Annotated in this window: 41 protein-coding genes and 2 pseudogenes (1 of these 43 running past the window's edge); 11 read left to right on the plus strand and 32 right to left on the minus strand. The window is 54.7% G+C overall.

Features of this window, described 5'->3' with window-relative positions:
• Nucleotides 1-106 precede the first annotated feature (106 nt).
• Entirely contained in the window at nt 107-1,021 is a 915-nt protein-coding gene (locus ACFO1S_RS07315) for a DMT family transporter (RefSeq protein WP_204604098.1), read from the plus strand.
• Between the two features lie 108 nt (nt 1,022-1,129).
• Here the strand turns inward: ACFO1S_RS07315 and ACFO1S_RS07320 are convergent, their stop codons facing one another.
• Both ACFO1S_RS07320 and ACFO1S_RS07325 read right to left on the minus strand, forming a co-directional pair.
• Entirely contained in the window at nt 1,130-4,015 is a 2,886-nt protein-coding gene (locus ACFO1S_RS07320; RefSeq protein WP_204604097.1) for an S-layer homology domain-containing protein, read from the minus strand.
• A 175-nt stretch (nt 4,016-4,190) separates the two neighbouring features.
• Entirely contained in the window at nt 4,191-4,373 is a 183-nt protein-coding gene (locus ACFO1S_RS07325) for a hypothetical protein (protein ID WP_204604096.1), read from the minus strand.
• 184 nt (nt 4,374-4,557) lie between these two features.
• Between ACFO1S_RS07325 and ACFO1S_RS07330 the strand changes: the two genes are divergently transcribed.
• Nucleotides 4,558-5,559: a WG repeat-containing protein gene (locus tag ACFO1S_RS07330; RefSeq protein ID WP_204604095.1), complete on the plus strand. Its 1,002-nt coding sequence runs from the start codon at nt 4,558-4,560 to the stop codon at nt 5,557-5,559.
• A gap of 55 nt (nt 5,560-5,614) precedes the next feature.
• Here ACFO1S_RS07330 and ACFO1S_RS07335 read toward each other — a convergent pair whose 3' ends face one another.
• From ACFO1S_RS07335 to ACFO1S_RS07395, 13 genes are all read right to left on the minus strand, one after another.
• Nucleotides 5,615-6,265 (minus strand): ABC transporter ATP-binding protein, encoded by a 651-nt coding sequence (locus ACFO1S_RS07335; protein WP_204604094.1) that lies wholly within the window; start codon nt 6,263-6,265, stop codon nt 5,615-5,617.
• Nucleotides 6,262-7,917 carry an ABC transporter permease gene (locus tag ACFO1S_RS07340; protein ID WP_204604093.1) on the minus strand — a complete coding sequence of 552 codons (1,656 nt, stop codon included), beginning with the start codon at nt 7,915-7,917 and terminating at the stop codon, nt 6,262-6,264. Before ACFO1S_RS07340 ends, ACFO1S_RS07335 begins: the two co-directional genes overlap by 4 nt.
• Nucleotides 7,918-9,051, minus strand: a complete 1,134-nt coding sequence (locus ACFO1S_RS07345; RefSeq protein ID WP_204604092.1) for a Fe(3+) ABC transporter substrate-binding protein — start codon at nt 9,049-9,051, stop codon at nt 7,918-7,920.
• A 155-nt stretch (nt 9,052-9,206) separates the two neighbouring features.
• Nucleotides 9,207-10,265, minus strand: a complete 1,059-nt coding sequence (locus ACFO1S_RS07350) for an extracellular solute-binding protein (RefSeq protein WP_204604091.1) — start codon at nt 10,263-10,265, stop codon at nt 9,207-9,209.
• A 32-nt stretch (nt 10,266-10,297) separates the two neighbouring features.
• On the minus strand, nt 10,298-11,710 hold the full coding sequence (locus ACFO1S_RS07355) for a HAMP domain-containing sensor histidine kinase (RefSeq protein WP_204604090.1): 1,413 nt from the start codon (nt 11,708-11,710) through the stop codon (nt 10,298-10,300).
• Nucleotides 11,707-12,384 (minus strand): response regulator transcription factor, encoded by a 678-nt coding sequence (locus ACFO1S_RS07360; RefSeq protein ID WP_378126526.1) that lies wholly within the window; start codon nt 12,382-12,384, stop codon nt 11,707-11,709. The genes ACFO1S_RS07355 and ACFO1S_RS07360 overlap by 4 nt, the downstream gene beginning before the upstream one ends.
• Nucleotides 12,385-12,572: 188 nt before the next feature.
• Nucleotides 12,573-13,310, minus strand: a complete 738-nt coding sequence (locus tag ACFO1S_RS07365; RefSeq protein WP_204604088.1) for a YfjL-like protein — start codon at nt 13,308-13,310, stop codon at nt 12,573-12,575.
• An 85-nt stretch (nt 13,311-13,395) separates the two neighbouring features.
• Nucleotides 13,396-15,054 (minus strand): FAD-binding dehydrogenase, encoded by a 1,659-nt coding sequence (locus ACFO1S_RS07370; protein ID WP_204604087.1) that lies wholly within the window; start codon nt 15,052-15,054, stop codon nt 13,396-13,398.
• A 79-nt stretch (nt 15,055-15,133) separates the two neighbouring features.
• Nucleotides 15,134-15,934, minus strand: coding sequence for an IucA/IucC family C-terminal-domain containing protein (locus ACFO1S_RS07375; RefSeq protein ID WP_204604086.1), 801 nt, complete (start codon nt 15,932-15,934; stop codon nt 15,134-15,136).
• Nucleotides 15,921-17,891 carry a helix-turn-helix domain-containing protein gene (locus ACFO1S_RS07380; protein WP_204604085.1) on the minus strand — a complete coding sequence of 657 codons (1,971 nt, stop codon included), beginning with the start codon at nt 17,889-17,891 and terminating at the stop codon, nt 15,921-15,923. Before ACFO1S_RS07380 ends, ACFO1S_RS07375 begins: the two co-directional genes overlap by 14 nt.
• A gap of 58 nt (nt 17,892-17,949) precedes the next feature.
• The gene (locus ACFO1S_RS07385) at nt 17,950-19,176 is read right to left on the minus strand and encodes a deoxyguanosinetriphosphate triphosphohydrolase family protein (RefSeq protein WP_204604084.1); all 1,227 of its coding nucleotides are present in this window, start codon (nt 19,174-19,176) and stop codon (nt 17,950-17,952) included.
• On the minus strand, nt 19,173-19,724 hold the full coding sequence (locus ACFO1S_RS07390; RefSeq protein WP_204604083.1) for a guanylate kinase: 552 nt from the start codon (nt 19,722-19,724) through the stop codon (nt 19,173-19,175). Before ACFO1S_RS07390 ends, ACFO1S_RS07385 begins: the two co-directional genes overlap by 4 nt.
• 234 nt (nt 19,725-19,958) lie before the next feature.
• Complete coding sequence (locus tag ACFO1S_RS07395) at nt 19,959-20,711, minus strand: HNH endonuclease (protein WP_378126529.1); 753 nt, start codon at nt 20,709-20,711, stop codon at nt 19,959-19,961.
• 100 nt (nt 20,712-20,811) lie between these two features.
• Between ACFO1S_RS07395 and ACFO1S_RS07400 the strand changes: the two genes are divergently transcribed.
• A complete protein-coding gene (locus ACFO1S_RS07400; RefSeq protein ID WP_378126530.1) occupies nt 20,812-22,266 on the plus strand; it encodes a serine hydrolase domain-containing protein in 1,455 nt (484 codons plus the stop codon).
• 70 nt (nt 22,267-22,336) lie between these two features.
• Here the strand turns inward: ACFO1S_RS07400 and ACFO1S_RS07405 are convergent, their stop codons facing one another.
• A complete protein-coding gene (locus tag ACFO1S_RS07405; RefSeq protein ID WP_204604081.1) occupies nt 22,337-23,962 on the minus strand; it encodes a histidine kinase N-terminal 7TM domain-containing diguanylate cyclase in 1,626 nt (541 codons plus the stop codon).
• 252 nt (nt 23,963-24,214) lie between these two features.
• Here ACFO1S_RS07405 and ACFO1S_RS07410 point away from each other — a divergent pair, with 252 nt between their 5' ends.
• Together ACFO1S_RS07410 and ACFO1S_RS07415 are read left to right on the plus strand one after the other, a co-directional pair.
• Nucleotides 24,215-25,258 carry an LLM class flavin-dependent oxidoreductase gene (locus tag ACFO1S_RS07410; RefSeq protein ID WP_204604106.1) on the plus strand — a complete coding sequence of 348 codons (1,044 nt, stop codon included), beginning with the start codon at nt 24,215-24,217 and terminating at the stop codon, nt 25,256-25,258.
• Between the two features lie 139 nt (nt 25,259-25,397).
• Nucleotides 25,398-26,342 (plus strand): alpha/beta hydrolase, encoded by a 945-nt coding sequence (locus ACFO1S_RS07415; protein WP_204604080.1) that lies wholly within the window; start codon nt 25,398-25,400, stop codon nt 26,340-26,342.
• Between the two features lie 59 nt (nt 26,343-26,401).
• Here the strand turns inward: ACFO1S_RS07415 and ACFO1S_RS07420 are convergent, their stop codons facing one another.
• From ACFO1S_RS07420 to ACFO1S_RS07445, 6 genes and pseudogenes are all read right to left on the minus strand, one after another.
• On the minus strand, nt 26,402-27,076 hold the full coding sequence (locus tag ACFO1S_RS07420; protein ID WP_204604079.1) for a hypothetical protein: 675 nt from the start codon (nt 27,074-27,076) through the stop codon (nt 26,402-26,404).
• A 171-nt stretch (nt 27,077-27,247) separates the two neighbouring features.
• The gene (locus tag ACFO1S_RS07425; RefSeq protein ID WP_378126537.1) at nt 27,248-27,742 is read right to left on the minus strand and encodes a methyl-accepting chemotaxis protein; all 495 of its coding nucleotides are present in this window, start codon (nt 27,740-27,742) and stop codon (nt 27,248-27,250) included.
• Nucleotides 27,743-27,778: 36 nt separating this feature from the next.
• A pseudogene (locus ACFO1S_RS07430) lies at nt 27,779-28,177 on the minus strand (PAS domain-containing protein); the annotation flags it as partial.
• 238 nt (nt 28,178-28,415) lie between these two features.
• The gene (locus ACFO1S_RS07435) at nt 28,416-30,347 is read right to left on the minus strand and encodes a carbohydrate-binding domain-containing protein (protein WP_204604077.1); all 1,932 of its coding nucleotides are present in this window, start codon (nt 30,345-30,347) and stop codon (nt 28,416-28,418) included.
• Between the two features lie 21 nt (nt 30,348-30,368).
• Nucleotides 30,369-31,050 (minus strand): annotated as a pseudogene (locus ACFO1S_RS07440) (DUF4956 domain-containing protein).
• A complete protein-coding gene (locus ACFO1S_RS07445) occupies nt 31,047-31,787 on the minus strand; it encodes a polyphosphate polymerase domain-containing protein (protein ID WP_204604076.1) in 741 nt (246 codons plus the stop codon). Before ACFO1S_RS07445 ends, ACFO1S_RS07440 begins: the two are co-directional and overlap by 4 nt.
• A 201-nt stretch (nt 31,788-31,988) precedes the next feature.
• On the opposite strand from ACFO1S_RS07445, the gene ACFO1S_RS07450 reads away from it, so the two are divergent.
• Nucleotides 31,989-32,666, plus strand: coding sequence for a response regulator transcription factor (locus tag ACFO1S_RS07450; RefSeq protein ID WP_204604075.1), 678 nt, complete (start codon nt 31,989-31,991; stop codon nt 32,664-32,666).
• Entirely contained in the window at nt 32,666-33,925 is a 1,260-nt protein-coding gene (locus ACFO1S_RS07455) for a sensor histidine kinase (RefSeq protein ID WP_204604074.1), read from the plus strand. Before ACFO1S_RS07450 ends, ACFO1S_RS07455 begins: the two co-directional genes overlap by 1 nt.
• Before the next feature lie 65 nt (nt 33,926-33,990).
• Here the strand turns inward: ACFO1S_RS07455 and ACFO1S_RS07460 are convergent, their stop codons facing one another.
• Nucleotides 33,991-35,928, minus strand: coding sequence for a glycoside hydrolase family 127 protein (locus ACFO1S_RS07460; protein ID WP_204604073.1), 1,938 nt, complete (start codon nt 35,926-35,928; stop codon nt 33,991-33,993).
• A 289-nt stretch (nt 35,929-36,217) separates the two neighbouring features.
• Entirely contained in the window at nt 36,218-37,750 is a 1,533-nt protein-coding gene (locus tag ACFO1S_RS07465; protein WP_204604072.1) for a sensor domain-containing diguanylate cyclase, read from the minus strand.
• Nucleotides 37,751-38,023: 273 nt separating this feature from the next.
• Between ACFO1S_RS07465 and ACFO1S_RS07470 the strand changes: the two genes are divergently transcribed.
• From ACFO1S_RS07470 to ACFO1S_RS07485, 4 genes are all read left to right on the plus strand, one after another.
• Complete coding sequence (locus ACFO1S_RS07470) at nt 38,024-38,473, plus strand: carboxymuconolactone decarboxylase family protein (RefSeq protein ID WP_204604071.1); 450 nt, start codon at nt 38,024-38,026, stop codon at nt 38,471-38,473.
• Between the two features lie 97 nt (nt 38,474-38,570).
• On the plus strand, nt 38,571-39,467 hold the full coding sequence (locus tag ACFO1S_RS07475; RefSeq protein WP_204604105.1) for a sigma-70 family RNA polymerase sigma factor: 897 nt from the start codon (nt 38,571-38,573) through the stop codon (nt 39,465-39,467).
• A gap of 72 nt (nt 39,468-39,539) precedes the next feature.
• On the plus strand, nt 39,540-40,313 hold the full coding sequence (locus ACFO1S_RS07480; protein ID WP_204604070.1) for a stalk domain-containing protein: 774 nt from the start codon (nt 39,540-39,542) through the stop codon (nt 40,311-40,313).
• A gap of 254 nt (nt 40,314-40,567) precedes the next feature.
• Nucleotides 40,568-43,723: a hybrid sensor histidine kinase/response regulator gene (locus ACFO1S_RS07485; RefSeq protein ID WP_204604069.1), complete on the plus strand. Its 3,156-nt coding sequence runs from the start codon at nt 40,568-40,570 to the stop codon at nt 43,721-43,723.
• Between the two features lie 360 nt (nt 43,724-44,083).
• Here ACFO1S_RS07485 and ACFO1S_RS07490 read toward each other — a convergent pair whose 3' ends face one another.
• The 8 genes from ACFO1S_RS07490 to ACFO1S_RS07525 all read right to left on the minus strand — a co-directional run.
• Nucleotides 44,084-44,968, minus strand: coding sequence for a hypothetical protein (locus tag ACFO1S_RS07490; protein WP_204604068.1), 885 nt, complete (start codon nt 44,966-44,968; stop codon nt 44,084-44,086).
• Between the two features lie 133 nt (nt 44,969-45,101).
• Entirely contained in the window at nt 45,102-48,263 is a 3,162-nt protein-coding gene (locus tag ACFO1S_RS07495) for a hypothetical protein (protein ID WP_204604066.1), read from the minus strand.
• 276 nt (nt 48,264-48,539) lie between these two features.
• Nucleotides 48,540-51,173 (minus strand): family 78 glycoside hydrolase catalytic domain, encoded by a 2,634-nt coding sequence (locus ACFO1S_RS07500; protein WP_204604065.1) that lies wholly within the window; start codon nt 51,171-51,173, stop codon nt 48,540-48,542.
• A 9-nt stretch (nt 51,174-51,182) separates the two neighbouring features.
• On the minus strand, nt 51,183-52,010 hold the full coding sequence (locus tag ACFO1S_RS07505) for a carbohydrate ABC transporter permease (RefSeq protein ID WP_378126539.1): 828 nt from the start codon (nt 52,008-52,010) through the stop codon (nt 51,183-51,185).
• A gap of 2 nt (nt 52,011-52,012) precedes the next feature.
• Nucleotides 52,013-52,885, minus strand: coding sequence for a carbohydrate ABC transporter permease (locus ACFO1S_RS07510; protein WP_204604063.1), 873 nt, complete (start codon nt 52,883-52,885; stop codon nt 52,013-52,015).
• A gap of 70 nt (nt 52,886-52,955) precedes the next feature.
• Nucleotides 52,956-54,245: an ABC transporter substrate-binding protein gene (locus tag ACFO1S_RS07515; RefSeq protein ID WP_204604062.1), complete on the minus strand. Its 1,290-nt coding sequence runs from the start codon at nt 54,243-54,245 to the stop codon at nt 52,956-52,958.
• Between the two features lie 67 nt (nt 54,246-54,312).
• Entirely contained in the window at nt 54,313-55,818 is a 1,506-nt protein-coding gene (locus ACFO1S_RS07520; protein WP_204604060.1) for a response regulator transcription factor, read from the minus strand.
• Nucleotides 55,815-57,671: the 3' portion of a cache domain-containing sensor histidine kinase gene (locus tag ACFO1S_RS07525; protein ID WP_378126532.1), read on the minus strand. The gene runs 30 nt beyond the window's last position; 1,857 of the gene's 1,887 nt are visible here — the last part of the coding sequence; its start codon lies beyond the right edge, outside the window; the stop codon is at nt 55,815-55,817. Before ACFO1S_RS07525 ends, ACFO1S_RS07520 begins: the two co-directional genes overlap by 4 nt.

The following is a 57,671-nucleotide window of genomic DNA, read 5'->3' on the forward strand; positions in this document are numbered from 1 at the left end:
CAATGAGCGATTCACTGGAAATTTTGACGGAGGCCTCCAGCCCCCTCGAGGACTGGAAACTGACTTAAAAGAGCTTTCAAAAGATACTATACGAGGAGACTCAACCATGACCTCTACGCAGAAGGCTTATTCCGCCGCATTCCTCTACGCCGCCATTATCGGCTTCTCCTTCCTGTTCGTTAAAATCACCTTGGCGTTCGCCAGCCCGCTGGACTCCTTGGCTCATCGGTTTACCCTTTCGCTGCTCGCCGCGTCCGTGCCGCTCGCGATCGGCAAGCTTAAGCTGACGCTTCGGCCGAAGGATTTACTTGCTATCCTTCCCATTGCGCTTCTGTATCCGACAAGCTTTTTTGCGTTTCAAGTATTCGGCCTCGCGCATGCCGCTTCTTCCGAAGCGGGCATTATTCAAGCCTGCATTCCCGTGTTCACCATGATTCTGGCATCGGCCTTTCTGAAGGAGCGGTCGACGCTGCAGCAGAAGCTGGCCATTCTCTTGTCCACGGGCGGGGTTATCTTTATTTTTCTCATGAAGGGCTCAAGCACAAGCGAGTCAAGCTTGCTAGGCCTCACCCTCATACTGCTGTCGGCCTTGTCGTCCGCAGGCTATAACGTGCTCGTCCGCAAAATGAATCGCAGGTTTTCCCTGTTTGAGCTCACCTACGTCATGCTCGCGATCGGGTTTATCGCTTTTAACTCAGCCGCTCTCGTCCAGCATCTAAGCGACCATACGGTTCAAGCTTATTTCGAGCCGTTCTCCGAGCCGGGATTTCTGCTGCCCATTCTGTATCTCAGCCTTCTCTCGTCCTTAGGCACGGCGCTCCTGTCCAATTATGCGCTATCTATTCTGAAGGCATCTCAAGTCAGCGTCTTCGTCAATCTGGCCACGGTTATTACGCTGTTCGCCGGCGTAGCCTTTCTCAACGAGCAATTGCAGGGCTATGTCCTCCTTGGAGCGGCGTTTATCGTCATTGGCGTAATTTGGACACAGCTCTCTCCCGGTAAGCTCAAGGCTCGTTCCTGACTTTTCAGGGAAGCCTGTTGTCCGCACGCAAAAAAAATGCAGCCCTCGTATGTACGAGAGGCTGCATTTGTATGGTGTCGGCACTGCATGCCAGAACGGTATCTCCTGTTAGATGAGATTCGATTTCTGCAGCAGCCGCTGAATAAGAGAAGCCACTTCCGCACGCGTAATATAGCTTTGGGCGGCAAGACGGTTCCCCTTCTGTCCCGTCACAATCTCCGCTTCGACAACGGCGGCCATTGCCTTCCTCGCCCAATCCGACACTTGAGCGGCATCCGTGAAGGAGCCAAGCCGTTGCATCGGGTCTGCGGAGACGGAGGATTTCGCTTTCAATCCGGTAAGCTCCATCGCATTCGCAAGAATCAGGACGGCCTGCTCGCGCGTAATCTTGTCTGTCGGATGGAACGTGCCGTCCGCATAGCCGCTGACCAGCTTGTAAGCCTTCGCCGACTCGATCGCGCCGCTGTACCATGCCGAAGCGTTCACATCCGAATACGAGCTGCCCGCTCCCTTGGTTTGCTTAAGCCCCAGCGCGCGCACGACAATCGCGGTAAACTCGGCACGCGAAATGTCCAAGTCCGGCTTGAATTGATTATCCCCGATTCCGCTGATGACCAGACGCGAGCCCATATCGTTAACCGCATCCTTCGCCCAATGACCAGCTACATCCTTGAACGCGACCGGATGCCAGACAACTGCATAGGTACTGTTCGTCAAGCTGTTGAAGATAGCTTTATATTGCCCGTTCTCTTGAACGACCTTGGTCGGTACGTGGCGAACCGTTCCATCCGGGTCAATCACGACTCCCGTCGTCAAGCGGTCCGAAGCTGCGCCGCTCGGGAGGACGATGGATCTTTCCACATAAGAGGAGAACGTCGTAATCGCAACGCTCCGGCTGCCGTAGCTGGCTTCGACCGTGAATTCGAGCGGCTCGCCGACCAGTGTCAGATCTCCCTTGGCGATTGCGCTTTGCACTGTCTTCTCCTGGCTCTCGGAAAGCTTGGCGATCTTCAGCTGCACCTTGATCTCCTCCAGCGGAACGCTGGAGCCGATTGAGCCGGAGACGGCTTGCATATCGATTTGCGACGCAGGCAGCGTATACGTTCCGCTCGCGGTTTGGAATTCAATCCGCATTTGCTTCTGCTGCAGCGCCTTTACCGTCTGCGCGCTGAGCTCTACAGCGACGGAATCCGATTGTACCGCAATCGGAATCGTCAGCTTGCCTCCCGAGTTTTCTCCGTTCAGCTTGCTCTCCAGCTTTGTCCCGTCCACGGAAACCACCGTCGTTGTACGACCGTTGTCCGTCTTTGTTTCAGCTTTAGCCGCGCTCTCCGACTGGCCGTTAATCAGCACGTCCAGAGTGTTGCCCGGAGTAATCGGCACAACCGGGCCTCCCCCTCCGCCGCCTTGGAAATTTTGCGACCATTTGGCATACAGCGTCGTATCGGCAACAACCTTATCGGAGGTGAAGGACCAGGTTTGCGTCAGTGCCTGGTTCTTGTACCATCCTTCAAACGAATAGTCAGAACGGCTCGGATTCTGAGGTGCGGCGATTAAGCTATCATAATCCGCCTGGACGCTCGGCACCGTGCTGCCGCCTTTCGAATCGAAGGTAACCTGATATTGATTCACTATCCATTTCGCATAAAGCGTGCGGTCAGCAGACTCGATCGGAAGCAAGTCGTCCGCCGTATAGCTTATTCCGTTATCGGCTTGATCCGCAGTCCAGCCCCCGAAGGTATGCTCTGTCTTTTCCAGGTTCCCCGTGTTGCCGAGCACTGTCGCCTCTTGACCCGCCTCATATTGATTGGAGTCGACCGGGACATTCCCTTGCATTGCGCCGTTGGCTTCATAGAGGACCCTGTACTTCGGAACCTGGATAGCCCCCGTCCAAGCGCTCTTGACCGGTGTCCCGTATACGGTCCCCGTGACTGCAACCGGTGTCACCTCGAAACGAATGTACTTGTCCCTGTCCTCCGGTTGCAGAACGTACGTCGTCGCATCCGCTCCTGAGATCGGCTGCTCCCCGACTCCGGCGGAGCTATCGGCCCGGTACCACTTGAACGTCGAATTACCCTCTGAATCGGATTCAAGATCCGAGTAGGCATAGCCGCCCTCCAGGGTTTCTCCGACTTGCTCAGTACCCGTTACGCTTACGTTGCTCGCCACAGGGCTCTGATTGGCCGTAACCGTTATGGAGCCTGCACGCGTCTGGATCGCGGTCAGCGCTCCGCCGCCTTGATCCTTGAACTGGCCCAAGCTGACGTTCAACGGCTTGCTTCCCAGCGTTGCGTTGGTCTTGATCTTGAATTTAATCTTAAACAACTCTCCGTTGGTCATGAGAAGAGAAGAAACGCCGTCGTTATCCCAGTTTACGGTTAACCCTCCCGACCCATTGTCGGAATGGCTAAGCGCTCCGCCCTCAGCGGGCGTCACGTCCACAACCTCGAATACAGACGAGTCGTACGGTACCGTTACCTCATAGGAGCTGATCGGTTCGGTCGAGTTGGTGGATATCGAAACCTCCACCTCGCTGCCCGCGCTGCCGCTCGCTTGCCCAACGGACACTTGCTTCAGGACATGGACCGTCCCGTTCACGGTCTCATAGCCGGTAAAAGGGACGGCATTTGCTGCTGTCGTTCCCCTTTCCACCTCCATCTCGGTTCGATCGAAAGAGACCGGATAGCTTCCGGACGGAGCGTCTTCCGCAATCGTCAAATACAGCTTAATCGCGGTAAAGTTGGACTCCCAGTTTCCAAATCTCGCATCCGAAGTGGGCACGTCCCATCCAACATAGGGATTATAAGAATAATAGAGACCGTCGGCCGGAAACTCCACGGTGATGTTGACCGCGACCTCTTCTCCCGGTTTTCCTGTAGGGCTCGACATCAGAAATCTGATTGTGGATGGTGCCGCCGCTGCGACGGAGCATACCGACAATACGATGCTTAGCGCGATAATAATGGACAAACTTTTCCTGAACAGCTTGTACACGTTGTAATCTCCCTCCGTAGTTCCCGTTCATTCTCGGGCTTCTTCCTTTTTAACCCAAGGCTCTAAACGGATTCTAAACAGGAAAAACGATTCCGTCTCTCGATCTGACAGCAGGAATCGCTTTGCTTGAACAGGGGGATTCGGTTAGCCGTTTTCGAATTATCCTTCTCGCGGCTTACTTCCATTTTGCCGCTTCGACGCCTTGCTTTCTTAATCGCCATCTGCGCTCCAAGGCTTGAAGAAAGCTTTGCTTCTTCTTGCTTTCGTGAATGCTTCTCACTACCTCCATAAGCAATCGATAGCGCCGTTCATCCTCGTGACTCAACTTCTGAAACTCATTGTGCAACGGTGTCTTCATCTGCTCATCTCCATGAGGGGGCTAAACTTCCTTCCGTAATACCCCATTGTAGAGCAGAGCTCTATACAAATTCTTAACCTGGTAACGCCAGCCCGACTGAAACTCTTTTCACTATACGCTTATCCTTCTCTCAGCTATACTATTCGTGGAAGATTTATCCCATTCAAAACTCTCTGGAGGCACCATGAAAACCAAAACAAAACTTACTCTGCTTTTGTCTGTATTTGCCCTATTATGGTTCACGCCTCTTGCCCCCGTTCATGCCGAAGCCGATTACACACAGACTTTCACAATTAAGACGGGCGTCGACAAAAAGCTTTCCATCCCTTCCCGCTTTACGAACAATAGCAGCTACACGGTGATCTATGAGCCGCGGACCTCCTTGTACGGATGGGGGCAAGCCGGAAAAAATATGGTATCCGTGACAAGCGATCCCGAGGAGCTTACGCTTCTTCCGGGGGATACGGGCGAATTTTCGTTTATGGTTCGCTTCTCCCCGAAGGTCAAGTCCGGCACCTACCAGTTGAACATCAATGTCTATGCAACGGGTGACGGCATTATAGGGAGCGGATATCTCGTCGCAGAATATGCGCTGAAGTTTCAGGTGGAATCCTCCGACTCGTCGATCAAAAAAGTATTTTCCCACGATCCTTACAAACAGAAGCTCTATGTCTATCAAAGCGGTCAAGGCACCTACGGCTATGTGAACGCCAGCAAAAAAGTGGTCATTCCGGCCAAGTTCCAGACGGCCAAAGCCTTCAACGCGCGCGGCATTGCACAAGTATCCGTCAACGGAAAGTACGGGTTCATCAACAAACAGGGTGTCTACGTTACAAAGCCGCAATTCGATGAGGTAGGGGGGCAGGCTGACGGCATGATCGCCGTAAAATCGGGTAATAATTGGGGCTTCGTCAACGAATCCGGCAAGATCGCCGTCAAACCCAAATACGCGATTGTGGGGACTTACTCGAACGGTCTGGCCGATGTGTACCTTCACAACGGGAAGAAGCTGGGGAAGGGCGGATATATCAACAAGCAGGGCAAGCTGGTCATCCCGGCCGTCTATGACAGCGTAACGAATTTCTCCAAAGGACAGGCGATCGTTTCCAAGAACGGACGCTATTATTACATCAATGCCAAAGGAAAAATCATTAAGGAGGCCACTGACATTATTAGATGGGAGTAGGACAAAGCTCATTCAAGCCGCTCAGGGGACGCCGTTACCGGCGTCCCCTGAGCGCTTATTCGTTATTGCCATTCGAACTTCCGATACGGATATGACGGCTGCAGATCGCTTCTATATCCGCGAGATCGTGCGAGACAAGCAGACAGGTCGTACCGGACCTTCGCAGAATCTCGCCCAGCTCGCTGCGAATCGCCAGCTTCAGCTCGGCGTCCAGATTGCTGAAGGGCTCGTCCATCAGCAGCACGGACGGCTCCGGCGCCAGCGCTCTCGCCAGCGCGACCCGCTGCTGCTGTCCGCCGCTTAGCTCATGCGGATAGCGGTCGGCATAATCGCTCAACTGAACAAGCTCCAGCATCTCCCCCAACCGCTTCGCGCGTCTTGCCCGCTTCAGGCCGAACGCGACATTGGCTCCGACCGTCAGGTGTGGAAACAGGGCATAGTCCTGAAAGACCATCCCGACGCCCCGCTTATCCGCCTCCACAAACGTCCGTTCATCCATCACGATCCGTCCATCGATGGACAATGTTCCCCTCTCCGGCTCCTCAAGCCCGGCGAAGATGCGCAGCAGCGTGCTTTTGCCGCTGCCGCTCGCCCCGATCAGGCCGACGATTTCACCTTTGTCCAGCTTTAGGGAAAAATCCTCAATCACTGGCTTATGCTTCCTGGCATAGCTGAACCGGATATGCTCCGCGGCAAAATACCTCAAGCTCGCTTCCCCCTTCCCATTCGGGTCATTAGAATTACCGGCACAAGACTGACGACGATGAGAAGCAACGAAGGCAGCGCCGCCTCGTAGATACGCTCGTCGGAAGCATACTGGTAAGTTCGGGTCGCCAAGGTGTCATAATTAAATGGACGAAGCAGCAAGGTCAACGGCAGCTCTTTGACGATCTCGACGAAGGTGACGATAAATCCGGTTGCCAACGAGCCCTTAAGCAAAGGCAGTTCTACCTTGATGAAAGTCCGCAGCGTTCCCGCGCCAAGCGTGCGAGAGGCTTCCGAATAAGCGCGCGGAATTTTCTCGTACCCGACCTCCAGCGCATTGTACCCGGTAGCCATGAACCGGATCACATAACCGGTGATCAGCATGCCTAACGACAGGCTTAATACAAGAACGCCCTCCCCCAGGCCGGCGCGCGCGTACCAGGGCATCAGCCATTCGTCCAGCGCAATGAAGACCGCCAGCACGCCGATGGCGATAATCGCGCCGGGAACCGCATAGCCGACCGTCATGATCCGAGCCAGCCCGTATGCCGCTCCCGACGACAACACGCGGGCGGTTCTGGCCGTCATCAGGGCCAGCAGCAGAATGATGACGGTAGCGATGAATGCGCCGCCGATGCTGTTCAGCACCATCTCGCCAAAATCGGAACGCCATACTTTCCGATAGGTCAATGCGGCCCATGACGCGATCTGGACGACCGGGGCAAGGAAGGCAAGCAGAAATACGGCAGAGCAGAGCGCCGCGGCGCCCCACGCGGCTCCTCCCTTCAGCCTCGTCGGTGCAAGCGGCTTGCTGCGGCTTGTCGTCGAATGAAACCGGCGGCTTCGGCGAAGATACCGTTCCAGCACGAAAATGCCGATTACCGCAAGCATCAACCAGGCTGCCAGCCGAATCGCCGAGTCGACGTCGTACATGCCGAACCACGTCTGGAATATCGCCTTCGACAGCGTCTGAACGCCGAAGTAGCTCGTCACTCCATAATCGCTTAGCACCTCGAACACGACAAGCATCGCGCCGGCCACAACGGCCGGGCGGGCAATCGGCAGCACGACGCGGAAGAACAGCTTGAACCGCCGGCTTCCCAGCAGCCTCGCGTTCTCCACATACGAGGCGCTTTGCCGCTCCAGAAAAGCGCAAGCAATCATGTAGACATACGGATACAGAAAAAGCGTCAGTACGAAGACCGCTCCCCGAAAGGACATCACTTCAATCGTCCCTGGAGCAAGCGCAATATCGAACTGGTTGCGCAGCGTCGCCTGGATCACGCCGGTGTAGCTCGTCATCGCGCCGTAGGTATACGCCGCAATGTAAGGCGGGATCGCCAGCGGCAGAATAAGCGCCCAGCGAAAAAACCTGCGCATCGGAAAGCTGTAGCCCGTCACAAGCCAAGCCAGCGCCAGGCCGATAGAAGTGGCAAAAAAACCGGTGAGCAGCACCAGTTTTAACGAGCCCAAGACATAATCGGTTAACAAATACTGCTTTACCTTGACCCAGTTGTCATTCGGACTCCGAAGCAGGCCGGACAAGACATACAGGATGGGCAGCAGAATGACTGCCGCCCCGGTCCAGCTTGCAATGGACCACCCGTCTGCCCTTCTCCTCCAATGCCTTAGAGAAGTAACACGATGCTTCATTTATTTCCAACCGACCTTGTTCGCGATTTCTACAGCCTTCGGATTAAACTCGCCATAGGCGGCAAAATCGACCTTCTGGCGCTTGAACTCGCCCCAGCTCGCCAGCAATTCCGGCAAAGCGGCCGCCGGGTTGACCGGATACTCGAAGTTTTCTTTGGAAAACAGCTCCTGAGCTTCCGCAGCCGTCAGAAACTCGATCAGCTTCACGGCGTTGTCCTTGTTTTTGCTATGCTTGACAAGTCCAGCGCCGCTAATGTTAATATGCGTGCCGATTGTATCCTGGTTAGGGAAGAAGACGCCTACTTGCTCAGCGGCCTTCACTTCCTCCGCGTTATCGGAAACGCTCATCCGGCCCACATAATAGGTGTTCATAATCGCAACGTCGCCTGTTCCCGCAGCGATTGCTTTAGCCTGATCGCGGTCGCCGCCCTCCGGCGCTCTCGCCAGATTGGCCGCAATGCCTGCAGCCCACTTCTCGGCCTCCGCCTCGCCGTTAAGCGCGATGAATGAAGCCAGCAGCGACTGATTGTACAGGCTGTCCGACGAACGCACGAGCAGCTTGCCTTTCCACTTGTCTGTCGCCAGGTCTTCATAGGTCGACAGCTGGGCAGGATCGACGCGATCCTTCGAGTACACGATTACGCGAGCTCTCGTAGACAAGCCGATCCATTCGTTGTCCTTATCGCGCAGATCGGAAGGCACTTGTCCGTCGATTACCGCAGAGACGAAGGGCTGGAGCAATCCTTCCGTCTTCGCCGTGTTCAGAATGCCTCCATCTACCGTGACGAACAAATCCGCGGCCGTGCTGGCGCCCTCGCGCTTAATGCGCTCGATCAATTCGGGCGCCTTGCCTTCAACCACATTCACCTTAATGCCCGTAGACTCCGTAAACTTCGCATAAAGCACTTCGTCCACCTCATAGTGGCGCGCCGTATAAATATTAACTTCCCCGCCCGTCTGGCTCTCGGGGGAAGAAGAGGATTCCGCCGTTGCTGCCGGCTGCGAAGCCGGCGCGCTGCTCCCGCCTTGCGGATTGCCCGCTTCCTCCTTCTTTCCTCCTCCGCAAGCTGTAAGCAACGAAAGGATCATCACGATCGAGATTGCCGCCAACACATTTCTGTACTGCTTTTTCATTACCCGTTTCCCTCCAAGTAAAGGTGAAATAATAGGACTCTCCTGAACTGATCATGATATTCATTCTCAATTAACGAGCCTATAACCTAGTCTACCGGACGAAAATGAGAAAATGATGTGAATCGTAAAAGTTGTTTTTGTTGGTTCTGAACGTTCTATTCCCAGCCCGCTTCCGCAAACAGCTCCCGCGCCTTCCGCCCATATCGTTCAAGGCTGGCGAAGTCGTATTGCTGCGCCTTGAACGTTCCCCAGCGCTGCAGCAGCTCCGGCAGATCGGCTTCCCGATTAACCGGGAACTCGTAGCTGCCTTGGGTAAGCAGCGTCTGCCCCTCCTTGCCGGTCAAGTACTTGATCAGCTCTATCGCCCCGTCTTTATTGGGCGCCTGCCGAGCAAGCCCGATCCCGCTAATATTCACGTGCGTTCCTGTCGTGTCCTGGTTAGGGAACACGATGCCGAGACGCTCCGCCATCCGCGCCTCTTCCGAATCGCCGGACGCCGACATCTGCCCGATATAATACGTGTTCATAATGGCCACATCGGCCATGCCGTTCGCTACGGCTTTCGCTTGCGCCCGATCGCCGCCATCCGGCTGACGGGCGAAGTTGCGCACGATGCCTATCGCCCAGCGCTTCGCTTCTTCCTCTCCATTAATCGCGATGAGAGAAGCCAGCAGCGATTGATTGTACAAATTCGAGGCGGAGCGGGCTACGATTCGCCCTTTCCACTTCTCGGCGACCAGATCCTCATACGAAGACAGCTCCTCCGGCTGTACCCGATCCTTCGCATAGACAATGACGCGCGCCCTAGTCGCAATCCCGACCCACTCCTCATCGGGGTCTCGCCATTGCGGCGGGACATTGCGGTTGATCTCCTCGGATACGAACGGCTGAAGCACTCCCTGGAGCTTCGCGTACTCCAGCACGCCTCCATCCACCGTAAGAAACAGATCCGCCTCGGACGCTTCTCCCTCCTGCGCCATTCGGCGAACGAGCTCCTCCGCCGTTCCCTTTACCTCCTTGACCTGAATGCCCGTCTGCTTCGCGAATTGCTCGAACAGTCTGGAATCGACCTCGTAGTGTCTTGCGCTATATACCGTTACGATCCGGTTCTTCCCCGCAGCCGCCTGCCGCTCGGATGAGCCGGCGCCGCAGCCCGAGAGCAGCAGAAGGATGTAAAGCCCGAACAGCGCCTGAAGAAACACTTTGCCTTTCATTGTGCTACACCTCTTTCTGTACAGGCCGGACCTCAATCCAGCCGCTTCAACTCTATCGATACGACAGTGCCGCGAAGCTCCTCGCTCTCAATGGCAATGCTTCCTCCCCGACTCTCGATCAGCCGCTTCGCGATGGCCAGACCCAAGCCGTGACCGCGATCGCCCCCGCTTCGAGCCTTGTCCGCGCGATAAAAGCGATCCATCACAAAGGGAAGATCGGCTTCCGGGATTCCCGCTCCCCTGTCCGCAATCTCGATACGAACCCGATCTTGAGCCAGCCCCAGACGCAGGACGATGCTCTCATCCTTCGGCGAGTGCTTGACGGCATTATCCAGAACGATCAGCAGCACCTGCTCCAGATGCGACCCGGACATAGCGACGGCCAGCCGCTCCGCTCCCGGCACTGCCTCTATTCGAAACGGATAATTCGGATAGACGACAGCCAGCTTCTTGACCAGCGAGCGAATAACCTGATCGGGATAAGCCTCCTCTGCTTCGGTCGGGGAGGTCTCCGCCTTATCCGCCTTCGTTAGCGCCAGCAATTCCTCGACAAGCCTCTTCAGCCGAAGCAGCTCCTCCAGCGACGCCGTCAAGGACTCTTCCAGAATGGCCGCATCCTGCTTTCCCCAGCGCTTTAGCAAATTAAGATGCCCCTCGATGATGGCGATCGGAGTGCGAAGCTCGTGCGATGCGTCCTCCACGAAGCGGCTCTGCTGCTCGAAGGAGCGCTCCACTTGGTCCATCATGCCGTTAAACAGCTGCATTAACGTGGACATTTCATCCCGGCTGCCTTGCGGCTGCATTCGCGCCGTGATTCCGTCGCTCTTGATCGCGCGAATCGTCGTCGCCATCGATTTCAGCGGTTTAAGAAATTGCCAGGCCAGCAGCCAGCCCACAAGCCCGCTGAGAACGATCGCCCCCAGGCCGAACGTAATCATCACCCTGAAAATCGCCCCGGTAAGCTTGTCGAATTCGTCGATGCTCCTTACGATTTCCACAGTGCCGTTGAAGTTGAAAATCGTGAGCGGGCTGCGCATAACCAGCAAAGGGCCGTCCCCGTGAGACAAGCGCTCAATGGCCGTCGCTTCCACCGTCAGCGGCTCTACGGCATTCTCGGGCATATCGTTGGCAACCGTAATTAATGCTTGCCCCCGATCGTCCAGAATCCGGATGAATTGACGGTTCTCGTTGATCCTGTTCAGATAGTTCCGAATGGAGGTCAGCTCGTCCTCTTGGAAGGAGCTTTCCCGTTCCAGAAAATAATTGAGCATATCGCCCATGTCCTTCCGAATGCCGGCTTCCTGCTCCTTGAGCATCCAGTTCTGCACGAAGAAGTACTGCACCGTGTTGTACGCCGCAAAGCAAAGAAAAATCATGCACGCCGAGCCGATGGTCAGCCTCCATTTGATCGGCAGCCGGGAAAATGTCCGCGCCCCGCCCCTCATCTGCTCATCACGTAACCGATTCCGCGTTGGGTCTTGATGAAGCTCTCTTCCTTGGAAGCATCGATCTTGTTGCGCAGGTACCTTACGTATACGTCCACCACGTTCGTATCTACGGCAGTCTCTACGCCCCATACTTTATCCAGAAGCGTCTCGCGGCTAAGCACTCGCCCCTGGTTCTCCATGAAAGTGACCAGTAGATCGTACTCCCGCTTCGTCAGCTCGATCTCTTCCCCTCCGAGACGCACCTCGCGAGCGTCCAGATTAACCGACAGGCTCCGGCAGGAAAGCTCGGATACCGCGTTGCCGCGCTGCTCGTCCTGCCTGCGAAATATGACGTTCATGCGCGCCAGCAGCTCCTCGATGGCGAAGGGCTTCGGAATGTAATCGTCCGCGCCGCAGTTCAATCCGGTCACGCGGTCGCTTACGCTGTCTCTGGCGGTAATCATAATAATCGGCGTCTGCTTGATCAGCCTCGTTCTGCGGCACACCTCGATGCCGTCCATTCCGGGCAGCATCAGATCGAGCAGGATCACGTCCCAATCCTGCGTGTTAGCCATATAGAGACCCGTCTCGCCATCGTACGCTACGGTCACGTCGCACCCTTCGTGCCGAAGCTCCAATTCAACGAATCGGGACAGGTTTTTCTCGTCTTCGATGAGCAATACCTTTTTCAAGACAGGCTCTCCTTTCCGCCTTTTGTCCAACCATACAAGGGTAGTATAGCCGAATGTCGCCATGATGAGAATGATTATCGGTAATAAAAAATAAACCTCGCCCGATTCTCATGAGAGAGATCAGGTGAGGTTTGGTCCATTAGGCAACCTATTGCCATGGCAGACCGCGACTCGCCTCTCTACGACGATCAGTACTCCTTGATCGCCGCCTGCAAGTCGCCGACACTGGCGATGCCCGCGAAATTCTCGTACTCCAAATTCAAATACCGGGTCCGGTTAGGCTGAGTATCGTCCTCGCGAACGCCTCTTGCCGCCGTTACGTTAAGATCCGCCTCCAATTGCTGCTCGCCCATCGTCTTGATTGCAAGCAGCAGCTCTTTCAGAAACGGCTCGGAAAAATCGTCGACAGCCAGATCGATATCCCATGTACTGTGAAGCTCCGGCTTCATCGGGATAAGCACGCCCTGCGCATCCTTCTCGGAGCTTACCTGCTCTTTCATCCCATACATCGCGGCAACGGTATCGACGTTAATCGAGCCAATGTCGGGATGACCGTAGAATGAAGCGAATTGCTGCCGCAATTGCCGTTCGGTCTGTCTTCCCCAATAGACCTCGCTATAATTGTCTACCAATTGCCCTTCGACCCACTCATTGTTCGAGTCATAGAATGGCCCTCTTCTCTCGACGAGAATAAGCTGCTCTTCTCCGACTTGGGGATCGTAGACCTCGCCTGCATAGGTGTCGAACTTAAAATTAAACCGGCTGCCCGCAGCTCTTGCGTCCATCCCGTATTTCTCCTGCATATAATGCGCTGCATCCTTCTTGATCTGGCTGTGCTTCCATGGATACCCGTTGAACTCAACGTAAACGTACCCTGCGCCAAGCAACAAGAGCGTAGCCAACACGCCAAGCAATAGCTTTTTCATTACCGCTCCCTCTGGTTGCATTCCCCCAACAATTCCATTCTATTCTAACACAAACCAGGCGGGAGTTTCCTATAAATCCCTCTTCCTATCCCAGCTCATCCGCCGCCGCCCGTCCCGCCGTTCTTCCCGAGAAGAGGCAGCCGCCGAGGAACGTCCCCTCCAGCGCGCGGTAGCCGTGCATGCCGCCGCCTCCGAAGCCGGAAGCTTCTCCGGCCGCGTAGAGACCGGGAATCGCTTCGCCGTCCGCGCCGAGGACGCGCCCGGACAAATCCGTCTGCAAGCCCCCCAGCGTCTTGCGGCTGACGATATGCAGCCGGACGGCGATCAACGGACCGTTCTTCGCCTCAAGAAGCTTGTGCGGCTTAGCGACCCGAATGAACTTGTCGCCTTTGTACTGGCGCGCGCCGCGCAGCGCGGTGATCTGCAGATCCTTCGTGAACGCATTATCCATCTCCCGGTCCCGCGCGCGGACCTGCCGCTCAATCTCCTCAAGACTAAGCAGCTCCTCGCCCGTCAGCCGATTCATCCCGGCGACCAGCTCGGCCAGATTGTCGGCTACGACGAAATCCTCCCCCTTGTCCAGGAACGCCTGCACCGGCGCCGTCGGTCCGGGCAGCACCCGCGACAGCACCTGCCGGACGCTCTTGTTCGTCAGATCGGGATTCTGCTCCGAGCCCGACAACGCGAACTCCTTCTCGATAATCTTCTGCGTCAGAATGAACCAGGAATAGTCGTAGCCTGTGCGGCGCAGCGTCTCCAGCGTTCCCAGCGTATCGAAGCCCGGAAAGTTCGGAGCCGGCAGCCTCTGTCCCTTCGCGTCAAGCCACAGCGAAGAAGGCCCGGGAAGAATGCGGATGCCATGGTTCGCCCATACGGAATTCCAGTTCTTGATCCCTTCCGTATAATGCCACATGCGATCCCTGTTCACGATGCGACCGCCTGCCGCTTCGGCGATGCCGAGCATGCGTCCGTCGACATGGGCGGGAACGCCGGACAGCATCCGCCCGGGCGGGACGCCGAGCCGGCTCGGCCAGTTCGCCCGCACCAGCTCGTGGTTGGCGCCGATGCCTCCGCTCGTTACAAGCACCGCCTGCGCCCGGTATTCGAACGAACCGATCGCCTCCCTGGAGCTGGCCTCCCCGCGGGCGGCGGCGCTCGCCGCCAGTACGGAACCGCTTACACCAATAACCGCGCCTTGTTCACGAATCAGATGATCCACCCGATGCCGCGGCTTGTAAGCAACCAGACCGCTCCTCATATGCTCCCGGACTCGCCGTTCGAACGGCGCGACAATGGCCGGTCCCGTTCCCCACACGATGTGGAACCGGGGTACCGAATTGCCGTGTCCCTCGGCCAGATAGCCGCCCCTTTCCGCCCAGCCGACGACTGGAAAAAACCTTACGCCCATCGCATGCAGCCAAGCCCGCTTCTCCCCTGCAGCGAAATCGATATAGGCTTCCGCCCACTTTCGCCCCCAGTAGTCCTCATCCTCGCGATCGAAAGACGCCGAGCCCAGCCAATCCTGAAGCGCCAGCTCTCTGGAATCGCGCACGCCCAATCGTCGCTGCTCAGGGGAATCGACAAGAAATAAGCCCCCGAACGACCACCAGGCTTGGCCCCCCAAGGAAGCTTCAGGCTCTTGGTCCAGCAGGAGCGCTTTTTTCCCCTTGTCCGCAATCTCCGCAGCAGCCGCGAGCCCCGCCAAGCCGGCGCCTACCACGATCGCATCGTAATCGTAACGCATGGACGATTCCCCTCCCGTTGCCTCTGCAATCCCTCTCCGGGATCAGCTAAGCCGAATATACAGGATCTGGGTTATTTTGTCATCCCTTTCGTCGTTGCGGCAGGGGGCACGCCCGGCAATACTCCGCAGACATCTCGTAATACAGGCAGCACGTCAACCGAGTATGCGCTTGGGTATCCGCCGACCCGGCGCAGTCCCGCGAGCCCAGAAATCTCCTCAACGGGTTGGTTCTCTGCCCGAATAGGCTTCCCGGAGCCGTATTTGCGATATATTCGAAGTCCTCGCGAATCCGGTCCCGAACCGCCATGTCCGTCTCCTTATCCGCAGCCTCCTCGTATAACGGAAGGATTCGCACCGCCGCATTTTCCCATAGGATCGCCGCCGGAACCTTGGCCAAGTCCGACAGGCCGGCGAACAGAGGAGACAGATGACCGGCGAACAGCTCAAGAAGCAGCGCTTCCCGCCATTCCCTTCTGCTGCCCGGGGCCGGCTTCCAGACCTCCAGGCCCGCCAGGCTATAATTCGGAAAACGGGAATTTCCCGGATCGCCGCCGCGATCCAGGTAAGACTCCAACCGGCAATGCTCTAACGAAAGCCGCAGCCCCTTGTCGAACATCGTCATGGCATATAACACGGGAGACACGCATACGAATGCGTATCTCTTCGCCAGCATCGAAGCCGTTACTCTTCGCGACGGCGAGCCGATCTCAAGGGACAGCGCGTCCAGATAACGCTCGCAAGCCTCCCTTTCCAGCAGACGGCCGGAAGGAACGGAATGCAACGAAGGGCGATCGATATCGCCCTTCGTTAAGCTGAATCTGGATGCAAGGCTTTCCCATTCCGCTTCCGTCAAGGAAGTCGGCAGGTTATGAATGGCCAAGCAAAGCCTCTCCAATCTGATCCACGACTTTGTTAATCGCAATCGGGCCGTAATAAGCGATCCACAGCGTAGTATCGACCGTGTACACCCGATTCTGCTTCACCGGCTCAAGAGACTTCCACGTTTGCGTGCTCTTGAATTCCTCAACGAGACCGCTGAACATATCGTCCGTCAACAGGAAATAATGATCGGCCCCGACATCCCCCAGCGCCTCCAACGAAATAGGGTATGCGGTATCCTGCACTTCCCGCACCTGCTCGGGCGCCGTCAGGCCCAGATCCTCATACAGAATGGCTGCCGTACGGTGCAACGGCGTATGTACGCGAATCATATCGTCGCGCGGGCGAATCAATGCCACGCTCTCCCCGGCCAGCTTGGTCGCCAGCTCCGCCTTCAGCCGCTCCGTCTTCTCCTTGTAGGCTGCAAGCACTTGCTCGGCTTCCGACTTCTTGTCGACAATCTGACCGAACGTGACCAGCGTATCCCGCCAGTCGTCATTTCGGTTCAGCATGACCGTTGGCGCGATCTTCGTCAGGCTGTCGTAAATCTTCTCCTGGAATTCCGTACAAATAATAAAATCGGGATTCATCGCGATGATCGCTTCAAGATTGGGCTCGTCCTTCGTGCCCAGCACTTTCACGTCGCTCAGCTTATCCGTCAAATATTCCGGAAAGTCGGAGGAATCGCCCGCAGCCGTCACGCTGCCCGCCGGCTGCTCGTCCAAGGTCAGCAATTGGTCCACAAACTGGGTATCCAGAACGGCGATCCGCTCGGGACGCTGCTCCAGCTTCCACTCGCCCTTCATATGCTTGATCGTCACCGGATAGCTGCTTTGCTGCGCCGTCTCGGCCGCTGCGGACGACGCAGGCTGCGTCGATGCCGGCGCGGACGGACTGGCATTCGCCCCGTTCCCGTTCGCCGTTCCGCCGTTATTGCCTGCGCATGCCGCCAGGAATAACATCAGACTCAGCATCAAACTAACCGCCAGCATGGATTTCGTACGTCTATTCATTGGTATAGCCCCTTCGTCCTTATATTGATAATGATTATCATCATCAGCAATACTATACGACCGAACTCTTCCTTCGCCAATGGAAATTCGCGACGAACGGGATGGACTTATGCGACCTTCGCTTCTATAATGCTGCGGCGAGATGCCATAGTGCTTCTTAAAGGCCCGGCTGAAATAATAGCTGTCCGCGTAGCCTACCGCCTCGGAAATTTCCTTGAGCGAGACCTCCGTCTTCGTCAGCATCGCCTGCGCTTGCTCCATGCGAATCTTATTCATGTACTCCATAGGCCCCATGCGCAGCTCGCTCTTGAACAACCGCTGAAGCTGCCTGGAGCTGAAGCCGAATAGGGACGAGAGATCGTCAAGGCTTACCCGCTCGGCGTACTGCTCCTCCATGTAGCGAATAATTTGGCTCAGAGGGCCAAGCACACGGCCCGAATGATCTACATACTCATACCGCTGCTTCAGAATCTCGTGCACCCACTGGTGGAAGAGAGCCCTGACCTGAAACTTGTCCAGTTGGGCGTCTGCCTGCCAGTGTCTGCGCATGAGCTCCAAACGGGTCAGCAGGCTCAGCGGATAGATCGGCGCATAGCCGAATTGCGATCGGAACGGATTGTCCTCCCGATAGAGGCGCAGCAGCTCCTGTCGGCAAGGAAACGCGAGGGAAGCTTTGTAATAAACGATGTCGTAGTTGAACTCCTCGGCGACCTCGACAATATCGAGAGACGCGCCTTTCCCCGCATGACACACATAGCAGCCTTCGACTGCGTGCTCGACTCCGTCCAGCACCATCCGCGCCCTACCCCGGTTGGCGAGCAGAAAAGCGCTCGACGGCAAGCGGAATGCGCGCAGGCTGTTGCCCGGCTGCAGCGCGCTCCGGCGAATGTCCAGCACGCGGAGCGCAGCTTCGTTCCACAGCGCCATTTGATTGTCTACCGACATTCCTTTCACCTTCTACGTTGATCTCTCTAGTTGTCTCAGCAAGTCGCGGCTCTGGCAGCTATACTAATCTGTTCAATTCTCCCGGACCATAATACTTCTCGAACTCGTGCATAGCGAATTGGTCCATCATCCCGGAGATGAAGTCCGCTACGTTGCGCAGCCGTTCGTCATCGCTCTCGAACTTGCGGTACTCCGGCGGAAGCAGCCTCAAATCTCCGTTCATGCCGGGGTCCGTGTATACCTGGAAGAGACCTCGCAATACCTTCTCGCCCTTCTTCTCGTACAGCTGCACGGACGGACGCCTCAGAATGAGCTGGAAAACCAGCGATTTCAGTCCCTTCGCCAGCATTCCGTGTTGCCTGTAGCCCAGCCGCCCGCCGCTCTCGTCATAATGAATATCCCGAATCAAGCGATTTACAATCGTGGAGGTCAACTCCTTGCGGAACAGAAACGAGTATTCCTCCGAGGAATCGAAGTGTTTGCCCTGGTAGGCGAACGATCGGCAGCTCCCGACGATCTTCTCCAGCTCTTCGAACGCAGAACGATATTCGCCGCTGTTGTGGAACTCGTATAACAGATCGTCTATCGTAAACAGGTTCTGACTCAGACAATCCTCCAGATCATGCGCCGCATAGGCAATCTCGTCGGCCAAATCCATAATCTGCATATCGATGGTCGCCACCCTGTCGAGCGCAATCTTGCGGTCGGCCAGAATTTCGGTAATCTCTCGATAATCCTCATCATAGATGAATTTGCTGTTCCGGCCTTGGTCATGCTTCCGGAAATATTTAACGACCCCAAGCTGCGTTCTGAACGTCAGGTTCAGTCCGCGGTAGGCATGATGCTTCTTCTCCAGCTTGCGCAAAATACGAAGCGTCTGGGCGTTGCCCTCGAACCCGCCGATGGCTCCGACCAGCTCGTTAAGCACCGTCTCTCCGTGATGGCCGATCGGCGGGTTGCCAAGATCGTGCGCCAGCGCGCAGGCTTCAACGACGAACGTATTCGCCATTCCCATATCGGCGGCTATGCCTCTGGCGATCTGCGCCACCTCCATGCTATGCGTCAGCCGGTTGCGAATGAAATGATACTGATCGACGCCGAGCAATTGCATCTTGCCCTGCAAGCGGCGGAACGACGCCGAGTAGAGGATGCGCGCGTAGTCCCGGGCATAGGCGTCCCGGTTCCGTCCGTCCTCCTCGCCGGCATACAGCCGGAAATTCATCCCCTGCATCCGCGCTTCCCATTCCTTCACGTATTGAAGCGTTGCCGAATCGTAAGAAGTCATGCGCGATTCACCAGTCCTTCCCGAAGGCATATGGTCAATGCATCGACCTTGTCCCGGTTGGCATCCGTATTGTTAAGTATGATATCGCAATCGGACAAGGCCTCCACTTCCTCCTCGAACGAGCTTAGCCTGACGCCGATCTCGGCGGCTCCATGACCGCGAGCCTCCAGACGCCGTTCGCAATCCGCCCTGGCCGCCTTTACTCCGATCAAGAGTATGCGGTCGCCGAACAGCTGCCGGATTTTCTCCGCGCCGACCCGATCGAGGATCACGGAGCGAATCTCCGCTTGGCCGACAATCTCTTCTACGAGGCTTAGCGGAGTGCCGTAGAGGTTGCCGTGGTATTCGGTCATTTCCACCATCTGCCCCAGCCCGTACAGACGCTGCATCTCCGCGCGCTCCTTAAAGCAATAATCCACCCCGTCCCGCTCCCCCTCCCGAGGCGGACGAGATGTCCAGGTTACGACGCGCGGCATGCCCAGCCTCGACTGGATCGTGCTTTTGCCGACAGCGCTCGGCCCTTGAAGCACCACAAGCGATATGGACATAATTGCCTCCTTGCGATTAGCGGTCAATTCCCTTTTTCTTCACTATACCTTCTTTTCGGGAGAATTGCAGGCCTTGAACGGAGAAGACGGCGGTCAAGCGGGAGAATCGAGCTTCAGCCCTTCGAGGACAAGCTGACCGGGGCGTGCGGCATATCGTGCGCAGTAGAGTCAAGGAAGGCGCCGCAACTTTGCGGTCGGAAGCGCAAGGGCGGCGCAATCGGCCCGGACCGCTGCTCAGGGCTCCAAGTCCGGATCGATGCGCGGGGCGTTCAATAAGGATTGAGTAAACTCGTCCAGGTCGCGATCCGCCTTCGACTGATTGCACTCGTTGCAGGCGCAGACGCAGTTGACCGGGGTCGTATGTCCCCCCTTGGCGCGGGGCAGCAAGTGATCGATCGTATCTCCGTAGCGGCCGCAGAAGTGGCATGTGTACCGATCGCGCGTCAGAATGAGGCGGCGAAACTCCTTATTGCTGTATATCCGGCGAATCGTATGCCGGTTCAGGACGAACGCCGCGTTCTCGCGTACCAGAATCTTGGCGAATTCGGGGTCGATCTCCTGATAATACGTACGCCCGCTATCGGTTTTGCCGCGCATCCGAATAAAGCCTTGGCGCGTCGGCCTCAGGGCCGAGGCGTCCTGCGAATTCGCGACAGGCTTCTTCCCGGTCTTCTCTGGAGCCGGCACGACGATCAGCGGGGCCGCAGGCTTCTTCCCCTTGCTTCGTTTTCTTCTGCGGCGCTTGGGCTTGGACGCTTGCTCCGTAGGTTCGGCCGGCTCCTCCCCAGCCTTCTCCGGCCGCTGTGCAAGCTCCGGCTTCCGCTCCTGGAGGCGGCATGTCCGGCAGGTTCCCCGCCGACGCCTGCGCCCCGCAGCCCTGCCGCTCCTGCTTGCAAATTCCGCTAAGGGTTTGAACGTCTGGCAACGCACGCACAGTTTAAAAGCCGCTTCCGGCTCCTGTCGTTGATTTTCCGTATCGTTTGTCATACTTTCAGTATAGCATATCCCGCAAAGCACGATGAAAAGCATGGAGTCTCTGGTATGATATAGCAAGAAGAAGCCATCATTGAAAGAGGAGTGGAATTCATTGACGAGCGCTATAGAATTGCCTCGCAGCACCCCCGAGCGGCAAGGGATCGCTTCCGCCGCTATCGCTGCCTTCTTGAACGGATTAGAAGAACGCGGATTGGAGCTGCACGGGCTGATGTTTATGCGACACGGCCATGTCGTCTCCGAAGGCTGGTGGGAGCCTTATCGGCCAGAATATCCGCACATTCTGAACTCCATAACCAAAAGCTTTACCTCCACGGCGGTCGGCTTTGCCGTCGAGGAAGGACTGCTTTCCGTGGAGGACGAGGTGCTCTCCTATTTCCCCGGCGAGCTTGGAGAGGCTGAAATGGACAACATGCGCGGATTAAAAATCAAGCACCTGCTTTCGATGACAACCGGCCATACCGAGGACACCTCCCGGTTTCACGTCCGCTTTTCCTTCCTCAACGACTTCCCCGACCTGCATGTCAGCGACCGGACCGACAACGATTGGGTGAAGGGCTTTTTCGGCTTGCCGATCGAGAAGACTCCCGGCACGCATTTCCTGTACAACAGCGGCGCAAGCCACATCCTCTCCGTCCTCGTCCAGAGAACGAGCGGGTTAACCTTGGAACAGTATTTGCAGCCGCGTCTGTTCGAGCCGTTGGGCATTCTCCATCCCCTGTGGGACAAGACGTCTGCCGGCGACAATACGGGCGGCTGGGGATTGCGGCTGACCACGGAGGATGTGGCCCGATTCGGACTGTTCCTTCTGAACAAAGGCGTATGGAACGGGCAGCGGCTGCTCTCGGAGCGTTGGATCGAGGAAGCCACCGCCAAGCATGCGGAGACGCCTTATAACGCGGAGGCGATCGACTGGTCGCAAGGCTACGGCTATCAGTTCTGGCGATGCCGGCATGGCGCGTACCGCGCTGACGGAGCCTTCGGGCAATATTGCGTGGTGCTTCCGGAGCAGAATGCGGTCGTGGCCATTCACGGCTGCGTGCAAGATATGCAGGCTGTGCTTGATCTGATCTGGGACAAGCTGCTCCCGGCTATGGGGCCGGAGAAGCCCGAAGATCCTCGCGCCCATGCGCAGCTTGAGGAGCGGCTGAAGAAGCTGTCCATCGCGACCGGAGGCGGGTTCGCACAATCGGCTTCTGCTGGCAGACGTCGCTATCAAATGGCGGAGAATGAAGAAGGCATTCGCGAGATCGAGCTTAGGTTTGCCGGGGAGAAGCTGGAATTCCGGTGGCTGGACGGGGCTGGCGAGCACACATTGAACTGCGGCATGGAGAGCTGGGTTCAGGAGGATTCCTTGCAGGGCGAACGCGCCTTCGCACAAGGCTCCTGGACGGACGAGCACACGCTGATTCTGAATATATGCCGCGTGCACACTCCGTTTCACGATCAGGCCAAGCTATCCTTCGAAGGGGACAACCTCCGCCTTCACCATCGGCATATCGACTTTGTGTCGAAAGAACGCCTCTTAAGCGGAGTTCGAATCGACTGACCGGCAGAGAAGTATGCCGGACACTGGCTCTTCGCCGCGCGGCACCGCTCCTTGAGGGCACGACGCGCCGTTACGCCGGCTCCTCGCCTTCCGCCACGCGCACCGCATCGCGGCCTTCATGCTTGGCCGCGTAGAGCGCGCCGTCTGCGGCCTTCAGCAGCCGTTGCAGCTCGCCCGTGGCAGCCTCGGTCGAGCCTGGCGGTTTCGCGCCGGATACCGCTACCCCGAAGCTCGCCGTAATCGCAAGGGGTTGCTGCGGCGAGCTCATCGGATTAGCGGCAATGGCGGATCGCAGACGGTGGGCTGCCGCTGTCGCCTCCGCCAAATCCAGCCCCGGCATCGCGACGACGAATTCCTCCCCGCCGTAGCGGGCGAACACATCCTCGGAGCGCAGCTCCTCGCGGCAGATTTCGACCACATGCAGAAGCGCCTGATCGCCGACGTCATGGCCGAAGCTGTCGTTGACGCGCTTGAAGTGATCTATGTCGAACAGCACGAATGAGATCGGCTTCCCTTCGGTCAAGCTGTCGACCAACAACGCTTCGCTGAGATGGAGAAAGTGAACCCGATTATATATGCCCGTCAACCCGTCGTGATAAGCGAGCTCTTTCAACTGCTGCTGGAGCCTCACCCGCTGGGTAACATCGATCATGACAATCAGCTTGCCCGATCTTTGGCCGTTTTTCTTCCGAACGATGGAGGAGCGTATATGGTAGTAGTAGGCTTGTCCGCGGACTCGCCATAACAGCTCCTGCGAGCCGACCAGGTCGGATGTCTCCGATGTCCCGTGCTCGCTCCTCTTCTCTTCCGCTCCTATGAACGGTTCGTCGGTATGCAGGCTCCACAAGCGCTCAAGCCTCCTGCCGATCACGGCCGAGGATAGCTCTGGAAGGACTGCGGCAGCGGCAGGATTGTAATCTACGAGCCGATCCTCCACGTCCAGCACAATAACGCCATCGCCCATGCTCTCGAACAGAATCTCCCTGGCAATCGGCGCAACGTTAAACAAGCCCTTTGAACCGAGCGCCCACATGTAGAGTCCGGAAGTAACGGCCATTAGAACCGGAATAGGGTCCATCCCGTCCGGCGTCTTATTGCTGAGGTAAGCAAAATCCCCCGCAATGGGGAGCAGAAGCCCGGTCAGCATGGTGAAGAAGGGAAGGCGATAGGACGACTTCATCGAGTTCCAGCGGAGCAGCAGAAGAAATGCTCCCCCCACCATGCAGCCGAAGGTAAAGGCGCCCTGAATGATGTACCAAGGCCCGACATTAAGATCCACCTTGAGCATGTCGATGCCCGGTCGAAGCTCAATCGCCCGATAATAGAAGTGATGGAGATCGTTCGTCATCACAAGCGCCACGGTAATCGTCGGCATAATAAAAAGAATCCAGCGCAAATACCGTTTGACGTAAGGAGCCATTCCGAGAAAATAAAGAATAAGAAGCAGGTTTAGCGGCGGGAGGAACGGCATGCCGAGATATTGGACTTTGATCCACAGCTTGATCTCGGCCAGCGAACCGGATGAGAGCTCCAGAGCGGAGCCGAACGTGTATACGGAGGCGAGGAGGCAGAAGACAGCGAACAGCTTCGCCATCGGCTGCTTGGATCGGGCGGTAATCGTGTATATCCCCATAATCACGTTAATGACGCCAGCCGTAACGATAAGCGTTAATATAGCGGAATAAGGAGTTCCCATAATCCTGTAAGCTCCACAATAAAAATTCGGCCGCAGCGCAGCCGTGCGTTCATTATAGAGTGAATCGTATCATAAATAGGTGGGAATGTGGGACGGATGTTGTCGTTTCCCTTGTAAAAATCGTGTTAATTGTTGGATATGCTCGATTGCTCGCCTTTATAACTAACTAAACTTGAGAAACTTTAAAAAATATAGTATAATGAAATCACAATGAAGGAGGCGATCGGAATGACCGGTAGCGCAGGAAACAAAATGGAAATTGGGATCAGTACCTTTCTGGAAGCAACGCCGAATCCCGGAGTAGGTCAGGCGGTCAGTCACGCGCAGCGGCTGCGCAACGCCGTCGAGGAGATCGTGTTGGCCGACCAGGTCGGCTTGGATGTTTATGGTATCGGAGAGCATCATCGCGCGGATTACGCAGCCACGGCTCCGGCCGTAGTGCTGGCGGCAGCCGCTGCGATGACCAAGAGAATTCGGCTGACAAGCGCCGTGACCGTCCTGTCCTCGGACGATCCGGTTCGCGTCTATCAAGCCTTCTCGACGTTGGACGGTCTGTCGAACGGACGGGCCGAGATCATGGCCGGCCGCGGTTCGTTCATTGAGTCTTTCCCGTTGTTCGGCTACAGCCTGGACGATTACGACGCTTTGTTCGAGCAGAATCTGGAGCTTCTGTTGAAGATTCGAGCCTCGGAGAAGGTCAGCTGGAGCGGCGGCCACCGGCCCGCGATCCAGAACCTCGGCGTTTATCCCCGTTCGGTTCAGCAGCCGCTCCCCGTATGGATCGCCAGCGGCGGGAACCCGGAATCGGCCGTACGCGCGGGAACGCTGGGCCTTCCGATCGCCTTCGCGATTATCGGAGGCATGCCTGAACGGTTCGCTCCGTTGGTGGAGCTCTACAAGAAGGCCGCCGCGCGCGCCGGGCACGATCCGAGCAAGCTGCCCATTGCGACGCATTCCCACGGCTTCATCAGCGATACGAACGAGAAAGCGGCCGATTCGTTCTTCCCTCACACGCAAGCTCAGATGAACGTAATCGGACGGGAACGCGGATGGCCATTCTACGACCGCGCCGCCTTCGATGCCGCACGCAGCCTTCGGGGCGCTCTCTATGTCGGGGATGCCGAGTACGTCGCGGAGAAAATCGTCTTGCTGCGCCAAAATCTGGGGGTCAACCGCTTCTTCCTACACATGGACGTCAGCACCATGCCGCACAGCGAGCTGCTGCGCGCAATCGAGCTGCTGGGCACCCGAGTCGCCCCTCTCGTGCACAAGGAAATTACCCGTCTGGAAGGCTAGTCCTGACCGCGGTCTGTCCATTTATTACGAAGAAGACGCCGAGCAATCGGCGTCTTCTTCGGCGTTCCTTCGGGTTTGGGTCTTCTTCGTTTCGTGTAAATAGGGAGAAACGCATACCAGACCGAAAGGAGATCAGTCCATGCCGAATGAAGTAAAGCTGGAGAAGGAAGCTCAGGCGTTCGTTGAAGAAACCGCCAATCCCCCCTTTCTGCACGACCTCGGGCCGGAGAAAGGCCGCAAGCAGGTCGATCGCGTTCAATCCGGGCCCATAGAGAAGGCTGACGTCGATCTAGAGGAACGCAAGGTTCCCGGAGGCCCGCGAGGGGAAGTGTCTGTCACGATTCTAAGACCGAGAGAATCGCAGGGCCTCTTGCCGGTCATTCTGTATCTTCATGGCGCAGGCTGGGTGTTCGGCAACGCCCATACGCACGACCGCCTGATTCGAGAGCTGGCCGCAGGCTCGCATTCTATCGTCGTATTTCCGGATTACAGCCTCGCCCCGGAGCACAAGTACCCTGTTGCGATCGAGGAAAATTATACGGTCTTGGAATGGATCGCGCAGCAAGGCGAACAGATCGGCGCCGACCCCGCTAAGCTCTCTGTCGCGGGAGACAGCGTCGGCGGCAACATGACCGCAGCCGTCACGCTGATGGCCAAGGAAAGGAACGGTCCCGCCATTCGCAAGCAGCTGCTCTTCTACCCGGTGACGGATGCCTCGTTCGATACCGAGTCTTATCGGCAGTTCGAGACCGGCTACTTCCTCAGCCGGGAGGGCATGCAGTGGTTCTGGGATCAGTACACGACCGATCCCGAGGAACGAATGCGCATTACAGCGTCCCCGCTCCGGGCTTCCCTCGAACAGCTGAAGGGCTTGCCGCCGGCGCTGATCATCACCGGGGAAGCCGACGTTCTGCGCGATGAAGGGGAAGCCTATGCCGACAAGCTTCGCGAAGCAGGCGTAAGTGTAACGGCCGTGCGCTTCCAGGGCATCATCCATGACTTTGTCATGCTGAATGCCCTGGCGCATACGGCAGCTGCGCGAGGCGCGTTGACCTTGGCCGTCGCATGGCTTAAGCAGCCCTGAGGTTGAAGCCTTATCCGATGCTTTAAGCGCGAACAAGCTGTTTCGGGGTGAGCGGACGCTCAGAACAAGTTGAAGATGTACCGAATCGCGTGCCAGATCGTCACGCACACGTTCCATAGCATCGGGAAGAAGTTGATCACGCTGTTGATCGGATGGAAGAGCAGCCCGATCAGACTGCCGAAGACCAGCATGATGAGCGCCGCCGCCGCCCCGGTGACGGCATGCAGGATGTCCCAGATGACGAAGATGACCTTGACGCCGAAGCCGATCCCTCGGCCGATAGGACCCGAATCCGACATCTCCTTCGCCAGCGCGAAGTCCATCTTGATGTTATGAAGCAGCTTGGATGGAGTGTTTGCCAAGTAAGAGACGTTGTAAAGCAGATTGGTGGAGAAATCAAATGTCGTCGGCACGTAATTGCCGGTGTTCAATTTCAGATGGTAACGCAGATCCGTTTCCCCAAGCGCCAGCGCGACGGTACGTCTTTCTCCGGCGCTCAGCACCGAAAGAGACGGGCTTAACGTCTCAATGACCGTTACCAGCTGGGCTTTCTCATACTTCGAATCGGTAAGGCCGATCCCCGATAATACCTCTTCGTCCGTGCCATTGCCCAGTACCGAATAGGCGGAAAGCACAACCTTCTGATTGTAGGCCGCTTCATACGTCCCGGATAAGGCCTGCCACCCATACAAAATAACCGCTAAAAAAATACAAAAACCGATGAACCTGCTCATCGCGGCACTTCACCCTTCTCTCCTAAATTCCGGTAAACCGGATTACATCGTACTTGATCGCCCTCTTTTTTTCTAGCCAAAAAATAGCAACCGAAGCGAACGCAAAAAAGGACTCCTCCACTTCCCCGGAAGGAATCCTGCGCAAGGCTGCGTCGTTCCGCCTCTTCCGCTCTAATTCATCGCTTCTTTCAACGCCTTCGCCTGAGAATCCAACTGCAATGCGGCCTCTCCGATGCCGGAAAACTCGTCCAAAGCTTGCTGGATGCGGAGCTGGCTCTCTGCCGCCACCTCTTGCGAATGCTTCGTTCCCTTGGAGATCTCATTCACCTGCGCCATCATGCCGTCTACGTATCCGTTGACCTCCTTGGCCGCATCCTGCACTTCTCCTGCTAGCTTCCGCACCTCGCTGGCAACCACGTTAAAGCCCCGGCCATACTCTCCCGCATGCGCCGCTTCGATGGCCGCATTTAATGCCAGCAGGTTCGTCTGCGCCGCCACCTCCCGGATCGTCCGAACGATGCCGCCGATCAATTGAGTCTGATGCTCCAGCTGCCGGAGTACGGCCATGTTCCCATTCGCGCCCTCCACCATGCCGTCGATGGCCGACTCGACCTCCTGGCTGCGGAAAATGCCTTCTTTCGCCCGATGAATCAATTCCTCCGACATGAGCAGCAGCTTGCCTGTGATCGCGTCGGAGGCTTGCTCCCTTGCGTCGATGTCCGTGGCGATTTTCAGAACGGAGTGTACCTGCCCCTCTTCATTCCGAATGGGCATGTAGGTCGCTTCAAGCCAGATTGAACGCCCGTCCTTGGTTACCCTGGCGATTTTGTCCTGGAATGGAGTTCCGTCCCGAAGCTGGCTCCACAAGCCTGTGTAATCGTCACTCTCGACAAACTCGCGCGCGCAAAACTGACGATGCAGCATTCCCTTCATCTCTTCGGCGGAATACCTCATCGCTCTGGCGAAATTGTCGTTCACCCAGATGACCCGTCCGTCCAGATCGAATTCGATCATGGCAAGCGATTGCTCCACCGCTGCCAACACCTCTGCTTGATCCAGCACCTGGGTCGTGGAATACGTTGTCTGAATCTCCCTGATCATCTTATTAGACTCCTTCTTAGCTGTCCGTACGCCGTTGATATCGCGTTCAAATAGATTGTATAAAACTTGTTTCTGTCCTGCAATATTTTTTGGCGAATCAATACCTAATTTCTAGATCGCTTAAAAAATGTAGATTTTGAAAGCGTCCTCTTCGCTTAAATCGCATAGGCTTTGACCTTCAATACGTGAAACAGGGACACCCGGTGATACCGGATGTCCCTTGTTGTCCGAATGCATTCTATTGCTGTGGAGGCTGCCCTCCTTCAGGCCTCATACGATCGCCGTCTTGGCCGAAGCCGCCGCCCTCTCCCCGGCCGCCCGGACCTCTGCCGCCCCCGGGTCCGCCCATGCCGACTCTCGCTTCCGTCACGCCGGATTCGTTCAGCCAGGTGATGTTCTCGGCAAGCTCGAACGATACGACCTTCGTTCCGTCCTTATACTCCCCGTCCGAATACAGCCCGTTCGCTTCGCTGCCTGTCGAGGCGCCTCCTGAATACAGCGTGTAGACGACATCCTTCTTCAGCTCGGGAGAGCTGATGAATACGCTCTGGTACGCTTTCGAAGGAGAGAAGGTCAGCAGCGCGTTGCCCTCGCCATCCTCCAGATGAACCAGCGTGCCTGCCGCCTGAGTCTGCGGATAGGTCATCATGATCCCGTACTGGGTGGATTGATCGGATGTTGCCTGAGCCATGCCGGAGCTGCCCGTCGCGACAAGGAAGCCGCCCGTCATCTCGAAGGTGCCGTCGTAATCCAGCGCCCCGTTGCCGTTATTCGTCGGACCGTTCACGAGGACAGTGCCTCCGGACATGACGATAGAGCCGTTTGAATCGAGACCGTCGCCTTGAGCATCAACAGTCAGATAGCCTCCGCTTATGGTGAGCCTATCCGCCGCGACCTCGTCGCCATCGGAGATATTGATCCCGTCATCGCTGGCCGTTACGCGAATCTCGCCGCCCGCTAGCGTAATCGATGGGGCTTCTATTCCTTCGTAGCTTTTCGTAATCTCAACGGATCCGCCCGTAATCGAGATAGAAGAATCGGAGTGAATACCGTCGTCTCCAGTAGCCGCCGTAATCGTTCCGCCCGCGATTCGGATCGCTCCGGCGCTATGCAGGGAATCGTCCGTCGAGTCGATTCGGAACGTCCCATCCTCAATCCAGATACCTGCTTCGGCTTTAATCGCCTTCATGCTTGGAGCATCCGTCGCCTCCAGCTGGGCTGACGCCTCGCTGCCTCCGCCAGTCTTGATCGTATAAGCGCCGCCTCCGATCAGAACGGCATTCTCAGCCTGGAAGCCGTCGTTGGCCGATTCAATCTCGAACGTTCCCCCGAACAGGACGATGTTGCCTTTGTCCGTATCCGTATCGTTAGTCGTCTTGATCCCGTCTCCAGCCGACTTAATCGTGATGGTGCCTTCTTGAACCGCCATCAGGTCGCGCCCCACCAGGCCGTCGTCTGCGGCATCGATCTCCAGCGTACCGCCGACGATTTTCAGATCGTCCTTGCTCGTGATGCCGTCATTAGAATTAGCTTGAACGGTAAGACTGCCTGAGCCGTTAATCGTCAGGTCGTCCTTGCTGAAGATAGCCGCGCTGGGCTCGTCCGTAGTCGCGTCCGGATAGACGTAGGTTTCGCCGTCCGAAACCCGATTATCCGTACCCTCTGCCAGCGTAATAATCGTCTTGCCTGCTGCCTTGGCATAGATCGCGGCGCTGCTCGCGTTGTAAATCTCCGCTCCGTTCAGAATCACTTGCACGATTCCGTCATCCGGCACATCGATGACAAGCTGTCCATCATTCAGCTTCCCGCTCACGACGTAGGTTCCGGCAGAGCTGATGGTTACAGCCCGTTCCTCCGCTGTCGCCCCCGTGCCTTGCACGCTTGCCCCCTCGCCGTTCAACTGAATGGTTGTCGCCGCATCCGCACTCCAGGCCGTATTGCGGTCCTGCTCATCGAATTCGGCTTTGTCCGCAAGATCGATACTGGCCGGCTGCTCCGACGTTGGCGAAGCATTCGCGCTCTCTCCCGACTTGGCCGTAACAGCCGTGGCCGCCGACGCTACGGCTTCTCCGCTGGAGGCTGTGTCTGCGGCTTTCGTGCTGCAGCCCGCCATTAAGGCAGCGCATAATAGAAGAACTCCGACGTTTTTGACGGTCCAACTCTTATTCATAAGGTATCTCCCTCTCCGCTTTTAGTATTCCTGCACCGCAGGACTCATCGTTAACGTAATATCCAGATTGCCGTTCCTGCACCGAACGGCGTCGAGAAATTCCTTCTGGTTGGTCTTGGGATCGATGGTAACGGCATAGACCAGCTCATACAGACTTCCCAACTCGGTCGTTCTTACCTTGCGCAGCTCATAGCCGATATTGAACTTCCTGAACACCTCGTCGAAGGCTTCCTCATATCCCAGATTTTCCGGAATCGTCACTTTAAGCAGCTTCTGCGCGGCTTTATGAGCGCCGAATCGAACCGTTTTCAGGAAGAACATCAGCAAGCACAGCACCACCGTGAACAATACCGCGTATCCGAACGAGCCGACTCCGCAGGCAAGCCCGGCCGCCATCGTAAACAGCACGAACGCGATATCCTTCGGATCGCCCGGAGCGCTTCTGAATCGGATAATGGAGAACGCTCCTGCAAGGCTGAAGGCTCTGGCGATGTTGCTGCCGATCAGAAGAATGATGATGGCTACAATGGCCGGCAAGACGATCATCGTTAGCGCGAAATTCTGGGTATAGGCGGGCTGTGTCCGCATATAGGTGAAGCTGATGAGCGCGCCCAATACGATTTGAAATCCCTATCGTTAGCAAGGCGTGAGTTAAGGTTAGCTCCGAGCCTGTCGCGGCTGCCGCGAAAATGGAATCGATCATCGCACAATTCTCTCCCTCGTTGACATAGCGTCTCTTATCGTTTTTTTGTACTCGTTGCCGTATTTGGAGAAGCTGGTGCGGAACATCCCTTGCTCCGACAGAAGCTTGGACAGCCAGACCGGAATCGTCTTCTCCGCCTTCACTTCCATCAGCCATTGCCCCCGGTCGATCAGCGCCTCGCCATGATCTCCGCTTTCCAGCTTGAGGTCGTACCGTCTGGAACGGATGTTCGTGTCGAACGTAATCCGCAGATCTCGGTTATTCTTGCAGAAGAGCGCGATTCGTTCGTAGGCCAGGTAAACCTTCGGCTGCAGCTCATAGCGTTGCAGGAAGTATTCGATTTCCCGAAGGACCTGCCGGTTCATCCCCTCCCGGAATACCGGCTCGGTTCCGGTTCGCACATAATCGTACGCCTCGTTCAGCTTCAGCGCCGTCCTTCTTTTGTTGACCAGACCGAACACCTTCTTCTTGAGCTCCAGGTAGACCTTGGCGTCGCGCTCCGGAACCCCGTAAGCCCTGATGCGCAGCTTCTCCCGATACTTGGGCTTCGCCAGGCTGGTGCGGATCAGAGAGTCGTGCTCGGTATCGTAATACAGGTTGCTGATGGAGTAGAACTTGTCGTTCTTGTTGTACTCGTCCATCTCCATATATTCGAGCAGTCGGTTATACATCGCGTAGAACGCTTTGGTATCCATCAAGTATTTGTTCTCGTAGCGGTTGAACACTTCGATCGCCATCTTGCTCGCTCCTTCCGTATGGGCGGTTGCTTTCGCCGATCCATGTCTGTATCTTAGAACGGGAACCTTTAATGAATCTTAAATGTTTGGGTCGCCCTGATTATTTTCTCTCTCTGCTGCGCTTAAGGTTGATTAAAGGTTCGGGCGCTATAATGAAGAAGCACATCGGAGCTGCCAAGATCAAACAAAGGGGAAGCAACCATGAGAATATTAATCGTTGAAGACGAGGTTCATCTTGCGGAGGCGTTAACCCAAATCTTAAAGAAGCAGAATTACTCGGTCGACGCCGTACATGACGGCCAGTCCGGCTTGGATAACGCCTTAAGCGGAATTTACGATCTGTTGCTGCTCGATATCATGCTCCCGGAGATGGACGGTATTTCTATACTGAAGACGATCCGATCCCAGGGCATCTCCACCCCCGTCATCCTGCTGACAGCCAAAGGCGAAATCGAGGACAAAATCACTGGGCTGGATTACGGAGCCGACGACTACGTGGCCAAGCCGTTCTCGACGGACGAGCTGCTGGCAAGGATAAGAGCCGCCTTGCGGCGCAAAGGCGAGGTCATCCCTGAGGAAGCGCTCAAGCTCGGCGATATAGAACTGAATACGGCAACCTTGAAGCTGAGCTGCAAGGGAAAGGAGCTTAAGCTGATTTTGAAGGAAAGCGAGCTGCTGGAGCTGCTGTTGTCGAGGAAAAACTCCGTCACCTCTAAGGAGCAGATTATCGAGAAGCTGTGGGGCTTCGATTCGGAGGTGGAGCATAATAACGTGGAGGTCTACATTTCTTTTCTTAGGAAAAAGCTTGTCTTTCTGAATGCGGCGGTTCGCATCAACACGATTCGGGGCGCAGGTTATGTATTGGAGGCGACGAGCTGATGTTCAACCGACTTCGCAACCGATTTCTGGTTCTGAACCTGGTCATTATCTCCTTCATGATGCTCGTTGCCTTCGCCGCAATCTATACGATAACTTACCGTAATGTGCAGAATGACATTCAGATGGAATTGCACCGGGTCTCCGAATTCTATCGGAAGCCTGACGGCAATCTTGGCAAGCCGCCAATGGGCGAGAATCGTCCTTCGCAGCCTAACTCTGATGCCATCAGCCCGCCAATGGAACGTTCGATTTCCTTTGCCCTTCAGACCGATGCGCAATGGAATCTGACGGACGTCAACTCCCGCTTCGATATGGACGCCGAGTTCTATGAGCTGGCCAGGAGCAAAGCCGCAGCTAACCCCAGGAACAACGGCATATGCACGATAGAAGGCCATCGATGGGCTTACACCGTGCAGCAGAATGCGTCGGGCTACTCTATCGTCTACCTGGACGTGACAGCCCAGCAGACCATCGTCACGAATCTCGTCTACACCTTCGCTGCCGTCGGTCTGGTCATGCTCGTCGTTATCTATTTTACCAGCCGCTACTTCGCCAACCGGTCCATCGCTCCCGTCAAGGAAGCCTTTAATAAGCAAAAAAGATTTATCGCCGATGCTTCCCATGAGTTGAAAACGCCGCTGGCCGTCATCAACACGAACGCAGACGTTCTGTTGTCCAACAACGAGGACACGATTCGCGAGCAAGCCAAATGGTTGCATCATATCAAGTCCGAGACGGAGCGCATGAAGACGCTGACCAACGATCTTCTGTATCTTACGGAAATGGACGATGCCCGGGCGCGTATGATATACACTCCATTCAACGTGAGCGAAGCGGTGGAAAGCGTCATTCTGACGATGGAGGCCGTGATTTTCGAGAAAAATATCAGGCTGGAATACGAGATCGAGCCCGGTCTGAACCTCCATGGGAACGGCGAGCAAATCAAGCAGGTAGTCATGATTCTGCTGGACAATGCCATCAAGTATACGCATCCCCAGGGCTTGATTACTCTTGCGCTCAAGAAGCGCCTTCATGAAACCGTGCTTTCGGTAACCAACACGGGTGAGGGCATTCCTTCCGAGCATTTGGGCAAAATCTTCGACCGCTTCTACCGCGCCGACCCTTCCCGCTCGCGCAAGCACGGCGGCTATGGCCTCGGCCTGGCGATCGCGAAGTCCATTATCGAGCAGCATAAGGGCAGAGTCTACGCCAAAAGCACGGTCAACGAATCGACTACGTTCTATGTCCATCTGCCCTAAGCAGAAGAGGCAGCCTCCGCGGCTGCCTCTTGCATTCACACTCCGCCGAGCATGACTTGGTCGTCTCAATCGCGCAACCAGACGCTCATTTCGCCCGGCTGACGGTTGCCCCATAAGAAATAAGGTATGGCTTTAATTCGCGCAGGCACCCCTTGCTTTTGTCGCGGCCGGTACGGCTGTATCTCTGACCAAGCAGAAATATCTATCGCGATTCCTTCGCCTTCCACCACAACACAGCCTCCCAACAGATCGGGGTGCGGATGCTCAGACAGCTTCGGATCTTCGGCCAATGACAACATGGCAAGCGGCACCCCGCAATCTGCTTCTTCGACACAATAGACAAGCGGACCGCGCTGAATGGCCGTCTTGCCGGCATTCGCCCGGATGAGCGGGTGAGCCTCGACAAGCATCGTCTCTAACGGCAGCAGCCACTCCAGCGTATCGCCGTCCGACCAAACGCGGTCGATTACAGCATAGCCGCTTTCGACACGGTAATTTTGTATTTCACCATTTACCTTCAGAGCCGGACTACCGCTCTGAATCCAGCCAGGCACCCGCAACGCAAGCGCAAACGCGGCACGGTCCGCTTTCCCGGAAAGTGACGCTGTAAACTCGACCCTTCCCCCCCATGGCAATTCGGACCGCTGTTTCAGCGTCACCATACAGCCAGCGGTTTCAAAACGGAGATCGCTGCCGATATAGAGATGCGTGTGAACGGTCTTGCCGTCATCCGAAACATCGTAAATATAATCGTTAAGCGAACTAAGCAGTCTGGCCACGTTGGGCGGACAGCAGGAGCAGCCGAACCATTTCTGGCGCACCGGCTTCACATGATGTTTGTCCGGATTTTTCATACTTGCTTCCGGCCATACCTCAAGCGGATTCACATAGAAGAAATGTTTGCCGTCTGTCGACATACTGCCAAGCACGTTGTTGTACAACGCTCTTTCCATGACATCGGCGTAATCGCCTTTTGCTTCCAATTGCAGCATCCGGCGCGCCCAGAAGATCAGGCCGATCGATGCGCAAGTCTCGGCATAGACGGTGTCGTTGGGCAAATCATAGTCAAATGTGAAAGCCTCGCCCAGATGAGTTGCGCCGATACCGCCGGTAATGTACATCTGCTTGAGGGTTGTGTTGGCCCACAATCGCTCGCAGGCTTCGCGCAGCTTGACATCGCCTGTCAGGCGGGCCAGATCGGCCATCGCAGTATACATATAGACGGCTCGAACCGAGTGACCGACCGCAACCGTTTGCTCGCGAACGGGAAGATGGCATTGATAGACCTCAAGATTCGGCGTTCCTTGGGCCCAAATGGTCGTCCGTCCCCGTCGTTCCCATTCCTCCATAAAATAGTTCGGCTTGCTGCCGCGTTCATCGATGAAGTAGCGGCTTAAGTTCAAATAGCGCTCTTCTCCCGTAATCCCATAAAGCTTGATCAATGCCAACTCGATCTCCTGGTGACCGCAATAGCCGCGGATTTGGTTCGGTTCGGTTCCAAACATACTTGCAATAAGATCGGTGAAGCGGCAAGCGATGTCTAACAGCTTGCGCTTCCCTGTAGCCCGATAATAGGCGACGGCCGCTTCAATCAAATGACCCGCGCAATACAGCTCATGAGCTTCGTACAAATTCGTCCATTGTTTCCCTGGTTCTTTGGTCGTGAAATAAGTATTCAGGTAACCGTTTTCGTGCTGAGCTTGGCCAATCAGGTCAATGGCGCCGTCGGCGATTGTCTCCAAGTCGGAATCGGGATGATTACGAAGCGAGTAGGAAACTGCTTCCAGCCACTTGTAGAGATCGCTGTCCTGAAAGATCCAGCCGCCGAATTCCCCTTCCTCCAATCCTGCCGCAATCCGGAAATTTCGAATCGCGTGACTGGGCTCCGCTCCCTCGATCCGGTCGTTCAAAGCTTCCCATTGGTAAGGAATGACCGTTTGACGAACCAGATCAATATAGTTTTGCCAGAAGGTGTCTTGTATCGAAGCAGACGTTATGCGCATATTGAATCCTCCTATAGAAATTGACTCATCTCTTTTCATATTTTATTCTTTAACAAAGCGCAGAACTAGAAATAGGTTGAACCTTTTCTTATAAAATATAACACTGTTAGGGAATGAATTTTCGAGCGAATAGTTCATTGAACTTGGCGCACCGCCGTTACCTTCATCCATAAAACATGCCGGCCGATGAAATTCTGAACGCCAAAACCACGGAAGACAGCAAAAAACGCCCGTACACACCGGCAATGCGGGTGTACGGGCCCCTTTTATAAGCAAAGCTTCAAATTTACTACCTCGCCGGCACAGCAGTGCCCGCCCGCTTGGACCGGTACATCGCTTTGTCAGCCTTCATCAGCAAGGCATCTCCATCTGTGCCGTCCTCTGGAAACCTGCTGGCGCCTACGCTCATCCGTATAGCCAGAGGATGCCCCCGATAAAGCAATTCCGCCTCCTGCACCCTCTGACGAAGACGTGCCATCGTTTCATCGACGAACGGCTCCGACGGAGCGTGCTGGATGAACAGCACGAATTCGTCTCCCCCCAGTCTCGCCGCCATGCCGATCGATTCTGCCGTTTCCCCGATGAGCCGGGCAACGTGCCGAAGCACCTCGTCTCCCGCTTCGTGCCCGTACTGGTCGTTCGTCTCCTTGAAGTCGTCCAGATCGATCAGGATGACGGCCAGCCGATAACGATGGTCCTCCGCCAGCCGGATCGCCTCATTCAGCTTCTCGTAGAAATATCTGCGATTCGGCAGCCGCGTCAAGGGGTCATGATACGCCAGAAAACGAATTTCCGCCTGATTCTCCTTCTGAAGCGTGATGTCCCGCACGATCAGAATGGCATGCGGCTCATGATCGACGGACACATAATCGCCATCGATCAGCACATCGACCCGTTTTTCTCCGTTAGTAATCTCCGTTTCGTAATCTTTGATCTCGCTTCTGCTTCGTATTCGGGCTTCCAACTGCGCGTTGGAAAGCTTGAAGAAGCACTCCCGTTCCAGATCCATCGGACCGAACAGCTGTCTAGCGCTAGGATTCGCTTCCTTGATCGTACCAGCTTGATCGACCAGCAGAATGGCCGCCGGATTCAGATTGAACAGCTTCTCATACCGTTTGGAGGCGAAGTCCAAAAATTCATGGCGAATCATGGCCAAGCGCAGAACAAAGCACCAGATAATGCCCCCGTAAGTGTAGGCGTAAGGGGGAATCACGCCCTCATACTGAAAATATCCGAACGCCACATGCCAGCACGTACACAGCACGACGCCGATAACCAGCAAGCGCAAGATGGCTTTGTGTCCTTTATCGTCCTCTCTGGCTTTGCCGATGAACAACACGATCAAGTACATAACGCTGATGAGAATGCTGATCGTGAGCGCGATATAATAGGACGTGTTGTAGACGGGATACTTCCATACCCCGACCTGGAAAAATTCGCTGGAGGAGATAATTTTCTTATGGCTGAGTAGATTGACGAGTACGACGAGCAATGGCAAGTAAAAAATGCCGGGATACAAATATCGCGGCATCAGCTTGTCCAATCCCGCGAACTTGGCCATGAAGTGGAAGCCAAGCCCGGGCATCATAATTCCTACATTCGAGAACCATAAAGCTACTAGTGCGGGACTATACGAGATAGGCAACTGGTGCCGGATATATTCCTCTGTGAGCAGCAAAATATAAGCGATGGCGTTGATGCACAGCACGCGGTGCTCCAATTTTCTCGGATTGCGCAAAATAACGTCGGTAGCCATGTATACAAAAAAAAGAATCGGGAGCCAGTAAGCGATAGCAAATGCCCACACTTCCGTCCAGCTCATGGTGATCACTTCTCTTCCCCGTATTTGCATCAGCAATTCGCACCCTGATACTCTATTTTATCGCATACCCGCTTGTTTTGTCTGTACGTTTCAACGAGCGTTCTCTTCAGAAAACAAGTCCGGCACCACCCCTATACGCTATAATTATTCAAGACGGCTAACCAGGGCTCGTCCCCCTATTCGCACGGTTCCTGAATTCCCTCTCCCTCTCCTGTCACACAATTGACCTTTCGATTGTCTTAGATAGAGAGAATATCACAGGGAGGAACCGATATGAAATTGCGAATGAATCACAGAGCGGCCAATCCGGCCGGCTTTCAGGCCTTGCTGAAGCTGGAAGAAGCGTCGAAAAAGATGGGCCTTGATCCCGTGCTGTACGAATTGATCAAAATCCGGGCCTCGCAGCTGAATGGCTGTTCCTTCTGTCTGGATATGCACTTAACCGATTTGCGCAGCATGGGCGAAAGCGCGCAGCGGCTGGATTTGATCTCCGTCTGGCGGGAAACGCCGCTGTATACCGAGAAGGAGCGCGCGGTGCTTGCGCTGACCGAAGCCGTCACGCTTATCTCGGAGAACGGCGTACCCCAGCACCTATACGAGGCGACGCTTCAATACTTCAGTGAAGCGGAATTCGTCTCGATCCTCATGGCGATCAACGCGATCAACTGCTGGAACCGTATCGCGATCGCTACGGGCATGTTCCCCGGCTGCTTCGAAAGCTAAGACAGGTACTTGAAGAAGCCGCCCGATTGGGCGGCTTTCTCCGCGATATGCAGGACAGGATAAAGCCCGACAGAGATTGGAGGTCGTAATCCCCTTGATGCTGAACGGAACAACGCTTGATCTCGAACAGCTATACCGCGAATACAAACCGCTGCTCGTCTCCATCGCCTATCGGATGCTCGGCTCGATGAGCGAAGCCGAGGATGCGGTTCAGGACGTGTTCGTCTCCGTCAGCAAGCTTGGCGGAATCGACATTGTCCATCCGAAGGCCTATCTTGTCAAATTAATCACCAACCGCGCCCTTAACCTGATGAAAGCCGCTCCGCGCCAACGGGAGAGCTACCCCGGCCCTTGGCTCCCCGAGCCTGTCATCGAGCTCGAATCGGGGGATCATCCGCAACAGCAGGTTCTCCTTCGAGAGCGGCTCGGCTACGCATTGCTTGTCCTGCTGCAGACGTGCACGCCTCCGGAGCGCGCCGTATTCGTGCTTCGCGAATCGTTCGGCTACGACTATGCCGAGATCGCCGCAGCCTTGGATAAATCCGCGGCCGCCTGCCGCAAAATCTACAGCCGCGCCGCCGCGAAGATCGGCCACCGGACGCGCGCCGAGAAGGAGCCCGCGCGGGATGCTTCGCTTGACCGCTTCGTGGAATCGTTCGCCCAGGCGATCAATTCCGGGCGATTCGAGCCGTTCATCCATCTGCTCACGGAAGACGCGGTCATGCTCAGCGACGGCGGCGGCGTTGTGCGCGCGGCCCTCAATCCCATTGCCGGTCGTCGAAGAATCGAGGCTTTCTTCAACGGCATCTCAGGCAAGGGTTCGCTCGCGGGACAACTGCGCCGCGTTCGAATCAGCGGCCAGCAAGGTTTGCTTCTGCTGCGCGGGGATCGACCTCCGATCGCATTCACATTCGAGCCGGTCGAGGATTACGCCGCCATCCGCACTCTTTATCTGGTCTCCAACCCGGAGAAGCTTACCCGGATTGCCGATTAAGAAGCAACCTAATGCGGCGAACTGCGTCTATTTCAGTAGGCAACTGTTCATCTCAGAAGGAGGCTTCTTGCCATGAAAAAGATCGCAACCGCATTACTGGGGGGCTTGTTGACGGTGTCCCTGTTTTCTCCTGGCTCCAGCCTCGCCGAGACGACGGCTTCCCCCTTGGTCATAGGCGGAAAAGCCGTCGAGGGGCGCATCCTCGTGCCCATCCGCTACCTCTCCGAAGGCCTTGGAGCTACCGTGGACTGGGATCAGCAGGAGCAGACGATTACCGTTCGTCAAGATTCCGATAAGCTCATTTTGAAGATAAACTCAACAAGAGCTCGGTGGAACGACCAAGAGCTCAGGATCGATGTTCCTGCCCAAGCCAGCCAAGGCGTTACCTACGTTCCGATTCGCGTGATCAGCCAGGCCCTTAAGGGGACCCTTGCATGGGAGGCTTCCAGCCGCACGGCTCAAGTGACCTTAGGCGACAGGTCGGTGACGGTCGCAACGGAGACAAGCTATAACTGGTCCACGGTGTCCCAATCAAGAGTCAACAGCCTGATTCGCAAAGCCAACGAGGCAATCGATCTCTCCTCCTACTCTCAGATCAGAGCTCATTTCAAGCCTTTTTTCACCGATGCTTATATTAACAAGCTCATCCGGCAGCGGGAAATGAAAATTCAGCACCCTTTTACGACCACCGCCTACAGCTCATCCGTCGATCGGACAGGCCGCATCAGCCAATCGGCGTCTTTTGCCGATATCGGCGCCCCTGCGGTGGAACGCACGCTTGAGCTTAAATATTCAGGCGGCCAATGGATGGTAGACGACATCTTCTTCACCTATTTGTATCCCTGATTTGCCCGCCTCGCAAACGCTCGCCATAAATAAACCCTTGGAGACGTCTCCAAGGGTTTTAGGGCTGTGATGCGGCTATTGCCGCCTGATCGACGCTGCATTCGCACATTCATTGCATCTTGTTGTCGGGACGCCTGACCGCAGTGCTATTATACGCCTCTTGGGCATAAAGCCAAAAGAGACTCCGCCTATTTCCTTTCACTCTTATGGATCAGGAGACAGGTGCCGCACCGGATAATGTCGAATTCCTCAATATGACAAATTTCAATCCTAAACCCGTGCTGAAAAAGCTGATCTTCTTTCTTCTCTTTCTTTGCGTTCTTCAGGGTCTGCGATGGAGCTGGAACGTAGCCTTCCCTCCTCACATAGAGCATCCGCGTCCGATCGACGGCGTACTCGATCTGCGCGGCTGGGATCTCGACAACTCCCCTTCCTTTCCTCTGGACGGGGAATGGCTGTTCTACCCCAAGCAGTTGATTACTCAACAGGATATCGACGCCGGTCAGGGTTCCCCTCAACCGATTCAAGCTCCGGGAGACTGGCGTCCGGCAATGACCGACGATTCCGGCTCCGCCTTCGGGTACGGAACTTATCGGCTGGTCCTCCTGATCGACCCGCTGGTTCAGCCTGTCACGCTATGGCTTCAGAATATCCAGGCCTCGTCAGCCATAGAGATGAATGGTCGACATTCCGGACATAACGGCACGCCCGCCTCGAACGCTCAAGACTATACGCCCAAAAAGGTATCTTACACGGCTTCCTATGCAATAGAAGGAACAACCGAAATTAATCTGCTCATTCAGGTAGCCAACTTCGACGCTCCTGACAACGGAGGCATCCTGCGGTCCCTTCGCTTCGGCTCCCAGGCGGCCATTGACACAGTTCGGTGGTATTCTATCGGTTTTCAGCTCATTACGTTCACCATATTGCTGCTGCACGGCCTGTACGCCTGCATTCTCTATATGTTTAACCCGCAGGAACGCCCATTGCTCACGACAGGGCTATTAACGCTGTCTGTTGCAATCGCGATTCTGATCGGCCACGATAACGTATTGCTGTTATGGATACCCTTAAATTATACATGGGCGATCAAGGTCCGACTGCTCTTCCTGCTATGGCAGAATGTATTCATTCTTCTTATCTTCCGGAAGTTCGCTGCGGCCCCTCCGCGAAACAAGTGGCTGCAGGCCTACATTGCCTTTATTGTCGCAATTACCGGATTTGTGCTGGTCGCCCCCGCTTCGGCCGTTAACGGCATGATCGACTTAAGGATTTTTATCGTCATCTATTTGATTCCGTTCACGTGGTTTATCTACTGCGTCGGTACCATGATCTTCAAAACGCATGCCGACAAGGACATCACGTTCTTGCTTCTAACGGCCGCAGGTATTATTTCCAACCTGCTCTGGAGCGTGGCAGAGTCCGCCAGCGACGTTACGCTCGTCTACTACCCGATCGACATTACGGCGGCTATCGTCGGCTTTGCCGCCTACTGGTTCAAGAAATATTTCCGGAACTCCCGCGAAAACGCCAAGCTCAACGAACAGTTGAAAAAAGCCGACAAGCTGAAGGATCAATTTCTCGCGAATACGTCGCACGAGCTGAGAACTCCGCTGCACGGCATTATGAATATCGCTCAGAACGTCATGACCAAGGACAAGGAAAGGCTCACACCCGGCAGCCTGAAGGATATGGAGCTGCTCGTTACGATAAGCCGCCGAATGTCCCACATGCTGGGCGATCTTCTCGACGTCGCGCGGCTGCAGGAGCATCGCATCGCGCTTCAGCAGGAGCCTCTGCAAATCCAGGCGGTCGTGCCCGGCGTCATCGGCATTCTGAAGTTTCTGATTCAGGGCAAGCCTATTGAATTGCAGATGACGATTCCCGAAGCGATGCCTCCGGTGCTGGCCGATGAGAAGCGGCTCGTACAGGTGCTGTACAACCTGCTGCATAACGCCATCAAATACACCGAGGAAGGTACGATCACCGTCTCTATGGAAACACGGGGAGGCAAGGCGATCGTTCACGTGTCCGATACCGGAGTCGGCATGGACGAGGCTACGCAGGAGCTCGTGTTTCTCCCTTATGAGCAAGGCGCCTACGGGATAAGCGCCGGAGGGGGGATCGGACTTGGACTGAGCATCTGCAAGCAGCTGGTGGAGCTGCACGGGGGGACATTAACCGTTCGCTCCGAAGCGGGCAAGGGCTCGGTATTCAGCTTTGATCTTCCGCTGGCTCAATCGTCGGATCTTCCCTCGGCGCCAAATCTGCTTCATCTGCATCGAACGGCGGATGAATCGGAGGAGTGGACTGCAAGGCTTGATCTGCCGGATACCACGATGGGCGAGCTCACAGCTTCCGCGCTCTTCCCGCCTCTTCTGGGCAACAGGCAGATGAACATTCTGGCGGTGGATGACGACCCCGTTAATCTGAATGTGCTCGTCGGCATTCTCTCTTCGGAGCCTTATCAGATCACTACGGCACACTCCGCCCGAGAGGCGCTGGAGCTGCTGAACACCGGACAGTGGGACTTGTTGATTGCCGATGTCATGATGCCGCACATGTCAGGCTACGAGCTGACGCAGAGAGTACGGGAGCATTATTCCGTATCCGAGCTTCCGGTGCTGCTGTTGACCGCGCGCAGTCAGCCTGAAGATATCTACACGGGATTCTTGTCCGGTGCGAACGATTACGTGACCAAGCCGGTAGACGCCCTGGAGCTGAAATACCGAATCCGCGCATTAACCGCGCTGAAGCAATCCATTCATGAGCGCCTTCGCATGGAAGCGGCTTATCTGCAAGCCCAGATTCATCCTCATTTCCTGTTCAACACGTTGAATTCGATTATGGTGTTGAGCGACATCGATACGGTGAAAATGCGCAAGCTGGGAGATGCCTTCGCTTCCTTCTTACGGATCAGCTTCGACTTTCTGAACACAGGGGAGCTCGTCGAGCTTTCTCACGAGCTGGAGCTTGTAGAGGCCTACTTGCATATCGAACAAGCGCGGTTCGGAGAACGACTCTCCATCGTATGGGAGATTGAATCCGATATCCGCCTGCTCGTCCCGCCTCTTTCGATTCAGCCGCTGGTCGAGAACTCCGTCAAGCATGGCCTTCTCAGCAAGAATCAGGGCGGAACCCTTTGGATTCGCATTGCTCGCGAACCCGGCTTTACGCGAATTGAAGTTGAGGACGACGGCAAAGGGATGGAGCAGGAACGGGCGCAGCAGCTGTTAAGCCCGACAATTAAAGGAATGGGAGGAATCGGGCTGGCCAATACGAATCGACGGCTGACGCAGCTTTACGGTCGCGGCCTTTCTATTCGCAGCCGGCCCGGCGAAGGCACTGTCGCGTCCTTCGTTGTTCCCGATGCCAAGGGGATCGGACCGTCCGATGATAAGCAAGTCTGAAGCCGCCGTCCCATATGATATATTCGGAGCCCTTGCGAGGCGGCCTGCAAGGGCTTCTATGGCTAAAGAATTTGTGGATTTGAAGAAGGTGACGCGAGGAGTGGTAACGAGAAAAAAGGAAATCATCGTATCTGTCGTTTCCATAAGCCTAAGCGCTTCATTATTTATGATGGTCTATCATTTCACCTTAACGTACCGGGGATCTGGTCACGGAACTTCGGGCAACGTTACCGGATTCTCTTTGGCTTTTTTAATCTCCCTGGCATGGAAAATTCGAACATTTCATAAGAAGTGAGTCCCTTTTTTGTATCGATTCTCTGGAAAACGTCACTTCCAAGTGCTGCCTTGGCACGCAACACACTAAGTGGCCCGGTCGTCGACGCTGCATGTGAATTTCCTTGCCACACTTGCAGTCCCCTTGTCAAACCAGTAGCGCGTCAGGTCAAGCTCGTCCAGCATGCCCATATTTGCTATACCGAACCCTTTCATGCCGACTGCTTCTACCGTGCCGTTGTTCTCGGAGAAGTAGAAGGGCGCATTCCACACATAATCGTCCTGCCTGACCACCCACATGGCAGAGGAATCCTGATATCCATAGAAGTCTTCGATATAGACCGTTGCCCCGGCCCACCTATCGCCGCCTTCTCCTCTAAGCATATCCTCGCAGAAATTCCGGGCATACGTCTCCGCTGCCGCAATCCTTTCGTGCTTACGCGCGGATGTCCCGTAGTCCGGCCGATGCGGCTCCCGCACCTCCACCTCGAATGTCCCTGCGACTTCATAGGCCCCTTCAGGCCAGTGTTCCGTGTCTTCCTTGCCCACCGCATCGGAATAAACCATTCCGTGCAGGGCATGAAAGGCTATCAATCTCCCATCGTTTATGCCGAGCTCTCCATATGCCCGCTTGTCTCCAGAGCGATCCTCATAGAGTCGCACCTCAACACTTAGCGTCTGACCGATATAATGGTCAAAGTTAGTTGGAGATGCATGCAGTTCCAGTTTATCGGGATATAGCCACATGCGATGGTTGATATATTCCTCCAATGCCGACTTCAGATTTTCTGGCGTATAAGGAGAAGGAAGCTTCTCCTCCCAGGATGCCATCGTCGGCCCTGCCGCTGTCTCGGCATCGAATTCCGCCTGGTTTGCCGACCCTGTACTCACAGATGCTGCTTGATGGTTGTCGGAGCAAGCGCTTAGGATCAAGGCTAGACCCGTCATCAAGACTAGAGCTTTATGCTTCATTTCATATAACCTCCCCACTAGAAGAAAACGATACCTATGGAAAAATGTTGCATGCAGCTTCAATATGCAGCATAAAGTAAAGGCCAGGGCTGAAAGCCCTGACCTTCTTCAAACTCCGCATCTTGTTGTAAAACTATAGCTTGATGACCAGCAAATCTTCCGAATCCTCCGTCTCTTCTTTGCCCGACCCAAAGAACAGTTCATTATCGGAAGCATGGATGTCGACCTTCGCGATAGCGCCGACACGCAATCGATTGCTCGGGGTTTTTTCTGCATACGCTTCGGCCTTGCCCTCTATCGTCATCTCAATCCTCTTAACCTTGCTGAGATCGACCCCCTCGTTTAATGGAATATTAGCGGGATCGACTCTGGGAACCTTGATCGTCCATACGGACAGGAGTCCCGGCATTATTCGATTGTGCCCGTCGCCAATGGCCCCTCCGAATTTGGATTCGAATTTCTCCCCCTTGCCCCCTTGGGAGGCTGCTCCGCTCTCGAATTTCACCTCGTATTCATAGAAGCCCTCGCTCCTTAAGTGGATGAAGTCATGGCGCTCGGCATAGGGATCGAGGAACGTGGACGAGCCGGAATGCATGTATTTGACATAGACATCCCCTTCCGTATCCCGCGCTCCGGGAAGATGGATGTGGCAGGAGCTCACCGTCATATGCGCTTTCCCGCCAATTTTATCCCGTATAAGCTTGTTGTCGAGCGACAGGGAGAAGACCGCTTCCCCGCTCTCGCGCAGAGAGTTGAATTGTTCGGGGAAGCTCTCTTCCGAGAAAATGAACTTCACGTTCTTATAGGGCTGTACGGGACCTTCCGCCTCGTTGAGAACCTTCGTCAGCTTCAGAATGATGTTGGCATGAATTCTGCTCAGCTCTGCGACATGGCTGTCTTCGATCTTCGGGAATCTCTCGTTCTTGAGCGTCAAGTATCTGAAAGCCTGATATTCCTGATACAGGAAATCAATCAAGTCAAGCTTGGCCCGATTATACAGACCGAGAATATAGGTATGGAAAAGAGGCAGGCTCGGACTCGACTGATCGCCAAGCGTCTGACTGATTCGATCCTTCTCGGAGCGGAGTCCGGTAATCTCAGCCGTCAGCTTCTCATCCTCCAGGTAGAACGCCTTGTAAGCCTGCAGCTTGCGTTGATAATCCTCCACCACATTCATAAAGTCGTAGAATGCTTTCCTGTATTCGGCGGCTTTGGCAGGAACCTTGTTGAATACCGGTTGGATCATCTCTTCGAAATCCTCACGAGACATCGTCATCAGCGTCGAGCTATACCCGAATTGTCCTTGCGCCTGGCTCTGCTGCTTCGCCAGATCGATCAGACCTCCGCCTTGCTTCCATAAAGCATAGCCGGCAGACGCCGTCTTCTTAACCGAATCCAGAGATTTAGAAAGCTCCTTCTCCTGCGCTTTCTTCTCCTTGCCTATCGTCTTCTTATCCTTGCCTTCCTCGTCAATAACGATGGTTTTGCCCTCGTTAACCAGGTTGCTGACGGCGGAGGCCAATGCTCCTCCGGCCTTGAGAGCCCCCACGACAGGAGCCACGTTCGTCACCAGCGCAACTCCCGTGACCACGAGATCCAGCGCGGCTTTCATCGTTTCCATCTCCAATGCCTTCTTCAGTGCATCCACGAACTCTGTGGATTTCTGCTGCAGGTAGGTTTCCTTCTTCTCAATATCCTTCAGCATCGCATCCGCAGTCGCTTTGAGCTGCCTTCTCTGGCCTACGAGCTCCTCTTTGCGTTTCTCCATCTCCGCGATCTTCTGCTCCGAGGATTCCATGGCTTTCCTGATCACGCCGACCTGGCTATCCTTCTTGTCCTTGAATTCCAAGTAATTCATATACAGGCTCTCGGCCTGCTGAGCCGAGTCGATGAGTGCGCTCCCCATGGACACGTAACGTTCAAGCGGCATGAGCGGAATCCAGTTCCACGGGTGTCCGAAATAGTCGAGCCCCTGACTTAACTGGGCGATGAGAATCGATACCTTGTTTCGCAAAGCGAGCCACTGAAGAGACACAGGCAGGATCCGATCGCGGAAATCCGCGAAGGCCTTGAACTTCTCATCGTTCTCGTCGCCGGTAACTTCTCGAATCTCGTCAAACCACCCTGCGTCCGGAATCGTCTTCAGCAGCCAGACAAGCAATTCCGCAGCCTCTTCAATCTTATCTTCGCTCGATGCCAGATAAGCGTTGCTGGCTTTATTCAAGGTAAGCGTCTTCTGCTCCAGCGACCCCGCAAGCCTCGGGTCGAAGGAAGCTAGCGCCGCCCCGGCTTCGAACCCGCCGTACAGGCGCTTGTAGTCAATCGCCGTCGGACTTCCGTCGCCGTTCGGGCCGCAACGGCCCGGTTTCCCATCCGCTGCAGGACCGGCCCAACTCCCGTCGTTTCCTCTCGTGCCATCTCGGCCGCTAGGTCTGCGCTTATCGCCCAGCTTCTCATCCTTCATCGTCGTCATATAGCCTGTAATATATTTGACAATAATCTCTCTGCCGCCGGTACCGCCTTTTCCGCCATCCATTCCTCTGCCAGGCGAGGCTTGTTCCCCTGCTTGGCCAGGCCGGCTCTCCATGGTAATCAGTTGTTCCTTAGCCGGAATCACGAATCCGACGAAGATATCTCCTCCGTTGCCGCCATCGCCTGATTTTCCCGCGCTTCCTCCGTTGCCGCCATTTCCGGCCGAGCCCCCGTCTGTCGGATCGTCATTGCTGGAAAAACGGTTGATTCTCCCATCGTTTCCGTCCGGGCCTTCGGCGCCCCTGCCCCCATCTCCTCCATTCTGACCGCGGCCTCCTTGACCGCCGTTAGCAATGAGTCTGAGTCGTCCGCCAAGCTCGAATTTCTCTGCAGCCAACGTAATATTTCCGGCCGTTTGCCCGACTCCTCCGCTGCTGCCCGGCTTCCCGTCCGTGCCCGAGCTGCCTTTCGCTGGGCCAACACTGCCGCTCTGAGCGCTCGCGTCCGGATTAAAGTGTTGTAACGACTTATTGCCCGAAGTATTAATGATGACCTCTCCATCGGATGAAATAACGCGCGCGTTAATGGTAATATTTTTTCCCTTGAGCTCTAAATTGTCCGCAAGGTGAACGGTATCCGCATGAATGACATAATTCGCTGTCTTATCGTCCAAATAATACTTGGTCAGGGTGAGATCGGTTGCCGTGTGAAAGATGGTATCGTCTTTTCTTCCCGTCTGAACGCTTGAAAACTGCAGTGAGCTAGTCGTGCGATCCCCTTCTGCATTTCCTGCCAGTTGCTTGTCGCCGTTTTCCGCCATCATTTTCGCCCCCTTATTGGTCGTCCAATAAAAACCATATCATACAAGGCTAAACATACTCTAAACGGCGAGAGGGCGCGAAACCTTCAAAGCACTTGCCACTACATCTGTGCGCTGACTTCTTTATAGGGAATTCACACCCCTTTCGGGACAAGGAGTTAAAGGAATTTTCATCCCATAAAACCTGATTCTCTATGCGGGTGCTCCCCATACGGAAGGGAACGAACAGGAAAAAGCCCGTCCCAAGAAAAACACAGGACAGGCATCGAGGGCTCCCTTTCAAGCTTCATACTCGAATTCATATAGACCGCTTCCGACAATCTGCTCCCCCGAAGGCAAACAAACCGTTGCCGTTGTATTCGCAGGTATCTCAATGGACAACCGAATCGTACTTCCGTTTCTCTCCCATGCCGATCGAATGGTGCCGAACACGGACTCGTAAGATGCCTTGGCATAAGAAAATCCTGATTCAACATACGGCGCGATTCGAATATGCTTATAGCCCGCTTCAAGCTGGCTGATTCCCGCAATACAACGATACAGCCAGTCTCCAACACATCCAAACGCATAATGATTAAACGATACGTTCGTTACCTTGCCGTCCGGCAGAATGGCTTGCCATGCCTCCCAAATAGTTGTCGCTCCCTTGCCGACCTGATACAACCAGGAGGGACACTCCGTCTGGAAGAGCAGCCGATAAGCGACATCCGGACGACCGTTCCCACACAATACATCCAATAAGTAAGGCACGGACACAAAGCCGGTATCCAGCCTCCAGCCGTTCTCCTCAATCAACTTAATCAAATGCTCCAGCACCTTGTCGCGCAAGGAATCGGGAACCATATTCATATGGAGGGCCAGCACGTAAATACCTTGAAAATGTGCCGTGAGTCGACCGTCATTCTGCAAATGCTGCCTGGAGAATGCTTGACGAACTTTGCAGCCCAGCTGCGCATAACGAACCGCGTCATCCGTTATTCCCAATACGGTTGCGATCTCGGCCAGAAGCTGTGCCGAATACGCATAGAAGCAGGTGGATACAAGCTCCCTTGTGAGGTAAGCGCTCCTGCGCATATCAACCCTCTCTCCATCGCTGCTCATACTTAAGCTGGGGATCAGCCAGTCACCAAAATGCAGCCCGCTTGGAGTCCAAAGATCGTCAGCCGCCTCAGAACGAATATAGTCGATCCACTTCGTCATCGCCTCGTAATTGTCACGAAGAACCTGTGTATCGCCATACTGCTGGTACAGCACCCATGGAACGATAATTACCGCATCCCCCCATCCTGCGGAGGAAGGACCGTATATCCCTTTAAGAAATTTCTTGAAGCCGTTCGAGAACGGAACTACACTGGGGACCTGTCCATCCTCCAATTGCTCCAGCCTCACATTGCGCATCCAACCACTCAAGAACGCATAACTGTCCATATTAAAGCACGCGGTCGGCGCAAAGGCCTGAATGTCGCCCAACCAACCGGCCTTCTCGCGTTGCGGACAGTCGGTCGGAATCGACACCATGTTTGATCTCTGGCTCCACGCAATGTTGGACTGCAATTGGTTAATTCGCTTGTCGGAGCATTCAAAGCTGCCGCTGCGCCGCAGATCGGAAGCAAGCACAACTCCGGTGAAATCCTCCAACCGGATAGTCCCAGGATACCCTGTCACCTTAACATAGCGGAACCCGTGATAGGTGAACCGGGGCTCGTATTCCGCCTCTGCGCCGCCTCGAAGAATGAAGATATCCTTCTGATCCTTGTGGACCCCAATAATATTATTGAAGAAGTTTCCTTCTTCGTCCAGAACCTCGCCATGCTCCAACGTAACTCGTGTTCCGGCTTTTCCGGCAGCGCGAAAGCGGACTTTCCCGGCTATATTCTGCCCCATATCGATAATGGCTTCACCTCGGGGAGATTGAATCAATCGCACCGGACGAATCATCTCCACTGCCCGGATGGGCTCGGCATACTGTGCCATGAGATTTGCGTATCCGAACGAGACTATACGGGCAGGCTGCCAATCTACCGCTTCGAAATGCGGCCTGCTCCATCCCTCCTCGCGAAGGCGCGCATCTACCATCTCCCCGATAAACAAATCCGAGTATTGGATTTCTCCGAACGAGCAGCAGAACCGCTCATCGCTTCCGATAACCAGCCTGTCTCCACTCACAGTCTCGATCTCCAACTGCAGCAGCAGCGCCAGCTTGTCCCCGTAGCAGCAGCAATCTCCGGTCAACCCAATGCGTCCGACATACCATCCGTCGCCCAGAACCGCTCCTAGAGCATTACTCCCAGCGCGCAAGAGTTCCGTCACATCGTAAGTCTGGTACTGCAAAGCATATTCATAAGAAGTAAATTCCGGCGCAAGCTCCTGATCTCCGACCTTATGCCCATTCAGCTCCAATGCGTACACTCCGTGGGCCGTCGCATAGATGCGAGCCCGCTTCAGGGGCTCCTTGATCTCGAACTCGTGCCGAAGCAGCGGACTGGGCAGCAGACGTTCTTCCGAAGCCTTCTCCTGCGGAGGCTCGATCCATTGGGCACACCAGTCGGATTCATGAAGCAAGCCCATCTCCCACCAGGAGCTCTCGCTCCACTCCGACTCTTCCTCACGTTCATCCCACACCTTGACTCGCCAATAATAGCGTGTTCTGGATTGCAATGCCTGTCCCTGATAGGTTACAAAAACGGACTGATCCGAATACACCTTGCCGCTGTCCCACAGATTCATCTCCGATACATGGTCATCAAGGCCCACGATGATTCGATAGGCCGTTTGCTTGACCTTGCTACGTTCCGATCTCAGCTTCCATGCGAATCGCGGATGAAGACAATCCGTGCCCAATGGGTTAATGCGGGATTCCAACTGCATATCGTATATCCGAGTCTGATAGTCAGCCGTGCCAAAGCCCATCATGCCATCCCCCTATCCCTTGACCGCTCCACTGGCCATCCCCTGAATAAAATGCTTTTGCAACACAAGAAACAGCACGATGAGAGGCAACGATCCGATGAGAACTGCTGCGAAGATTAAGTTCCACTGATTGACGAATTCGCCTGTGAAGGAATAGATCGAGAGTGGAATCGTTCTTGCGCTTTTGCTTTGCAAAAACAGCAACGGAACAAAAAAGTCGTTCCAGATGGTCAATGTATTCATGATGAGCAAGGTGGACGTAACCGGCTTAAGCAGCGGAAACAAAATCGACCCGAATGTACGATAAGGTCCGCATCCGTCGATTAGCGCGGACTCCTCGACCTCTTTGGGAATCGTCTTGAAAAAGGCCGTATACAAGAAGATCGAGAAGGGCAATCCGAGGGCAATATAAATGAAAATGGGTCCCGGATATTTGCCAATCAAGTGTAGCTGGCTTAACAATTTATATAGCGGAATCATGGCCATTTGGAACGGAATCATCATGCCGGCAAGAAAATAAAGATACGTAGCTGTTGCCCACTTAGATTTTCTGCGTGACAACGGATAAGCCGCCGCAGAGCTTAAGAGAATGATGAAGGTTACGGATAGGCCCGAGATCACCAGGCTGTTCGTAAGCGAACGCCCCATCGTGCCTTCGTTCCAGGCAGCGGCAAAGTTCGACCACTGCAAGGCCGCCGGCAGACTTAACGGGCCTTGCGATAAATCCGATGGAGCCTTTAAGGCCACAAATATAACGATAAGAATCGGAATGAATACAATGATGGCCCAGATAGACAGGATAAGCGTAATAAGGGGGCTGTTACGGTTGTGAAGAGCCATATTCAATATTCGACCTCCCTTTTTCTAAGCACGAAGATCTGCAACAACGACAAGACCAAGATTATGATGAACATAATAACTGCAATGGCGCTGGCATACCCCATCCGGTCAAAACTGAACGCCTGACGGTACAGCAATATGGAAAGATTCTCCGTCGAGGTGCCCGGCCCGCCATTCGTCATGACAAAGATTGTATCGAAGATTTTAATGCCTACGATCATGTTGACCACGATGTTCACCGTGAAGGATTGGGCAATAAGCGGAAACGTAACGTTCCTGAACATGCTCCATCTCCCTGCACCATCGAGGTAAGCCGCTTCGTAAACCTCGGAAGGAACGGACTGAAGTCCGGCCACATAAATAATCATCGTAAACCCGACGAAGTGCCATATGCTGACAAAGATGATGCTGTAGATCGCAAGATCGCTGTTGCCCAGCCAGTCCTGGGCGGCACCTCCCAAGCCGATCGTTCTCAGCAGAGTATTAACGATTCCGTCGGAAGGGCTGTACATATAAGCCCAAATGTAGCCGATCGCCAAGGCGCTCAGCATCACCGGGATTAAGTACCACACCCGCAGTATACGAGAGACTTTACCCGTGCCCTGAAGCCCCAGAGCCAGAGTCAGTCCCAGCGCATTTTTACCCACGGTCAGACAGAGGGCAACGAGAAAAGTAATTTTGATCGCATTCCATACATCGGGATCGGACAGCAACTTCGTGTAATTGCTTATTCCAATAAATTGAGTAGCCGGGTCCAGCCCGTTCCAATCCGTCAAGCTATAATAAAAGCTGCTTAGAACCGGGATAACCAGAAATACGGTAAAGACTAGAAATGCCGGGAGAATAAACGTTCCATCAACCCAGATTTTTCTCAACGCCATTCCCTCCTTGTCTATACAAAGGCCGGGCGCAACCGCTGCGCCCGGCCTACTTTGCCCCATCGCACTATTGCCGAGCTGCGCCCTCTTTAAAGGCTTTATCCATCGCGGTTAACATACTTGCAATGTCCTTGCCGGCAAACACGTTCTGAACTTGTTGGAACATAACGGATTGAACGGTGCTCGGCCATACGGAATCCAGAAAGAAGTAGCTGCCGACCTTTAGCCCTTCCTCCATGTCCTTCAAAGCGGGATCCAGATCAGCTGTCACATCCTTGAATACAGAGAAGGAAACGACAGAATTGAGGACAAATTGCGCAATCTCCGGACTGGCCAGAAACTCAAGATATTTTTTCGCTTCGGCCGGATGCTCTGTCTTGGCATATATGGAGCCATAAAGGGAAGGCATCGACGATACCCACACTGGCTCTCCGGCGCTCACATAAGGCAGCGGGAACATCCCCAGCTCCAGATTTGGATTCGCCGCTCTAAGCGCGGCGATGCGGCCATGCAGCGTAACCGTCATCGCAATGTCTTCCGCCGCCATCATCTGGATAACCTGATCATTGGAGGTCCCTAGCGTATCTTTATTGAAATAGCCTTTGTCATTCAGCCCGACATAATCCTGCATCATTTGTTCCCACGGCGATCCTGTAAACGTCTGGCTACCTGCGTACATGTTCTTGTCGAAATCCGGATTATCCCTGTAAATAGCCGATGGCGCCATGGCGTAAGGAATAAGTTGGGTCACGTACTGATCCTTCAAACCAAGACCTAACGGCGTCAAACCCGCATTTTTGATCTTCTCGCAAGCGGCAAGAAATTCATCCCAGTTGTTGGGCACGGCAATCCCAAGCTCGTTAAATATTTTTTTGTTGTAGATGACCCCGATCAGATTTTGCCTGTTCGGCAAGCCGTACACCTTGCCATCCTTACTGGCGATTTCTTTGGCTGAATCGGTCAAACGCGCTACCCACGGCTCGTTGCTTAGATCCATAAGGTAGCCGGCCTTCACGAAGGAATCCTTCTTCGTGCCCGCAAATACAGTGAAAATGTCCGGCGCGTCTCCGGAGGCCAGCTTGGTTTTAATAACGGTTTCGAACTGGTCTACGGGAGCGGTTTGCAATTCGATCTTGATGCCCGGGTTTTGTTCTTCGAATCTGCGGTTCACCTCCGGCATATAGGCCGTATCAGATGTATTGGCCATATACATGGTCAAGACTACCTGCTCAGGCTGGCTGCCCGCTCCACCACTTTCTTTGCTTTCATTCGATCCTCCGCATGCCGCGACCATTAATGCCATCATCGCAAGAATCGAAAGCACTGCCGTTTTTCTAATGTGTCGCATCCGCCTCATCTTTGTTTAACCTCCCTTTTGGTTTGCCTCTTTATCTTAGCGATTCTTTTGTTTGTTGAAGTCTTACTTATTTTCCGATCTGGGGGGAATTTTTTTTCTGTTTGCTGTAGTCAGTTGGCGTCAGACCGAACGCCTTTTTAAACAATTGACTGAAATATTTGGGGTCTTCGTAGCCGACGCGGCGACTGATTTCCGATAAGCTCAATGCCCCCATGTCCAACAGCTCTCTCGCCTTCTCCATGCGAATCTCTAGCACAAAATCAGAGAAATTGAAGCCCAGCTCGTTCTTGAACACCCTGGACAAATAACCGACGCTTACATGATGGTCCTTGGCAAATTGCTGCAGGGAGTCCGGCGCCTCAAACGCATGCTTGACCTGATGCATTAGCATATGCACAAGCTCCTTGGCATCCAGCTTGCTCGTGCCCAATCGGCTGATATATTCGAGAAGCTTGCGCCCTAGCCAATCTCCAAGCTCAGCGTAGGAGGTCATTCTATGAATTGAGGAGGAAATTTCGTCGAGCTCGACAATTTTCCTGTTCAGAGAACGGGTGAAGTTGTATTGCAAGGCCGTAAGCATGTCCGTCGTGAAAACGATCAATTCCTTAACCGTCAAATGCTGAAGCTTCAACTCGCCCATGATCTTCTCGATTTCGGGCCGGATCTTGAGCATTTCTCTTTTGGATAAGTAAATTTCCAGAACCCTTACCCTGTCCCATATTTTAGAGGTTTCAGAGTTAACCGCAGCAGTATGGGTATCCTTGAACGTGCTGGACTCCAGTCTCATCTGCTGACCGATGCTCTCAATCCCCTTTAGATAGGCGGAATGCAGCGTTTCCCCCGTTCCCTTGATGAAATACGTCGTATGAACGTCGCAACGCTGGCGCTGCCTCTCTGCAGCATGAATTTTTGTTGCCCAATCTCCAAGGCTGTACCGAATGGACTCCTTGGAGGGACTCGGAATAAGGACGCATTGCCTTTTGAAATCGGGAAACAGGACGCGACTTCCGGGAGGAAGGTCTATTAGCTCTTCGGCTTGCAATTGAAGCGCTGCGTCCCATGTTTCAGAGGAGCCCTCATTGCCCAAGGAAGACATCACGATACCGAAAGTCTCCCGGGTCATATACTCCGTCATATCGCCTGCTTGTCCTAGCATTTCTCTGATCAGCGTCCAATCACTCAGCTTTTGCTTGTTGTCCATTGCCTCTTGAAGCTCGACAATCAATTTATCCACGGCCTGGCGAAGCGCCGCTTCTTCAACGGGCTTGACCAAATACTCCTTCACCCCTAATTGCATGCCTTGCTGAGCATAAGAGAAATCGCCGTAACCGCTCAAAATAATGGCCGCCATATCCGGGTAGCTTTTCTTTAAAGCTGCAATAAGCTCCAGACCGTCCATTCGGGGCATTCGAATATCGGTGATGAGAATGTCAGGTCGAATAGCGGTACACATTTCCATCATCTGAAAAGCATTCTGAGCCGTGTATATGACATGCTGCTCCTTGTATCTCTGGAGAAGGAACTCGATCTCCTCCAAGGCTACGATTTCATCCTCAGCTACAAAAATATTCATTGCGCCCTTCCCTCCCCGTCAACAATCGCCCCATAGGGAACCGTCAAATAGACCTGAGTGCCCTTCCCCAATTCGCTTTGAATGCGAAGTCCGTAGCGATCCCCGAACAGCAATTTCACTCTCTTCTGCACATTCGTAAGTCCAATTCCGGACTGGCTGCCCTCCATGGAGAGGGAATCCGTTATTTCACTTCCGTTTCCGGCGAGAGAACGTTGAACTAATTCCAATCGCTCTTTAGACATCCCCGGTCCAGTGTCGGTTACTTGAATGACAATGACCTGCACGCTGTGCTCCTCGGTTGCGCTCCAGACGGTCTCCAACGCTGCCGTTACTTCAATGACACAGCGATCCAGGCACTGTTCGACTCCGTAGATCATCGCATTCTCCACAATCGGCTGGATGGATAGCCGGACAACCTGCGATTGCATGAGAGATTCGGGCATATGACACCGATAAAGCAGCTTATCAGGAAAACGCAGCTTCTGAATATGCAAATAGTTATGAATGTGCCCCAGTTCCTCTCTCAAGGTCACCGTTCTTTTCCAAGTTTTCAAGCTATAACGAAACAGATCGGCCAGGGAGCCCGCCATCAACGCCACGTCCAGAATATTGCGCTTTCGGCAAAGCGCTTTCATAAGATTCAACGTATTAAACAGCATATGCGGATTGATCTGGGCCTGCAGAGACTGAAGCTGCGCATCCTTCTCCCGCAGCTCGGCCTGGTATACGCGATGAATCAGATGATCCACGCTTTCCAGCATGATGTTGAAAATCCGGGCAAGCTGTCCGATCTCGTCCCGAGTGCCTCTCTCGTATAAACGCACCTTGAAATCGCCCATCTCCACCCGTTTCATAGTGATCATAATTCTGGATAACGGTTTCACAATTCCAGATGCAAGATAGTAGGAGCATAGAGTGATGATTACAAGGAAAGAAATTCCCAGCCCAATGAGCAGATTGCGTATTTTAAGGGACTCTGTAATCGCCTCCGTATAAGGCAGGATCGATAACATATGCCAATGCGTATTTGACGATTCGACGGCAGAGTACAAATAACGCTCTCCACCCCATTCCATGAAGCCCGACTGGTCCTTCAGGGCTTGCAATATTGCCGAGTCCAGTTTCTGACCCGTCAGTTGACTGTGGCTGTCTAACAATACATTTTCGTCTTGAAGGACCATATATCTGGGCGTTACTTTCTGGTCCAGCTGGTATCGGTTTCCTATAATCTCCTGGAAGAGCTCCGTCTGCAAATCAATTTTCATAAAGGCCAGACGCTCTCCGCTCTCCAGATCGTTAATTGGACGTACCAACGAAAAAACCCGCTGTGAGTTCAGCATCGATTTGGTTTCCTGCCCTGTAGGCAAATAAAGTAGTACAGGAGCCTGGGTACTCGCCATCACTTCATACCAAGGCTCGTCCCGGACAGAAAAATCGGATCGGGGGGTATCTCCAAGGGAAATACTATAATTGCGGCCATCTTCCGAAAAGATGTTTACTCCCTGAATATAAGGCCAGGGCGATGAGAGCAGCAGCATCCGGTAGTTCATCTCATTGTTGTCTTCCAGAGGACCGATTTCGGAGGGGGCTCTCAGCACTCTTTGAATAATCGGATCGCTTAATATGGAGACAGATAGCCTCTCCATGTTCTGCATGTGGACATCAATCGTGATATTCATCTGTCTAATGGTTGTCTCCATCAAATCTTGCGTCCGGTGCCTGTAATCTTTAGTCATTTTGAAGTAAACCAAGGTGCCAATGATAATAAGGCTGAGAAAGAAAATAGCCGATATTGTTGCGGCAATTTTATTTTTTAAACGCCAGTCCACCCAGTTGATCATCGCGATGCGCTC

This window comes from Cohnella boryungensis (assembly GCF_042651945.1).
Taxonomy (GTDB): domain Bacteria; phylum Bacillota; class Bacilli; order Paenibacillales; family Paenibacillaceae; genus Cohnella; species Cohnella boryungensis.

Coding starts and splice junctions, on each gene's coding strand:
- ACFO1S_RS07330 (WP_204604095.1), top strand. CDS start 4,558: ATGAAAACCAAAACAAAACTTACTCTGCTTTTGTCTGTATTTGCCCTA.
- ACFO1S_RS07455 (WP_204604074.1), top strand. CDS start 32,666: ATGTTCAACCGACTTCGCAACCGATTTCTGGTTCTGAACCTGGTCATT.
- ACFO1S_RS07505 (WP_378126539.1), bottom strand. CDS start 52,010: ATGGCTCTTCACAACCGTAACAGCCCCCTTATTACGCTTATCCTGTCT.
- ACFO1S_RS07435 (WP_204604077.1), bottom strand. CDS start 30,347: ATGAATAAGAGTTGGACCGTCAAAAACGTCGGAGTTCTTCTATTATGC.
- ACFO1S_RS07415 (WP_204604080.1), top strand. CDS start 25,398: ATGCCGAATGAAGTAAAGCTGGAGAAGGAAGCTCAGGCGTTCGTTGAA.
- ACFO1S_RS07395 (WP_378126529.1), bottom strand. CDS start 20,711: ATGACAAACGATACGGAAAATCAACGACAGGAGCCGGAAGCGGCTTTT.
- ACFO1S_RS07485 (WP_204604069.1), top strand. CDS start 40,568: ATGACAAATTTCAATCCTAAACCCGTGCTGAAAAAGCTGATCTTCTTT.
- ACFO1S_RS07355 (WP_204604090.1), bottom strand. CDS start 11,710: ATGAGGGGCGGGGCGCGGACATTTTCCCGGCTGCCGATCAAATGGAGG.
- ACFO1S_RS07390 (WP_204604083.1), bottom strand. CDS start 19,724: ATGTCCATATCGCTTGTGGTGCTTCAAGGGCCGAGCGCTGTCGGCAAA.
- ACFO1S_RS07475 (WP_204604105.1), top strand. CDS start 38,571: ATGCTGAACGGAACAACGCTTGATCTCGAACAGCTATACCGCGAATAC.
- ACFO1S_RS07425 (WP_378126537.1), bottom strand. CDS start 27,742: ATGTCGGAGGAATTGATTCATCGGGCGAAAGAAGGCATTTTCCGCAGC.
- ACFO1S_RS07495 (WP_204604066.1), bottom strand. CDS start 48,263: ATGATGGCGGAAAACGGCGACAAGCAACTGGCAGGAAATGCAGAAGGG.
- ACFO1S_RS07365 (WP_204604088.1), bottom strand. CDS start 13,310: ATGAAAAAGCTATTGCTTGGCGTGTTGGCTACGCTCTTGTTGCTTGGC.
- ACFO1S_RS07420 (WP_204604079.1), bottom strand. CDS start 27,076: ATGAGCAGGTTCATCGGTTTTTGTATTTTTTTAGCGGTTATTTTGTAT.
- ACFO1S_RS07480 (WP_204604070.1), top strand. CDS start 39,540: ATGAAAAAGATCGCAACCGCATTACTGGGGGGCTTGTTGACGGTGTCC.
- ACFO1S_RS07405 (WP_204604081.1), bottom strand. CDS start 23,962: ATGGGAACTCCTTATTCCGCTATATTAACGCTTATCGTTACGGCTGGC.
- ACFO1S_RS07445 (WP_204604076.1), bottom strand. CDS start 31,787: ATGGCGATCGAAGTGTTCAACCGCTACGAGAACAAATACTTGATGGAT.
- ACFO1S_RS07520 (WP_204604060.1), bottom strand. CDS start 55,818: ATGAATATTTTTGTAGCTGAGGATGAAATCGTAGCCTTGGAGGAGATC.
- ACFO1S_RS07345 (WP_204604092.1), bottom strand. CDS start 9,051: ATGAAAAAGCAGTACAGAAATGTGTTGGCGGCAATCTCGATCGTGATG.
- ACFO1S_RS07385 (WP_204604084.1), bottom strand. CDS start 19,176: ATGACTTCTTACGATTCGGCAACGCTTCAATACGTGAAGGAATGGGAA.
- ACFO1S_RS07460 (WP_204604073.1), bottom strand. CDS start 35,928: ATGCGCATAACGTCTGCTTCGATACAAGACACCTTCTGGCAAAACTAT.
- ACFO1S_RS07340 (WP_204604093.1), bottom strand. CDS start 7,917: ATGAAGCATCGTGTTACTTCTCTAAGGCATTGGAGGAGAAGGGCAGAC.
- ACFO1S_RS07515 (WP_204604062.1), bottom strand. CDS start 54,245: ATGAGGCGGATGCGACACATTAGAAAAACGGCAGTGCTTTCGATTCTT.
- ACFO1S_RS07350 (WP_204604091.1), bottom strand. CDS start 10,265: ATGAAAGGCAAAGTGTTTCTTCAGGCGCTGTTCGGGCTTTACATCCTT.
- ACFO1S_RS07470 (WP_204604071.1), top strand. CDS start 38,024: ATGAAATTGCGAATGAATCACAGAGCGGCCAATCCGGCCGGCTTTCAG.
- ACFO1S_RS07490 (WP_204604068.1), bottom strand. CDS start 44,968: ATGAAGCATAAAGCTCTAGTCTTGATGACGGGTCTAGCCTTGATCCTA.
- ACFO1S_RS07325 (WP_204604096.1), bottom strand. CDS start 4,373: ATGAAGACACCGTTGCACAATGAGTTTCAGAAGTTGAGTCACGAGGAT.
- ACFO1S_RS07380 (WP_204604085.1), bottom strand. CDS start 17,891: ATGTCGGTAGACAATCAAATGGCGCTGTGGAACGAAGCTGCGCTCCGC.
- ACFO1S_RS07500 (WP_204604065.1), bottom strand. CDS start 51,173: ATGATGGGCTTTGGCACGGCTGACTATCAGACTCGGATATACGATATG.
- ACFO1S_RS07410 (WP_204604106.1), top strand. CDS start 24,215: ATGGAAATTGGGATCAGTACCTTTCTGGAAGCAACGCCGAATCCCGGA.
- ACFO1S_RS07370 (WP_204604087.1), bottom strand. CDS start 15,054: ATGCGTTACGATTACGATGCGATCGTGGTAGGCGCCGGCTTGGCGGGG.
- ACFO1S_RS07315 (WP_204604098.1), top strand. CDS start 107: ATGACCTCTACGCAGAAGGCTTATTCCGCCGCATTCCTCTACGCCGCC.
- ACFO1S_RS07450 (WP_204604075.1), top strand. CDS start 31,989: ATGAGAATATTAATCGTTGAAGACGAGGTTCATCTTGCGGAGGCGTTA.
- ACFO1S_RS07465 (WP_204604072.1), bottom strand. CDS start 37,750: ATGAGCTGGACGGAAGTGTGGGCATTTGCTATCGCTTACTGGCTCCCG.